Genomic DNA, 55,284 nt, shown 5'->3' with positions numbered 1-55,284 from the left:
AGTCCCCGACGACATTCACGACAACGCGCAACTGATCAAGTATTTCGAGGCGTGGAAACCTTCGTGCGAGCCGGGCACGTGCCGCACGTATGCGAATCCGGGTATCGGCATGCTGGGGTTCATCGCGGCGAAGAGCATGAATGCCGATTTCGATCAGCTCATGCAGCAGCGCATTTTTCCGGCGCTGGGATTGAAGAACACGTTCATCGACGTGCCGCCTTCGCGCAAGCACGATTACGCGCAAGGTTATGCGAAGGACGGCGCGCCCATTCGCATGGCGCCGGGCGTGTTGTCGTCCGAGGCTTATGGCGTGAAGTCGACTGCTGGCGACATGACGCGCTTCTTGCTGGCCAACATGAACGAAGCAGGACGTATCGATGCAAAGCTGCAACGCGCGATCGTCGCCACGCATACGGGCTACTTTCAAACCGGGCCGATGACGCAGGATTTGATCTGGGAGCAGTATCCGTATCCGGTCGAACTGCAGGCGTTGCTCGACGGCAATTCATCTTCGATGGCGCTGGAAGCGCATCCCGCCACGCGCCTCGACCCGCCGATGAAACCGCGTCAGGACGTGTGGATCAACAAGACGGGTTCGACCAACGGCTTTGGTGCTTATCTGGCATTCGTGCCGGAAGAGGACGTGGGCATCGTGTTTCTGGCGAACAAGAACTTCCCTATTCCGGAACGCGTCGCGGCGGCGCATGCGATCGTCAAGGCGCTGGATACCGTGAAGTAGGTTACAGATGCGCTGCATCGCGAGAAGCGCATCGACGTCCATAAAGGCGCGTGGGTTGAGCCGATACCCACGCGCTCAGAACATCACCGTCACGATTACCGTATCGCTATGACTGCCTGGCGGCCGGGTCGGTTGCGAAGTCGATATTCGACGCCGCAATTATTTCTTCGAACATGCGTGTGATTGAAAGCGGGCCTGTTACTCTGCCGCTCCTGCTCACTTGACGACGTGCGGGAAAAAATCCTGAAGCTATTGATTCATTGTATTTGTTTAGGTAATTTTCACCGGTTGGTTAAGCTGGCTCACCTTTGGCGCCGATGTTCGGCGTGCTTGGCATTTCGTCTTTACAAACGCTGGGAATTCCCCTATTTCTGAAGACGGCGCGGCGTCACCTCTAGAAACGCGCCGCCGTTCATCGCGCGAAAGGGTTTCGCCGTCCTCATTCAGAATTCGAAACGATAAACGGAACTGTTGCCATGACCCGAGGATTCACCCGGAAGCTCGTCTGTCTCTTTGCACTTGCTTGGTTGTCCACCTCGCTTGCTCTAGCCTGTACGCGCGCGCTGTACGTCGGCGACAAACTCACCATCACGGGCCGCACGATGGACTGGTCCGAAGACATGCGGTCCAACCTTTGGGTGATGCCTGCCGGCATCGAGCGCGATGGCAACGCCGGCGAGCGTTCCACCAAATGGAAAGCGAAGTACGGGAGCGTGGTGGTATCGGGCTACGACATCGGCACCGTGGATGGCATGAACGAACGCGGACTCGTCGCGAATGCGCTTTATCTCGCCGAGAGCGACTACGGCAAACCCGACCCGAAACGCGATCCGCTCTCCATCAGCCTGTGGGCCCAGTACGCGCTCGACAATTTCGCGACGGTCGCGCAAGCGGTCTATGTGCTGAGCCGCGAGCCGTTTCAGATCATCGCGCCGCCTTTGCCGGACGGCAAGCCTCTCACCATCCATCTGGCGCTCTCGGACGCGCGCGGCGACTCCGCGATCTTCGAGTACATCAAGGGCAAACTGATCATCCATCAAAGCAAGCAGTACAAGGTGGTGACGAATTCGCCGGCGTATGAAGACCAGCTCGCCATCGACGCATACTGGAAAGGCGTCAGCGGCACGGCGTTCCTGCCGGGCACGAACCGCGCGGCGGACCGCTTCGTGCGCGCGTCGTTCCTCATGAATTCGATCCCCAAGCAGGCCGACCCGAACTACATGGCGGGCGTGCCGCAGAAGTCGTATCCGTTCCAGGCGGCGGCAAGCGTGATGAGCGTGATGCGTTCGGTGAGCGTGCCGCTCGGCATTCGCTCCGACAACATGCCGAATCTCTCGTCGACGATTTGGCGCACGGTGTCCGACCAGACCAACCTCGTCTATTACTTCGATTCGGCCACGCGCCCGGACACGTTCTGGGTGTCTCTGAGCAAGGTCGATCTGCGCCCGGGCGCGCCGGTGAGGAAGCTGACCATCGACGCGGGCCAAGTGTTCTCGGGCGAGACGGCGGATAAATTCGTGACGACGCCGTCGTTCACCTTCCTGCCCGCGAAAGCGCAGTGACGCGCGTGCGGCGTCCCTCCATCTCAAAATCGAGGCCGGCGCTGCGTCAGCGGTTAAAATAGCCAGCTTTTGCCCTGGTCATATCGTGCAAGCCCAGACGCGCACGGCGCTCAGCGGCCCGGCGCTCGTGCGTCTGCTGGCACGCATCGCCAACCTCGATGTTCACGAACCCGCCGCATCGCTTTCGGACCGCCTGAGCCAATGGCTCGGCTGGACCGATGCGATCGCGCTTTCGACCGCGCTCGCCGATGCGCCGCCGGTGCCTCTCGTGACGATGCACTTAGGTGCGCAGGCGCTGGAAGAAGCCTGCATGCGCATGCGCGCGTCGCTGGTGAATGCCGTCGCGGGCGGCGAGAAGCCTGCAGCCGGACGGCATCGCGCACGCGTGCCGACGCCACCTCCGGACGATCGTTCGCTCGACTTTGCGGCGTTCCGCCAGCGCTATGTGTCCTTGCAGCAGACCATGGAAACCGACATCGGCCTGTTGCGCGGCCGCTTGCGCGCGGCGCTTGCGGCGCAATCGCCCGATCTGGCGCGTCTCGCCGCCGTCGATGCCGTCATGGAACAGGCGTTGAGCGCACGCGAACGCAGCCTGCTCGCGCACGTGCCCGTGTTGCTCGGCAAGTATTTCGAGCGCATGAAGCGCGCAGCCGCGGACCAAGCCGCACCCGTGTCGAACGCCTGGCTCGATGCCTTTCGCGACGACATGCGCCACGTCTCGCTCGCCGAACTCGAAGTCCGTTTTCAACCGGTCGAAGGGCTGCTTGCCGCCCTTCGAACCCGCTAAAGCCACGCCATGCCTCGCTATATCCTGAATGTCGCCGTCTTTCTCGCTGGTCTTGCCGCCGTTTGCGGAATCGCCATTGGCTATGTCGGCTCGAATGCGCTCGCGTTTTGCGTCACGCTCCTGATCGGCGCGTGCTACCTCGCGGGCGCGGCCGAACTGCAGCGCTATCAGCAAACCACCTATGCATTCGCGCATGCGCTGCGGCAACTCGCCGTCACGCCGAAGAGCCTTGCCGTCTGGCTCGAAAGCCTGCCCGTGGGTCTGCGCAATGCGGTGCGCTTGCGGGTCGAAGGCGAGCGCGCCGCGTTGCCGGCGCCTGTGCTTGCGCCATATCTCGTCGGGTTGCTCGTGTTGCTCGGCATGCTCGGCACGCTGCTCGGCATGGTCGTGACGCTGCGCGGCACCGGCGCGGCGCTGGAAAGCGCGACCGATCTTTCGGCGATCCGCTCGTCGCTCGCGGCGCCGGTCACGGGCCTGAGTTTCGCGTTCGGCACATCGATCGCGGGTGTCGCGACATCGGCCATGCTTGGCCTGCTTTCAGCGCTGTGCCGCCGCGAACGGCTCGACGCCGTGCAGACCCTCGACCTCAAGATTGCGACGACACTGCGCGTATTTACAGAGACGCATCGGCGCGAGGAAGGCCTGAAGCTGATGCAACGGCAGGCCGATCTCATGCCGAAGCTGGTCGATCGCCTGCAAGCGATGATGCACGCCATCGAACAGCAGAGCATCGCGGCAAACGAGCGGCAACTGACCAATCAGGATGCGTTTCATGCCAAAACCGAGACTTCGTATCGGCGGCTGGCGGCATCGGTGGAACAGTCGTTGAAGCAGAGCGTCGCCGACAGCGCGCGCGCCGCGAGCGGCGCGCTGCAACCGATCATGCAATCCGCCATGGACGGCATCGCGGGCGAGACGGCAGCCTTGCACGGCAAGATCGAACAGGCCGTGGCGCGGCAGCTGGATGGCTTGTCGAGCGGCTTCGAGGCTTCGTCGGCGAAAATCGCGGGCATCTGGCAAGACTCGCTCGATAAACATCGGCAGTCGAACGAAGCGCTCGTCACGCGCATGGGCACATCGCTCGACGGCTTCGCGCAGGGCTTCGAAACGCGCTCGGCCGCGTTGCTCGAAGGCGTATCGGCGCGCATGGAACGCATCACGAGCGGCTTCACGACTTCGGTGACGGAGATCGCGGAGCACTGGAACCAGTCGCTCGCCGGGCATCGAAAGTCGAACGAGGCGTTGATAACGGGAACGCGCGCCGCGCTCGATGGTCTTGCCGAAACGTTCGAGCAACGCGCGTCCGGTTTGATCGATGGCGTCGCCGCGCGGCTCGACCACACGTCATCCACGCTCGCCGAAACGTGGAGCGAAGCGCTCACGCAACAGACGCGCACCGGCGAGCATCTCGCCGCGCAACACGAGCAGGCGTTGCTTAAAGCGACGGCGAGTTTCGAGGAACACGCCGCTTCGCTGCTGCTCGCCGTCGATCGATCGCACGCCGGTTTGCGCGACGAGATCGCATCGAACAGCGAAGCGCGCCTGAACGCCTGGACCGATGCGCTCGCCACGCTCGCCGCCAACCAGCGCGAACAATGGCAAGAGACGAGCGCGTTCGCCGCCGAACGTCAGCAGAACATCTGCGACACGCTCGCGCGCACCGCGAGCGAGATGGCCGCCGATGCCGAGAAGCGCGCGAGCGGCACCATCACGAAGATCGAAGGACTGGTCGCGGCGGCGTCGGAAGCGCCGAAGCTCGCCGCCGATGTGATTGCGCAGATGCGCGAGAAACTCAGCGAATCCATGGTCCACGACAACGCCATGCTGGACGAGCGCACGCGCTTGCTCGCCACGCTCGAAACCTTGCTCGATGCGGTGAATCACACGTCGAACGAACAGCGTGTGGCCGTCGATGCGCTCGTCGCTTCGTCATCGGACCTGCTCGCGCGCGTCGGCACGCAGTTCACCGACAAGGTCGAGGCAGAGACCATCAAACTCGAAGCGGTCGCGGCGCAAGTCACGAGCGGCGCGCTCGAAGTCGCGAGTCTCGGCGATGCGTTCGGCGGCGCCGTGCAGTCTTTCGGCGCATCGAACGAACTGCTCGTCGCGCATCTCAAGAGCATCGAGGCCGCGCTCGACAAGTCGCTTGCGCGCAGCGACGAACAGCTTGCCTATTACGTGGCGCAGGCGCGTGAGGTGATCGATCTGAGCACGCTTTCGCAGAAGCAGATCGTCGAAGACCTGCAGCGTATCGCGGGGCAGCGCGCCGCCGGAGCGAAGGCCGCATGAACGAGGAGATCGATGGCGGCGTGGAGGCCGCCGCGCCCATCTGGGCTGCGTTCGCCGATCTCATGTCGGTACTGCTGGGCGCGTTCGTGCTGATCCTGGTCGGCGTCATTGGCGTGCAGTTGCAACTGTCGACGCGGCTGGAAAACGAAGTCAAGCAGCGGCAGATGGAAACGCAGCGCCGCAAGACGCTGGAGCAGGCGCTGGCTGGCCCGCTCGCGTCGGGGCGCGTGACGCTGGTGAACGGGCGCATCGGCATTAGCGGCAGCGTGTTGTTTGCGTTGAATTCCGATCAGTTGCAGCCGCAAGGGCGTGATGTGCTCAAGAGCCTTGCAGGACCGCTTTCCGCCTATCTCGGTTCGCACGAAGAGATTCTGATGGTGAGCGGTTTCGCCGACGATCAGCAGGTGCACGAAGGCAATCGCCGCTTCGCCGACAACTGGGAACTCTCGGCCAAACGCGCCTTGACGGTGACGCGCGCGCTGATCGACGCGGGTGTGCCATCGTCGTCCGTATTCGCGGCGGCGTTCGGCTCCGAGCAGCCGATCAGTTCCAATGCCGACGATCTGGGTCGCGCGAAGAATCGTCGAGTCGAGATTTCAGCGGTGCCGCGGCCGACCAACGGTGGAGTAAAGCGGTGACTGAGCGCTCGCAAGCACGCGCAATGCTCGATGAATGGCGCGTTCAGGGCGATGATCGCGTGAGTCCGCTGCGCTTCGCGTTCATCGATTCGCTCGAACGGAGAGCGAGCGCGCAGCGTGGCGAGGCGCGTCGTTTGCTGGATGCACGCTTGCAGACCTTGCTCCATGACTACGCGCGAGAAGTCCAACTTGCCGCGCCTGTCGAGCCGTCACGAAAGGTTGAAAGCACGCCGCTCGCCGTGCTGGTCGCCGACATGAATGCGCGCGTGGCGCATGCCTCACAGAGCGAATTGCTCGAATACTTCCGTGAAGTGTGGGCCCGACTCAGCGCCGAGCAGCGCCTGAACGAGTCTCTCGCGCGGGTGCCGAAAAACGCGGGTCCGCTCAATTCGAGCAGTCTGGTGCATCGTTCGCTTGCATTGATGCGCGAAGTTTCACCCGCTTATTTGCAGCACTTTCTTGCGTATCTGGACGGGCTTTCGTGGATGGAAGAAATGGCGGGCGATGCACCCGCCGTCAAGAAACCCATGCGGGGCAAGGCGGCTCGCGGTTGAGCCGCGCCCGCCCGCATTCGTGCCGTTAGCCCAACCATCCTTTGATGGTTTCGCTCATCACGCGGGTGGAAATGCCATAACGGTCATGCAAGGTCGGTAACGCGCCGGCATCCAGAAACGCATCGGGCAGGGCGATCTGCTTGAACGGCGGCGCGACGCCAGCGTTCAGCAACGCGGCAGCGACACCTTCGCCAAGCCCTCCGATCACCGTGTGATTCTCGGCCACGACCACGAGCCGTCCCGAACGCCGCGCTTCGCGCACGATGGTCTCGGTGTCGAGCGGCTTGATGGTCGGCACGTGCAGCACCGCGACATCCACGTTGTCGGCCTCGAGCGCCTTCGCGGTTTCCAGCGCGCGCATGGTCATGATCCCGGACGAGATCATCAGCACGTCGGCGCCATCGCGCAGAAGCTTCGCCTTGCCGAGTTCGAACTGATAGTCGTATTCGTCGAGCACGGCGGGCACGTTGCCGCGCAACAGGCGCGCGTACACCGGCCCTTTGTGCGCGGCGATGGCGGGCACCATCTGCTCGATATCGAGCGCGTCGCACGGATCGATCACGGTCATGTTGGGCATGGCGCGCATCAACGCGAGGTCTTCGGCGGCCTGATGGCTCGGACCGTAACCCGTGGTGAGCCCCGGCAATGCGCAAACGATCTTCACATCGAGATTGTCTTCGGCGATAGTCTGGTGGATGAAGTCATACGCGCGCCGCGTCGCGAATACGGCATAGGTCGTGACGAACGGCTGCGCGCCTTCATGCGCGAAGCCGGATGCCGCGCCCATCAGCAACTGCTCGGCCATGCCCATCTGGTAGAAGCGCTCGGGAAACTCCTTCGCGAAGATATGCAGGTCCGTGTATTTGCCGAGATCGGCCGTCATGCCGATCACATTGCTCTTGGTGCGTGCGAGTTCCACCAGCGCGTGTCCGAAAGGCGCCGAGCGCGTGAGCTGTCCTTCGCTCGCGATGGACGCGATCATCGCCGATGTCTTCAGGCGCGGCTTTTGTGTCAGCGTATCGCTCATGCTTGTCTCCCTTGTTCAAGTGCCTGAAGCGCCAGTTGCCATTCGTCGGCATCGACACGGATGAAGTGGTTCTTCTCGCGCTCTTCGAGAAACGGCACGCCGCAGCCCATGCGCGTATCGCACACGATGATGCGCGGCTTCGCTTCCTTCAGATTGCGCGCGTTATCGAACGCTTGTTTGACGGCGTCGATGTCGTTGCCAGTCACGCGCTGCACATACCAGCCGAACGCTTCGAGCTTCGGCACGAGCGGCTCGAACGCCATGATCTGCGTCGAGGGTCCGTCCGCCTGCTGATTGTTCACGTCGATCATGGCGATGAGGTTGTCGAGCTTCCAGTGCGATGCCGACATCAGCCCTTCCCAGATCGCGCCTTCGTCTAATTCGCCATCGGAAAAGAGCGTGTAGACAAAAGACTTCGATCCTTTACGCTTGAGACCGAGGCAACGGCCGACCGCGATCGTGAGCCCTTGTCCGAGCGAGCCGCCCGACATTTCCATGCCTGGCGTATAGCTCGCCATGCCGGACATGGGCAGACGGCTGTCGTCGCTGCCGTAGGTCTCGAGTTCCGCTTGTGGCAGGATGCCCGCTTCGAAGAGCGCAGCGTACAGCGCGATTGCATAGTGACCGTTGGACAAGAGGAAGCGGTCGCGCTCTTCCCATTCGGGATCTTCGGGGCGATAGTCCATCGCGCCGAAGTAAGCGACGGCCAGCACGTCGGCGATATCGAGCGCCTGGCCGATATACCCTTGACCTTGCACTTCGCCCATCAACAACGCATTGCGGCGGATACGGTAGGCACGCTCGGCGAGCGTGACCTCTTCGATGACTGCACTACTCATGATGTTTGTCTCCTTGAAAAATCTTTAGCGGTTCACGGTCTTGGCGGGCACGAGAAAGACCAGCGCCGCGCCCACGACGATTGCAATCGAGATGAAGATGAGACCGGCCGTCGATTTGCCCGTGAAGTCATTCAGCCAGCCGACGATGGTCGGAGAAAAGAAGCCCGCGAGATTGGCGAAGCAGTTGACCGCGGCAATGCCCGCCGCCGCCGACATGCCACCCAGCACGGCCGTTGGCAACGACCAGAATTGCGCCGATGAACTCAGGATGCCTGCCGCCGCGACGCTCACACAGATGATCGACGCGCTCACGCTGCCAAGCGTCGGCAAGGTGGCGAACGCCGCTGCGGCGATGAGCATGGGAATGGCCAGATGCAGGCGCCGCTCGCGGCGTTTGTCGGCGCTCGAACCGATGAGCGGCAGCGCGATGATGGCGCACAGATACGGAATCGCGGTGAAGATGCCGACCCACAGCGGGTCCGCCACGCCGGCACGTCGCACGATGGTCGGCAGCCAGAACGTGAGCCCATACTGTCCGAGCACGACGCAGAAGTAGATCGATGCCATCAGCCACAAGCGACGGTCGCCGATGAACGCGCGAATCGATACGTGCTGCACGGTCTGCGCATTGTCCTTTTCGACGTTGCGGGCGAGCAGGGCTTTCTCCGCATCCGTGAGCCACTTGGCTTGCGCAATGCTGTTGTCGAGATAGAAAAGGATCGCGACGCCGAGAAAGAGCGAAGGCAACGCTTCGAGCATGAAGAGCCACTTCCATCCGGCAAGTCCGTGCGCACCGGCAAGCGCATGCATGATCCAGCCGGAGAGCGGACCGCCGACCATGCCCGCGAGCGGAATGGCCATGAAGAACAGCGACAATGCCTTGGCGCGCCGCGCAGCGGGAAACCAGTACGTGAGATAGAGAATCACGCCCGGCGCGAAGCCCGCCTCGGCGACACCGAGCAGAAAGCGCAGGACATAGAACATCGTCGGCGACTTGACGAACACGAAGCTCGCCGAGATCACCGCCCACGTGAGCATGATGCGCGCAAGCCAGTTGCGCGCGCCGACTCGATGAAGAACGAGATTGCTCGGTACCTCGAAGAGGAAGTAACCAAGGAAGAAGATGCCTGCGCCCACGCCGTAGATGGTTTCGCTGAAGCGCAGGTCATTGAGCATCTGCAATTTGGCGAAGCCGACGTTCACGCGATCCAGATACGCGCCGAGATAGCACAGCATCAGAAAGGGGATGAGCCGCCGTCCGACCTTGGCGTAAGTCTGCGCTTCGAAGCTCGTGGAATCGGCAGGTGAAGCAAATTCGGCCGTGGCGGCCGGCGCGGAATATTTCGGTTTCATGCTTGTCTCCAATGGACCGGAAAAGCGCCTGCGCGTTGATCCGGTCACGTGCCCCGGTTGGTCCGGGTGCGTATCTGAGGTCGAATGCTTAGTGAATCAGCATGCCGCCGTTCACGTCGAGTGTGACTCCGGTAAGGTAGGAAGAGAGGCCGCTCGTGAGAAAGAGGCAGGCGTTGGCGATATCGGCGGCGTCGCCCAGACGTCCGAGCGGAATGCCCTTGATGATGTCCGTGCGCATTTCAGGTGTGAGTTTGTCGCCCGTGATGTCGGTCTGGATCAGGCCCGGCGTGATGGAGTTCACGCGGATGTGGTCGGGGCCGAGTTCGCGCGCCATCGCGCGGGCAAGACCGAGCACGCCCGCTTTGGCCGCGCTGTAATGCGGGCCGCCGAAGATGCCGCCGCCGCGTTGCGCGGAGACCGAAGACATGCAGACGATCGAGCCTTGCTGCTGCTTCTTCATCTGCGGAATCACGGCTTGCGACATGTAGAGCGTGCCGCGCAGATTCACGCCGATGACCGCATCGAAATTGTCCGCGCTGATTTCCAGCGTCTTGATCGGTTGCGTGATGCCCGCGTTGTTGATGAGCGCATCGATACGCCCGTATTTCTCGATGGCCGCGTTGGCGGCATCGACGCAGGCGGCTTTGTCGGTGACGTCGCAGGCAAGACCGAGATGGCCGTCGCCGAGATCGCTCGCGGCGCTTTCGGCATCGGCCTGACGGAGATCGAGAATGACGATGCGCGCGCCTTCTGCCGCAAGCGCCCTGGCTGTTGCCTTGCCGATCCCGCGCGCCGAAGCCGCGCCCGTGACGATCACTACCTGGTTGTCGAGCAGCATGTTTGTCTCCGTTGGTTGTCTGGTGTGGATGCAGTGTCTTCGCGTTCCACATGACGATCAACGGAGTTTGTCTCAGCTATTGCTGAGAAATTTTCAGGTGTTCGCGGCGCCTTTCACTACGGGCCTCGAGGGCTGTCACCGTCTCTCACGGCCTCGTTCAATCTCCTGGTCCATCCACGCGAGAAACTTCGCGACGCGCGGCAGGTCCGCGTTCTGACTGGGGTATACCAGATGATGCGCGCCGACTTCGACGGCATACTCGCGCCCGAATACCGGCACGAGCGAACCGCGTTCGAGATGCACGGAGGCGAGCATGGTGCTTTCGAGCGCGATGCCATGACCGAGCGCGGCGGCTTCGAGCGACATGTAGGAGCGATCGAAGGAGAAATCGAACGCCTTGCGCCGCGTTGCCACGCCGAACTTGCCGAACCACTGCTGCCATTGCACGAGCGGCGACTCGGAGAAGATCAGCCTGTGTTCGATCAGATCGTCGGGCGATGCCACCGGATAGCGTTCCAGATACGCGGGAGATGCAAGCGGCGCAATGGTTTCGTGACGCAGGGTTCTGACTTCGATATCGGTCCAGTGCCCGTAGCCGTGACGGACATCGACATCGTAAAAACCCGAGGTAAAGGACACGTTTTCATAGGAGCACGCGAGGTTCATCTGGATATCGCCATTCGCCTCCTGGAACGCGGCGAGGCGCGGCAAGAGCCACATGAGGCCGAAGCTCGGACTCGAATGAATGCGTAGTATCTCGACCGATGTTTCGCTCGATGCCCGCTCGGTTGCGCGGTTGAGTTCGGCGAGCGCGCCGGTGACATCGGCAAGATATTGCGTGCCGGTGGGCGTGAGAACGAGGCCGCGTCCGAGCCGCGTGAAAAGCGCGCGGCCCACGATGCTCTCTAGATTCGCGAGCTGATGACTGACCGCGGAGGGCGTGAGGCCGAGTTCATCGGCGGCGCGGTTGACGCTCTTGGTGCGGGCGACGCTTTCGAACGCGATGATCGACTTCAGGGGAGGAAGGCGCATGGATGCGAGCGTGGAGTTGTCGAGGAGCGGGGCGGTGAAGTTTAGCTCGATTCGTGGGGCATACGCAGTGCAATGGACTTGCAAAGCACAGCCATTTCAGCGCCGCAGGAAGACTTGTGAAACGAATGCTTCCTTCTCTCGACAGGCCGCTAACCGCGCTCCCTACCCACCCGTCCCATCAGATAAAACTCCTCGTTCGGCCGCATGGCGATCACGTTCGCCATGCGGTTCGACAACCCGAAAAACGCCGTGATCGCCGCGATATCCCACGCGTCTTCATCGCTGAAACCGTGTTCGCGCAGCGTGGCAAAGTCTCTATCGTCCACCGTGCCTGAAGCCTGGCAGACCTTCAACGCGAAATCGAGCATGGCCTTTTGACGCGGCGTGATGTCCGCCTTGCGATGATTCACCGCGACCTGATCCGCCACCAGCGCATTCTTCTCGTAGATGCGCAGAATCGCGCCATGCGCGACCACGCAGTAAAGGCAATCGTTCACCGCGCTCGTCGCCACCACGATCATCTCGCGCTCGCCCTTGGTCAGCCCGCCGTCCTTCAGCATCAGCGCATCGTGATACGCGAAGAACGCACGAAACTCGTCGGGCCTGTGCGCAAGCGTCAGGAACACATTCGGCACGAAGCCGGCCTTCTCCTGCACTTCGAGAATGCGCGCACGGATATCGTCCGGCCACGCTTGCGGATCGGGAACGGGGTAGCGGCTGATGGGACGCGTGGTCATCGTTTCTCCGGTCATGGCTTCATCGCGCGACGGTCAGCGACGAAAGCAGCTTCAATAAACTATCCACGTTGACGGGCTTCACGAAGTGATAGTCGAAACCCGCCGACTGCGCGCGCAAGCGATCCTCCGCTTGCCCGTAGCCGGTAATCGCGATCAGCATGGGCGCACGTTCGCCCTTGCGCCGCAAGCGCCGCGCCAGTTCGTATCCGTCGATATCCGGCAAGCCGATGTCGAGCAGCGCGACATCCGGATGAAACGGCGGCGCGGCATCGAGCGCTTCGGCCGACGAGTACGCCACGCGTGCCTTGTGTCCTTCCGATTCGCACAGCATGGCGAGCGAATCGGCGGCATCGCGATTGTCATCGACCACGAGTATGCGCAACGAAGCATTCGCTTTCGGCGCTTCGGTATCCGACAACGCGCGCGCGGAATGCCGCTCATGATGATGAAGCCGCGGCAGCCGCACCGTAACCGTCGTGCCGAGTCCCGGTCCCGGACTTTGTACGGTGATGGTTCCCTTGTGCATCTCCACGAGCTTCTTCACGAGCGAAAGGCCGATGCCAAGCCCGCCATTCGAGCGGTCAAGCGTGCGCTCGCCCTGCGAGAACAGCTCGAAAACCTTGGGCAGAAGGTCCGCCGAAATGCCCGTGCCGCTATCCGCGATGACGATCGAAACCCACTGCGCATCCGCCTGAACACTCACCGAAATGCGCCCCTGCTCGGGCGTGTACTTGCTCGCGTTATTGAGCACGTTGACGAGGATTTGCGAGAGCCGCGTGACATCGCCGCAGACCCAGGTGGTGGCGTCGGGGACATCGACGGCAATATGCTGCGAGCGCGCCTCGACCATGCCGGCAATCGCCTCGACCGCGTGATACACCGCCGTGCCCACGAGTATCGGTTCCACTTGCAGCGCAATGCGCCCCTGCGTGATGCGCGACACTTCGAGCAGGTCATCGACGATACGCGTCATATGCTCCACTTGTCTGCGCATGAGGTCGATCATCTCGCGCGTTTGCGCCTCTACGTCGTGATCCTTTTGCACGAGGGCAATCGCCGTGCGCAGCGGCGCGAGCGGATTGCGCAATTCATGCGCGAGCATTGCGAGAAACTCGTCCTTGCGACGGCCGGCCTCGCGCAACATGAGTTCCATGTGCTTGCGTTCGGTGATGTCGATCACGCTGCCGATGATGCGCAACGGCACGCCGTCCTTGCTGCGCTGAAGCAGGGCGCTGCCCTGCATCCACTGTTCCCCGTGCATCGTCTGCACACGAAACTCGAACTGGCTGCCCGGATCTTCGCCGGATGCCACGCGCCGCACGTAATGGTCGAGCGTCGCGGCATCGTCGGGATGCACGCGGGCGAGCGCCGCGTCATACGTGATCGTGTCGTTCACCTGCCATTCGCCGCCGGTTTCGAAGAGGAGCGTCCAGGTTTCGAGTTCGAGCGAAACGATATGAATCTTGGCCGCCTGCATCGCCACCGTAAGACGCAGGCTGCGCGCTTCGATGGCGGCCTGCGCCTCGTATTGTGGCGTGACGTCGGTGGTCGTGCCGAACCATTCCTGCAGGGCGCCCTGATGATCGTAGAGCGGCGCGGCATGCGCCTGCACGATGCGGTAGGTGCCATCGCGTCTGAACATGCGGAACGTGAGCGTGAGCGCGTTGCCTTGTCGCACGGCGTCGAGCCACGTGCTGCGCGTGCGCTCGCGGTCGTCGGGATGCACGAAGTCGAGCCAGCCGAAGCCCATCAGACGATCGGGCGGCGCGCCCGTGAACTTCTCCCAGTCGCCGCCGGAGGGGCGAATAGCGCCGTTGGCATCGGCGGACCAGACGAGCGCATCCGTCGATTCGACGAGCGCCCGATATCGTCGCTCGGAACGGCTCAGACGCTCTTCGTCCGCGCGCTGTTCGCTTATATCGAAGCTCACGCCGTAGACGCGCGTCAGCACGCCATGCCGGTCGAACTCGGGATGCCCGCGCATGCGCAGCCAGCGATGCTCGGACTGATCGCCATCGAGCATGAAATCGAACTCGAACGGACCGCCGTCGCGCAGTGCTTCGGTGAGCATGCGCTGGAACGGCTCGCGATATTCCGGCGCAACGCGATCCCACACTTCCGAGAGCATGACGGCCTCGGTGCCCGGCGGAAACGAATAGAGCGCGGCGAGTTGCGCGGTCATGCGCACCACGCGCGTTTTCATGTCCCATTCCCACGCGCCCATGCGCGCGCCCGCGAACGCAGCCTGCAAACGCCGTTCGCTTGCTTCATACAAGGCCCATGCATGCCGCGATTCGTGAATGTCGATGGCCACGCCGACCGTATCGCCGAACTCGCCTTCGTCGTCGCGACGCGCCTGTAAGTGAAGCGTATGCCAACGGTAAGCGCCATCCGCGCGCAAGAGACGCACATCGACATTGCGCAGCAGCGTGCCGTCGCGCATTTGACGGAGCGCATCGAGCACGGGCGGGATGTCGTCGGGATGAACGAAGGCGTCCCAGTGACGGCCTTCGAGTTCCGGCATGGCAATGCCGAGATACCGGCAAGCCCACGGATTGGCGTAGCGGATAGTGCCGTCTCGCGCCGCACGCCAGACGAAGGACGGCAGGAAATGAGCAGGATCGTGCATGGGCGTCTTTGCTTCGAATCACCGGCAAGACGCGTTGCCTGGTGCGATATATGGTTGTGAGCTAGGGGTCGTACCAATAGCTTAGGGATACCATACATCAAAGCGCGGCAACATCGGCGCTTCCGAGCAAGTTCAACACTCGGTAGTCCGTGTGATTCGGTACAAAGTGCGCTGCGAACGCCCGTTCGCGGCGCTATGTACTCTGCACTTCGTTAAGAGAACTAGCCTGCTTCGCCTACGTCTTTCGGATCGGGCAGCTTGCCTCCTTCGCTGCCCTTGGCGGGTTCTGGCTCGTTCTTCAGTTCGCTTTTCTGCTCATCGGAAAGACGCCGGTCAGCCACGTTCGGATCTTCGCTCGTCTGCTTCGGCGGCGTCTGTCGTTCGTTTTGCTCGCTCATGTGCACTCCACGCGTTGGGTTCGATGGAGCATATTGCACGCGGCGTGCCCAGGCTTCTAGCGTTACTCGTCGATGGTCCCGTGCACGCCTTGCTCGCCATGCTTCCAGTACGCCGAAGCCCGAATGCGCCGCTTGTCGAGACCGCGTTCGTTGCACAGCAACTGGCGCACTGCGCGCATGAGCGTGGCTTCGCCGGCGGCCCAGACGTATCCGTCGCCTTCGGGCAGATACGTGTAGCGCAAGGCGTGCAAGAGCGCGGCATGTGCATCGTCGCTGTCGCTGCGATAAATCCACTGCGCGAAGAGATCGGCACGCGTGTCGAGTTCGATATGCGCCGATAAGTCCGCCGCCTGAATCAGCGTGGCCACGCGTGTACCGGCAGGCAATTCTTCGAGCCGCCGCGCGATGGCGGGCAGGGCGGTTTCATCGCCGATCAAGAGATGCCAGTCGAATTGCGCGGGAATGACGAACGAGCCACGCGGCCCGCCGATGCCGAGGTACTGCCCTGGCTTGGCTTGTGCCGCCCACGCCGTGGCCGGCCCGGCTTCGTGCATGGCGAACTCGAGGTCGAGCTCGCGCGCGGCGCGATCGAAGCGGCGCGGCGTGAAATCCCGCGCGACGGGGCGCGGCTTGTCTGGATCGAACACTGGACCATTCGGGCCTGCTTGCGGCACTACGGGCTTGTCCTCGCCCGGCAGCGGGAAAAACACCTTGACGTGGTCGTCGAACGAGGCGCTTTCGAAGTCGGCGAGATCGTCGCCTCGAAGCGTCACGCGCACCAAATGCGGGTTGAGCGTGGCAACCTGCGTGACTTGCAGCAAGCGAAACTTGAGCGCATGCCGCACGCGCGTGACTTCCAGTTCGGGACGGTGTTGCAGTGCGGATTCTGTCATCGTGTGTCGCTCCTTTACGCCTGCTTGGGCGCGGGATTCTGTTCGATCTCGGCGGTCGCGCGCGCCAGAATTTCGGCGATACGGCGTTGCTCGTCCGGCGAAACATCGGTGCGCAAGACCAGCGCGCGTTTCAGCGCTCGGCGCGCGGCGATCAGCTCGGACGTCCAGCCGTTGTCGGCGGCGGTATCGTCGCTTTCCTCGCCGGCATAGGCGCGGCGCACGAGGTCCATCTTGCGGGCAAAGTGCGTGAGCTTCGCGAGCATCAGGTCGATGCGTTCGCGGTTCGCTTCCAGATAGTCGCGGCCCGCGTCGGACAGCGCGTAGCGCTTGCGGTTGCCTTCCACTTCGACAGTCGCGTAGCCGATTTCTTCCAGGTATGTCAGCGCCGGATAGACCATGCCGGGGCTCGGGGCATAGAAACCGTTCGAACGGTCTTCGAGCGCCTTGATGAGTTCGTAACCGTGACGCGGCGCCTCGGCCAGCATGGCGAGCAGCAGCAGTTGCAGGTCGTCCGAGGAGAACTTGCGGCCGCGCGGCATGCCGTCTTCGCCGCCGAAGCCACCGCGTCCGCCACGGCCACCGAAGCCGCCGCCAAAGCCGCCGCCGAAGCGGTCGTCTCCGCCGCCACCTCCGCGTCCGTGCCGGCCGATCAGCCCCAGGCGGGAAAAGGCGAAACGCTCGACCCACTCGGGCGCGTTGCGAATGTCGAAGGGAAAATCGAAGCCAGCCGCGCGAGAACCCGCGTCGCGCCCGCGATGAAAACATTTGGATCGCATGAGATCACTCTTTAGATATCGTAAAACATATCTAAAGATATATATCGTAAGAGCGTCTGTCAAGCGACTATTTCACAATAAGCAGCCGTCCGGCGATGCCACCTACAATCCTTCGATATTCACCCCTACCCAATCACGCAGGAAACTCAAATGACTCACTTCCGCTCCGTCGCCCTTGAACACGCAAGCCGGTTGATCAATCACGGACCCACCGTGCTCGTCACGAGCGTTTATGGCGAACGTCGCGACGTGATGGCCGCGGCCTGGTCGATGCCGGTCGAATTCACGCCGCCGCGCATCGCCGTGGTCATCGACAAGAGCACTTACACGCGTGAACTCGCGATGGCGAGCGGCGTGTTCGGCGTCGTCATTCCGGGCGCGGCGGCTATCGACTTGACGTTTGCGGTCGGCTCGACGAGCGGACGCGAGATCGACAAGTTCAAGACTTTCGGGATCGAGACGATAAAAGGACCAGTGCTCGGTCTTCCGTTGATCGAGACGAACTGTGCGGCTTGGCTGGAATGCCGGCTCATCAGCGAGCCGCATACGCAAGACGCCTATGACACGTGCTTCGCCGAAGTCGTGTCCGCTGCGGCCGACGAACGCATTTTCTCTAACGGTCATTGGAACGTGGATGACTCCAATGCGTCGCTGCATACCATCCATCATCTTGGCGCGGGCAAGTTCGTGCGCGGCTCATCCATGCAGCAAGCCAAGCCGCTCACGCGATAAAACTTGCCGCTTGTCAAGGCTGTCGTCGGTCGATCTGATGCGGCCTTGTACGCCTTTAGAGCGCACGTTCTAAGCGTGATTTAAAAGGTCTAAAGAATCTCTTTTCCCGGTCGTTAAGCAGTCGACGAACGCGAGGCACCGATGGTGCACTTGCGTCGCAAATAACAAGCACGCGATCCGTCACATGAACTCGGACGTGTGCGATAGGTGGGTGAGGACAGGTTTCATACAGTCACGGGCTTGCTGCGAAAGCAGCGCGCCGGTGTGACTGCCATGAAGGCCGCTCGCACCATCCGGGGAAAGGGGTGTGGTATGAAACAACGGTTTTCGGGTTTGCGATTCGTCGTTTATCTCGTGGGCTTCACGGGGCTATTGTGGCTGAGACTTTTGATCTCACCCGATGGCAAAAGCGGCGTGTTGGCCTTCTTCGCGTGCGTGGCCTCGCTCGCGGCGGCTTATCTGGTTTATTACGCGGCGTCGGAGGGTTACTTTCGCAACCTTGCCGGTGGCGTGGTGGTTTATCTTGCCATCGCGGCAGTGGTCGTGGCGTGTCCGCCATTCGTCTTGCTGCTTGCGTTCTGGTCGGTGACGAGCCTCTTCAAACAGCGCCGCGCGCTGCTCATGCATGCGCTTGCAAGCGTCATGTTATTCCTGCTCATCTTTCCGATGCCGCTCGCCGAGCGCCTTGGCATGCCTGAACTTGCGGGTGCGCCAGCGGGTCTCGCGTATCTGGTGTTTTCGCTTGCGTGGTCGGCTGTGGCGGCGCGCAGTCCGTTGAAGATCGGCCTCTTCAAGTTCGCGACGATGCTTGTGGCCCTGCCGCTCATTGGTACTTTCGTGTCGCTGGTTGGCGGCGGGATGCTGAATCGTCCGGAGCGGCGTGTGCGTAATTCGCTGGCACGTTCGCGACGGGCGATGCAGTTGGCTTTGCCTGCGCCCGAGGCTACAGCGGCTTCTTCCGCCTCGCGTGTGGCTTCGACCGATGCCGGATTGGCGTTGCCTGCCGCCTTGATCGCGGGGATCGCGGCTGAGGTGCTGATGCCGGTGGCTGTCGCGGCTGAGTAGGAGAGGTGTTTCGCCGATATGCTTGGTGGATGAGCGTATCGGCGGGGATGTTGGAGGCAGCTTGTCGGCACGCGGAAGGCAAAGCCGCAGCCCACTAAGCCTTCACCACCAACCTAGCCTCCAACCCACCCCCCTCACGCTCATGCAGCGTGAGCGTCGCATCCATCGCAAGCGTCAATTGACGCGCAATCGCGAGCCCCAGGCCGGTCCCTCCGGTCTGCCGGTTACGCGATCCTTCCAGCCGCACGAACGGCTCGAACACCGCTTCCAGCGACTCGGCCGGAATACCCGGTCCGCGATCCAGCACCACGATCGAAGCGCCTCCGTCCGGCAGTCCGCCGATCTCGATCTCCGCTGCTCCGGCGAACTTGAGCGCGTTATCCACGAGATTGCCGACGATCCGTCGCAACGCCTGCGGCCGCGTCACCATCGTGCCGCCGATACTTCCCTTGAGCGACACGACCTTGCCCGCATCGAGATAATCGTTGAGAAGGCTCTCGAACAGCGCGTCCGAATCGACACGGAGCGGCGCCTCGGTCGTGCCGTGCAACGTCCGTGCATAAGTCACGCCTTCCTTCACGAGCGTTTCCATCTCCTGCAAATCCTGCTGTAACTTGGCACCGGCAGGATTTTCATCCATCGTGTCGACGCGCAATCGCATGCGCGTAATCGGCGTCTGCAAGTCATGCGTGATGGCCGCGAGTATCTGCATGCGCTGGGTCATGTACATCGAGACGCGGTCTTGCATCGCGTTGAATGCCTTGGCCGCGCGCGTTACTTCGTCCGGACCGTGCTCGGGCAGACGCGTGGCCTTGAGGTCCGGACCGAGTGTGTCTGCGGCTTCGGCCAATTGCTTGAGCGGGCGCGTCGCGATACGCACCGCGAGCCAGCAACATGCCGCGAGCAGCACGAGTTGTCCTGCAAGCACGAGCGGCAGCCACGCGGACAGCGGCGTGCCGACCATCGGATGCATGTCGATGGTGAGCGGGCTGCCATCGGTGAGACGCAAGTGAACCTGCATGCGTTCGGCATCGCCGGGAACGGCATTGACCGTCAGCGGATAACGCTTGCCGATGCCATCCGCTATCGACTTCGCAAAGCGCTCGGAGAGCGCGGCATCGAGCGGCGTGCCGCTTTCGCCCGGCCCGAGGATGAATTGATAGCTGCGGCGCGCCAGTCGCGGCAGCCACTCGGCGCGTTCGGCGGGCGGCAGATGATCGAGCAGCGCCACGGAACTCGTCACCTCGCGCTCGACGTAGCCGACCATCACGTTGGTCATCGACTGATCGCGCTCGGTCATCGTGATCCAGAACGACAGCGTCTGCGCAAGCGCGATACCCACGAACAGAATCACCGCGAGCCGCGCGAACAGCGTGCGCGGCCAGGGCAAAAACCGTGGCGGATGCGCGGTCGATGTCGTTGCACCGAGCGCGCTCATGACGATGCATCCAGCGGCGTGACCGCAGCGGAAAACACATAGCCTTCGCTGCGCAACGTCTTGATGTAGCGCGGCTCGCGCGCCTCGTCGCGCAGACGCTGACGCAAACGGCTCACCAGCAGATCGATGGAGCGGTCGAAGGCATCGGCCTGACGGCCTTGCGTCAGGTTGAGCAACTGATCGCGCGTAAGCACGCGTTGCGGATTGTCGAGGAACACGCGCAGCAGGCGATATTCCGCGCCCGACAGCGCCACCATGGTGCCTTCTGCATCGAGCAGATGGCGCGCGGTGGTGTCGAGCCGCCAGTCGCCGAAGCCCAGCATTTGCGCCGATTCGGTCACTTCCATTCCCGGCGGCAACATGCGTGTGCGACGCAGCACGGACCGGATGCGCGCGAGCAGTTCGCGCACGGCGAAGGGCTTGGGCAGGTAGTCGTCCGCGCCCATTTCGAGGCCGAGAATGCGGTCGGCTTCCTCGTTGCGCGCGGTGAGCATGAGCACGGGCACCGCGCGGAACTTGCTCGCGCGCAATTCGCGGCACAACACGAGGCCGTCCTCGCCGGGCAGCATCAGGTCGAGCACGATCAAATCCGGCGCGCCTTGTTCGAGCGCCGCGCGCATCTGGCGTCCGTTGGCGGCGAGCGAAACGCGCATGCCATTCTTTTCGAGGTAGGTCGCGAGCAACTCGCGGATACCGCGATCGTCATCGACGATCAGCACATGGTCGGTCGTTTCCATCGATAGCTCACGGCTTCTTGCGCTTGATCTGCATCCGGCCCGTGGCTATTGAGAGGCACTGCGCCGGATGGGCCAGTTCGGTTGCGATACCGCCGAATAAAAACGCTGCGACGGCGAAGAACTGCTTCATTTCAATCTCCCGCGTGATCGCTGTGTCTGCGTTATAGCGCAAAACGCGAGCGGTTTTGTATCGCAGTGTATCCGGACTTTCTCGCGACACATGCGGATTCACTCGCCGGTCTTGAACGGCGCTTCGTATCGCAATGTATCCGCGCTGACTTCGATACAAAACATTGCTCACGCAACACACAGCGGATACATCCGAACGTTTTAATGCTTCAACGACGGCGTTGGCGGATTTCAAGCGTCGCCTCTCACCCACCAGTTTAGGAGTAGCACCATGAAGATTCCTATCTTTGCTTTCGCTCTCGTTGCAAGCGCCATGACAGGCATTGCTCACGCGGAGGTCCACGCCACGTCGACGCAACCGCAGGTCGGCAAGACACGCGCGGAAGTGAAGCGCGAACTCGTGCAAGCGCAAAAGAACGGGCAGATCGCGGCGCTCGCGAATCTGTATCGCGGTAGCTGATCGGCACGCATTGTCTCAATCCATTTCGTGAGGTTCACCATGTTCAAGAAGCTCATCACCGCTGCAGTCGTCGTTGCTAGCGCCACTGCCGCGGGTTCCGTTTTCGCAAGCAGCGGATACGGTCTCGCGCCGCACGGTGACACGTCGGCCGGCGTGCGCGCATCGCAACGCGCTCAGCGTGTGCAGTCGATCAACGATAGCGGCATGCAGGGCTATGGCGGCATGCGTGATGTCCAGACGCAATCTGGCAGCGCATCGACGATCACGACTTTCCCGACGAGCGGCACGGGTTCGCTCTTCGCGCACCACTAACGCCTTGATCAACGCCTACCGAAGGAGATGAACACCATGACGCAACTCAACAAGCTTCTCTACACCGGCAAGACACACGTGACCGGAGGCCGCGATGGCGCGGCGTGCAGTTCCGACGACCGGCTGAATGTCAGGCTCACGCCGCCCGGCGCGCCTGGCGCGGGGACCAATCCCGAGCAATTGCTCGCAGCGGGATGGTCCGCATGCTTCATCGGCGCGATGGGCAAGGCGGCCGCGAAACTGCAAGTGAAGTTGCCGGCCAATACCGCCGTCGATGCAGAGATCGATCTGGGTATGAATGGCGATGCGTACTTGCTGCGCGCGCGCCTGAACGTGAGCTTGCCGGGCATCGAACGTGATGCGGCGCAGGCGATCGTCGAGGGCGCGCATCGAACCTGTCCGTATTCGAAGGCGACGCGCGGGAATATCGATGTGACCATTACGGTAGTTTGAAGCCGCAAAAACTAAGCGCAGCCATGCAAAGTGCACTGGCTGCGCTTCTTTCTGCTGGCCGTTCAAAGCGGGAAAGCTCCCGCTCGCGATACTCGAGACTTACTTCTTCGCTTCGGCAAAGCGCCGCGCGACTTCCTTCCAGTCGATCACATTGAAGAATGCGGCGATGTATTCGGGCCGGCGATTCTCATACTTCAGATAATAGGCGTGCTCCCATACATCGAGACCGAGAACCGGCGTATTGCCCGAGCCGATTCCCGACATCAACGGGTTGTCCTGATTGCCCGTGCTTTCGACCGCGAGCTTGCCCTGCGGTGTCACGCTTAGCCACGCCCAGCCGCTGCCAAAGCGCGTGAGTGCGGCCTTGGTAAAAGCTTCCTTGAAGGCATCGAAACCGCCGAGGTCGGTATCGATAGCTTGGGCCACTTCGCCTTCCGGCTTGCCGCCGCCTTGCGGAGACATGATGGTCCAGAAGAGGCTATGGTTCGCGTGGCCGCCGCCGTTATTGCGCACCGGGGTGCGGACCGCTTCGGGCAGTTTGTCGATCTGCGTGATCAGTTGCTCGACCGGCAAGTCCTTGTGCTCCGAACTCTCCAGCGCGGCATTCAGATTATTCACATAGGTCTGATGATGCTTCGTGTAATGCACTTCCATCGTGCGCGCGTCGATGTTCGGCTCGAGTGCATCGTAAGCGTAGGGCAGCGGAGGCAGGGAATAAGCCATTGCGAATCTCCTTTTTGACGATGAGAGGAATCAATGCCAGGCCGGGCCGCTGGCGGAAAGCGCCAGACTGGCGTTTTCGATGGTCCGGGCAATGAGGGAATGCGGCCCATGACGGGCGACGTGGCGGATCAGCGCCACGTGTGTTTCGCGGCTGTGACGCAAGGCGGCTTGCCGGATCGTGACCGGCCGCTCTGCGCTTACGGACAGCGCCAGAAGTGCTTCGTGCGCCTCGCAGCGCAACTGCGCGGCGGCGTCCTGATTGCCTTGTTCTGCGTAGTGATCGGCGAGGTTGTGATGCGAGACGACGAGCGCCGCGATACAGTCCTCGCCGCGTCCGGGCGGCGGTGCTTCGATGAGTCGACGCGCGCTCTCAAGTGCGTGCTCGAAGGTCGAGCGTGCTGCCGTGGTCTGTTGTTCCGCTGCGGCTTTGATCGCTTGCCGCATGAGTGCTTCCCACACGGGAAGACTCGGGCTGTCTTGTGCCGATATGTCCACGGCTTGGAATTCGATTCGTTCGTGCATGGCGTAGGCTCCAGTTCCTGCGCCCTTTGCGTCGACGAAAAGCCTGCGTACTCGGGACAAACAATGATAACCAGTATCGAGGGAGTCTGCACGCGGGGGCTAAACCTCGCGCAAAGCGAAAGCTTGCAAGATTGCCATGCGCGGATCATAGAGCAACTAACCGTCTTCCTCTTGACCATCCACGAATTGGCCCACCAGTAGCCTATTAGCGACTCCGCTTGCCAACATGAGTTCCAAATAAAGACAGTGGCACGGTCAAGCCGTATCACTCAACGTATCCCGATGCGCCTGCGCAAACTCCGCCATGCTATTGAACCGAAAGTCGATGCGAGGTTGCGCGCCTGGGTCCATCGTTGCGCCGAAGCCCGGCTGCCCGTGCCGTCGATGAATCCAGCATGACGTCAGCCCGATTTCGTTCGCGGGCTTGTGATCGTGAAACAGACTTTCCGCGACGTGAAGAATCTGCTCCTTGCGAATATCTCTGCTTGCAAGCTTCTCCAGCAAATACTCGAAGTTACGTTGTGATGGCTTGTAAGCGCCGACATCCTCGGCGGTGACGATGCCGTCGAATTCCACCTGCAACTTCGCGTTGCTGAACGCAAAGCTTTCGTTATCGACGTTTGAGAGAATCACGAGCTTGAAATGCTGCTTCAGATAACGAAGCGCTTCGGCCGAATCCGCGAACGCAGGCCAGTTGCGGATGGACCGACCATACGCGACGCATTCTTCCTGCGTGTAAGAGAGTTTCCATTCCTCGGCGAGCCGCTTGTAAACGATGGCCAGCACCTCCTGATAGCGCTTGCCCGGCGTGTAGTGCTGCTGCGAAGACTCGTGACGCGCATGCGCTTCGAGTACCTGATCGCGCGTGGGCGGCCGAACCGCGCGTTCGAGCAATGGCCGCAAGCCTTCGAAAATGCCGGTTTCCCAGTCGATCAAGGTTCCGTAGCAGTCGAAAGTGAGCGTATCGAAATCGGTGAGATTCACTGCGGCTCCTTTTTGGCGTTGGTAACGAACACCCGGTATCTTGCCGCAGATTAGAATATGAGCGAATCACTCATTTTAAAATGATAAGGCCGCATGATGGCGCAAGCTCGCAACGCTCCCCGGCAAGACCGCTCGATAAGGACTATCGATTCCATTGTGGATGCCGCCGCGCGCCTGCTCGGTGAACGCGGCCAGCTTCTGACGACGAATGCGGTCGCAGAAGCAGCGGGCGTGAGCATCGGTTCGCTGTATCGATACTTTCCAGACAAGGGCGCGTTGATCGAAGCCGTCCGCCAGCGTCATCGCGATGATCTGCTTCCCGTGCTGCAAGTCGGACGTGGGCAAGTCGCCGCGTTCGTCGACGGGATGATCGAGGTGCATCGCCGCAATCCTGCCGCGCAGCGTGTGCTGCTGGAAGACGGACGCTGCGAAGCCGAATGCAGACGAGCGTACGAAGCGCTCTTCGCGGCCTTGACGCGATGCTCCGCGGAGCACAGGCCCATTGGCGCTGAAGTGTTTGCGGGCGCGGTGGGCGGCGCGCTTGAGGAGGCGGCGCGCAACGAACGCTTGGCATCACCCGTGTTTCGATGGGAACTGATCGCGCTCGTCGAGGCTTACACGAGCAAGCCGCGCCCTGCAAAAGCAGTCACGATCGAGCGCGCACCGCAAACGTCGCGAGCAAACAAGCGTCAGCCGCGTGCCCATTTGCGCCTGCGTAAATCGCCGACGCAGCCGCGCTCGTCGGAGACTGTCGCCGCCATCGTGGAAGCCGCGGCTCAAGTGCTCGAAAGCGAAGGCTTCGAAGGCTTCAATACAAATGCAGTCGCCGCGCGTGCCGGCGTGAGCATCGGCTCGCTGTATCAGTACTTCCCGGGCAAGGACGCGCTGACCGTTGCGCTCATCCATCGTGAGACGCAACGCTTCTACGATGACGCAGCCATCGCGCTGGATAAGCGAAGCGGCAAGGCGGCGCTCGAATATCTCATCGGCGCGTCGGTGCGTCAGCAACTCGAGCGTCCGATGCTAGCGCGTCTGCTCGATATCGAGGAGAGCCGTCCGGCCTTGCGCGATGAGCTTGCCAAGGTGGACCTCGCGGGGCTGTTTGCTGCAATCGTAGCGAGAGCGGCTCCGAAGCATCCGCAACCGGAAATAGCGGCAGGCGACCTGTCGGCGATTATCCGAGGCATGACCGACGCGGCGGGCGAACGCGGGGAACGCGACCTCGAACGTCTGCAACGGCGCGTTCGCGCGGCGGTTTTCGGGTATCTCGCGCGCGAGAGCTGAACATGCGAATGTGAGCAAGCGCAAAGCAAGCACGGGCGTGCCAAGCCGCGACGAACCGCGCGATGCGGACTTCACGCCGCGCGCTTGGAGGCGCTCGATGCGAGTTGTCCAATGTGAGCTTTTACTTTTATTCTGACGTCGTCGAGCGAAACGGCATGGGCCTTCGCCATTAACAAATGAGAACGACGATGACAGAAACCATCAAGAGCATGAAGCTCAACCACCTGAGCTTTCCTTCACGCGATACTGCTGCAACCGCGAAATTCTTCGAACACTATCTGGGCTTCACCGTCTCAGGAAGCTGGGACAAGTCGTACATTTTGAAGCGTCCGGGCTTCGACGTGGTAATCGATCATGTCGAAAGCGATGACGTCACGTGGCCCCGGAATTTCCACGCGGGCTTCGAACTGCCGACTGTCGATGCGTTGCAGGAACTGCATGATCGCTTCAAGCAAGAGGGCGTTCAGATGGAAACGGCGGTCTTCAACAATGGCCGTGGCTCGCGCTTCTTTTGCCGCGCGCCGGGCGGTGTGATGTTCGAGTTGAATACGCGTTCGGACGCCGCGCCGGAGTTTCGCGGCACGTTCGACGAGTAAGCATCGAGCGTAGATTGCAAAAGCCGCATTGCCCTGTAAAAGGCAATGCGGCTTGTGTCGTTTCGCGAGACGCCTCGCGGCGTAGTGCGAGTTACTGCGAAAGCACGACTTGCGCGATGATCCCCGAAGCCACGGCGACGAGCAGATAGTCGCCACCGACGCCTACCCACTGATAGCCGCGCGGCGGCTGACGCAGGCCGTGTTCATGGTAGTTATCGACGACGTATTGATGGTCACGATAGTCTTGCGACAGATGCTGACCTTTCTGCCAGTCTGAATGGCGCGGGCCGTTGTCCGCATGCTCGGGCGGGCGCGGTGCGTCATGTCCGTAATTAGCAGGGCCGTGTCCTGGTTGGCCAGGACCGCCATGATTTTGCGGGCCGCCGTGATTTTGTCCCGGACCGCCGCCGTGGTTCTGATCCGGACCGCCGGGGCCTTGCTGCGCAAAGGAAGCGCCGGCGGCAAGACTCAAGGTCGCGCACAACAGCGCGGCAACGATTCGATTCTGCTTCATGTTGATTCTCCAATCGAGTGAGTGGTTCGCGTGCATCGCCTGATGCGTGCGCTGCGAATCGATGAGCGGACTTTACTCAAAGCCGAAAGGAAACGGGGTGAGCAGATGTAAGCGTCGCTTACGTATCATTACGGCGAGGGGGGAGCAGACACGCGAAGGATACAGATCGCGTTACGTACCGCCTGGCCGGGTACTTCGGCATCTGTCGGTACACTTGAAAGGCAGGCCGCGTGGACTGCATGACCAGCAATGAGGCTGTCCAACGGATGGAACGACATGCAGACCTATTATCTTGCCATCGATGTCGGGACGGGCAGCGTGCGAGCCGCACTCGTCGATGCGCGTGGCGTGGTGCGCAGCATCGCCGCACATGAGCACGAGCAAATCGTGCCGCGTTACGGCTGGTCTGAGCAACGCCCAGCGGACTGGTGGGAAGGCGCCGCGCGCTCGATACGCGAAGTGCTCGACGACGTTCCGGATGCAGCTTCCCATGTCGTCGCGATATGCGCATGCGGCCAGATGCACGGCACGGTGCTGATCGACGCCGATGGTCAACTCGCACGCGATACCGCGCCGCTCTGGAACGACAAGCGCACCTTCGCACAGGTCGCGGCGTTCCGCGCGCGCCACGCAAGCGCCTCGTATCTCGCGAAGACCGCGAACCCCGCGACGCCCGCGTGGCCCGGTTTCAAGCTGCAATGGATCAAGGAGCACGACCCGTCGGCTTATGAACGCGCGAGCACGGTGTTCATGCCGAAGGACTACGTGAACTTCAAACTCACGGGCGAACGTGCGTGCGACTGGAGCGATGCATCGACGAGCTTCATGATGGACCCGCGCACGCGCGAGTGGTCGCAAGACATGCTGACCTTGCTCGGACTCGATGCCGCGAAGCTCGCGCCGATTCGTGCGCCGCTCGACATACTCGGCGGCGTGACGCACGAAGCGGCCGCCGCAACCGGTTTGCGCTCGGGTACGCCGGTGCTGGTTGGCGGCGCGGATTATCCGGTGTCCGTGCTCGGCTCGGGCGTGTTCGAGCCGGGGCTGGCATCGGATATCACGGGCACATCTTCGATCATCACGATCATCGCCGACACACCGATGCTGCATCCCGAAGTGTCGAATCTGGCGACTTGCGAAGGGCTGTGGGGACGCTTCATGTTGCTCGATTCGGGCGGCGATGCCATGCGCTGGGCGCGTCGCGCGTTCCACGAAAACGCGTTGTCCTACGACGATGTCGCTGCCAAGGCCGCAAGCGCGCCGGTGGGTTCGGAAGGCTTGTTCTTTCTGCCGTATCTAACGGGCGAGCGTCTCGGCGAGCACGCCAATTCGCGTGCACAGTTCTTCGGCATTGCGGCGAGTCACGGGCTCGCCCATCTGCATCGCGCGGTGCTCGAAGGCGTTGCATTTGGCGTGCGTCGGCATATCGCGCTCATCAAGCCCGAAGGCGTGGGTATCGAGCGGCTCGTCGCGGCAAGCGGCGGCGCGAAGGCGTCGCTTTGGCTCGATATCAAGGCCAGCATGTACCGCATGCCCATTCTCGTGCCGGCGCAAGTGGAATGCGGCGTGATAGGCTGCGCCATTCTTGCTGCAACCGCGCATGGCCAGTTCGCACGTCTCGCCGACGCCGTGCGCGCCTTCGTGCAGTTCGAGCGCGAAGTGCAGCCCGACCCGCGTGCGAGCGATACCTATGACCGCATGATGCCGATTTTCGAGCGCCTTTATGTGCACTCGCAGCAGTTTTACGACGATCTCGACCGACTCTTTCCAGACAACCCAACCTCTACATGACGAATCAGACTTCTATCAAGGCTGTCCTTTGGGACATGGACGGCACGCTCGCCGAAAGCGAACCGCTTCATTTGAGCACGCTGGTTGCGGTGCTTGCGCATCACGGCATCGAAGCGGGCGACGAATTGCATCCGCTGATCTTCGGTAAGACAGGGCGCGAAGTGCACGCGCTGTGTAGCGAACGCTTTGGCATCGAGACGGACTTCGCGGACTGGTCCGCGTTTCGCGCACGGCATTATCTCGAAGGCGCGCCTCGGCTCGTGCCGCGTCCTGGCGCGCTCGAGGTGTATCGCGCGGTGAAGCGGGCGGGCATAACGCAAGGAATCGTGTCCAATTCGTCGCGCATGTTGCTTGAAGCGAACTTGCGAGCACTGGGCATCGAGGAACCGCAACTCGTGAGCGTCAGTGTGAACGACGTGCGCAACGGCAAGCCGAGCGCCGAGCCGTACGAACGCGCGGCGTGGCTCATGCGTCTTGAGCCGGAGGAAGTGGTCGTCGTGGAAGACAGTCCCACTGGGGCGCGCGCCGCGATCGCGGCGAACATGCGCGTGCTGGCCTGGCCTTTCGACGATGCTGGCGCCGCGCTTTTTTCAAACGATGCGCAAATCGTCCGCTCCGCCGAGGAGCTTGCCAAGGCGCTGGGCGTAAATCTGGCCTAAGCAAGAAGGTGCCGGTGTTTTCAGGTGCGCCGCTTGCTAAAGCGAGATGGCAATCGGTGCATGCCTTCGTTAAGCGAGCATGATTCTATGCAAAGCACGCGCTTAATGACGCGCTAAGATGAAGGGCTGCACATGGAACGTGCTTCGTTCGCATAAGGCGCCGCGCGCTGCGAACGGACGCTCGGAAATGAAGGAGACACCATGCTTACGCTCTATCATCGAGGTGTGGCGCTACAGCCTTCCGCGGGTCGAAGCGGCAAACTGTTCGTATCGCGCGTATCGATTCTGGAAGAAGACGGCGAGGAGACGGTACTGCGCGAGTTGGGCGCATTTCCCAGCCGCGACGCGGCGCTGCAGTTTGCACTGACATGCGGCACCGCTTTCGTCGATGGTGAACCACTGCCTGTTGCGCCACAATCCGTCGTGCGTGACGAGGAATCGAAAAACGCCGGTCTTTGAAGACCGGCGTTTTTTTGCTTCAGGGTGTGAGTACCACCTTGATGCAACCGTCCTCCTTGTCGCGGAAGGTCTTGTACATTTCCGGTCCTTCCGCAAGCGAGACGCGGTGCGTGATGACGAACGAGGGGTCGATCTGACCTTCCTGAATGCGGCTGAGCAGGTCGTCGGTCCAGCGGGCCACGTGCGTCTGACCCATGCGCCAGGTGAGGCCCTTGTTCATCGAGGCGCCAAAGGGAATCTTGTCGATCAGTCCGCCATAGACGCCCGGTACCGACAGAATGCCTGCGGGACGGCATACGTAGATCATCTCGCGCAACACGTGCGGCCGGTCCGACTCGAGCATGACCGCCTGCTTGGCGCGATCGTAAAGCGAGTCGAACGAGCCCGTGGCGTGCGACTCCATGCCAACAGCATCGATACACTTTTCCGGGCCTTTGCCTTGCGTGAGATCGGCGAGGCGCTCGACCACGCTCTCTTCCTTGAAGTTGATGGTGGTGGCGCCAGTGACGCGCGCCATTGCAAGGCGTTCAGGCACGCAGTCGATTACGACGACATGCTTTGCACCAAGCAGAAACGCGCTGCGAATCGCCATTTGTCCCACCGGTCCCGCGCCCCAGATCGCCACGGTGTCCGTTGGCTCGATATCGCAGTTGATCGCCGCTTGCCAGCCTGTCGGGAAGATGTCGCCGAGGAAAAGCACTTGTTCGTCTGAAAGGCCATCGGGAATCTTCACGTGCGTTTTATCGGCGAAAGGTATGCGTACGTACTCGGCCTGGCCGCCGGCATAGCCGCCCGTCAAATGCGTGTAGCCAAAGAGACCCGCCGTGGTGTGTCCGAAAACCTTGTCGGCCGTGCTCTTGTTGCGATTACTGCGCTCGCACACGGAGAAATTGCCGCGCTTGCATTGATCGCATTCGCCGCAAAAGATGGTGAACGGTACGACTATGCGGTCGCCGACCTTGAGCGCAGCGTTTTCGGCGCCGACTTCGACCACTTCGCCCATGAACTCGTGGCCCATGATGTCGCCGGATTCCATGCCCGGCATGAATCCATCGAACAGATGCAGGTCCGAGCCGCAGATGGCGCAACTCGACACCTTGATGATCGCGTCGCGCGGATGTTCGATCTGCGGGTCCGGTACCGTGTCGTACCGAATGTCCTTCTTGCCGTGCCAGGTAAGCGCTTTCATTGGAAGTATCCTTGTCCTTGAGAGTGAACTGTCGACGAAGCCTTACTTGTTAGTTGGCTCGCCGGGATCTTCGATGCCCTTTTCCATATTGTCCTTCTGGTCACCGTAGTCCTTTCGATTCGCACCGTTCGTTATCTCGACGTCACCCTTCAGCTTGCGATCTTCATTGCCGGTGAGTGTGCCGATGGCCGTGTCGGTCCAGCCCTTTATTTGTTCCTTGATGCCTTCTTTCTGATCCTTGTTCATTGCGTTCTCCGTGCCATGTATCGGAAGCCTAAGAGTCTCTGCGCCAATCGTTCGCGTCGATACAGTCCAGCAACGCGTGTGCCTTCGCGTGTGTATCCATTGCTCGAGCGCTCCGGACGACATGCGGCACCACGATTGCTGCTAGAAAGAAGTGCGCCTCATGGTTCAACATCGCGCATCGAATCCACGCCTGATCTGCGCGTCCGGATGTGATTCGTCTGTTTATCCATCCGATCACTTAAACGCAACTATCAGGAGCAACACAATGAATACGCCCGCCGAAACCCCCATGACCGATGATCCGAAAAGCGACGACGAAGTCGAATCCGGCACGGACGATGCGCTCACCACGGATGTATCGGAAACCGACGATGAAGGAACGACTGTCCGCGAAGCGGAAGTAGACCCGGACGATCTGACGGAGATCGAGCCGGAAGGAGACGATAAGTCTTGATGTAAAGCGTTGTGAGCGGCGCAGTCCGAATGGCCCGCGCCGCTTATTGTGTGTCTGATCAGCCGAGCGCCTGACTGGCCGCCGCCGCACGTCCGCGCAGCCAATTGATGCTCGCAAAAAGCAGCACGGCGAAGACGATCAGCATGGTCGCGACCGCAAGTATTGAAGGGTCGATCGAATCGCGGATGCCGCTCCACATCTGACGCGGCACGGTCTTCTGATCCGGCCCGCCGATGAATAGAATCACGATGACTTCATCGAATGAAGTGGCAAAGGCAAACACGCTGCCTGTGGCGACTGCAGGCATGATCAGCGGTAACGTCACACGCCTGAACGTGATCCATGGCGCCGCGCCAAGACCGGACGCCGCGCGCAGCAGGCTCTGATCGAACGACAGCAGCGAAGCCGTCACGGTGATGACCACGAAGGGCGTACCAAGCGCCGCATGCGCGAGCACGACGCCCGGATACGAGTTCACGAGACCGAGCGGCGCGAAGATTAGATAGAAGCCCGCAGCCACGACGACGATGGGTACGATCATCGGCGAAATGATGATGGGCATGATGAGCGAGCGCCACGGAAATTGCGCGCGGCTCAGGCCCAGCGCGGCCAGCGTGCCGAGACAGGTCGCGATCAACGTCGACGCCGCGCCAATGCCGATGCTGTTCAATAGCGAGCGCTGCCAGTCCGCGCTCGTCAACGCCTGCTCGTACCAGCGCATTGAAAAGCCCTGCATCGGATATGAAAAGTACGAACCCGAATTGAACGAGAGCGGAATGATCGCGAGTATGGGCGCGATTAGAAAGAACAGGACGATCGCCGTATGCACGCGCACCCAGCGATTCGCCACGCGTTCGGTCAGCACGGTATTGCGTTGATCTTGCATGTCGTCGAGTCCGTGTCGTTCAACCGAAACGCAGCCGGTCGATGCCGACTATGCGGTTGAAGAGGAAATAGAAGACCGCCGTGAAGATCACGAGGTACGCCGACAGCGCGCCCGCGAGTCCCCAGTTGAGCTGCGTGTTGGTCTGAATGGCGATGAGCTGGCTGATCATTTCATCGCCCGCGCCGCCGAGTAGCGCAGGCGTGATGTAGTAGCCGAGCGCTAGCACGAACACGAGGAAGCATCCCGCGCCCACGCCCGGCAGCGTCTGCGGCACATAGACCCGCATGAACGCAGTGAACGGATGCGCGCCCAGCGACTTCGCTGCACGCATATAAACGGGCGATACGCTTTTCATCACCGAGAAGATGGCGAGGATCATATAAGGCAGCAGCACGTGCGTCATGCCGATCAGCACGCCCGCGCGATTGAAGATGAGTGGCACGGGATGCGACGCAAGGCCCAGCCCCATGAGCAGGCTGTTTATGACGCCACCCGGTTGCAGCAGCACATACCAGGCGGTCGTGCGCACGAGAAGCGAGGTCCAGAACGGGACGATCACAAACAGCATGAGACGGTTGCTGCTCTTAGCGGGCAAATTGGCGAGCAACCACGCAACGGGGTAACCGAGCACGAGACACATGAGCGTGACGGTTGCGCTGATAGAGATGGTACGCACGAACGCCTCGCGAAACACCGATGAATCGGCCGGCATGGACGCGATGTTGCCTTGCGGTGTCACTTGCGCATCGACGGCAGCGAGCAGATAGTCGGGCGTGGGCGATGCAGCGGCGCGTTTGAGCAAGCGCCAGATTTCCGGGGAATTCCAGCGCTCGTCGGTTTCGATGAGCGCGGGTTTCCATGCGGGTGGAGCATCGGCGGGCAGGCTGCGTGCGGTACGCATCAACAGGCTGCGAAACTCCGCTTGCGCGAAGTTCAGACGGCGCGCCACGGTGCCGAGCTGACCGCTTTGCTGGGCTTCCTTGAGGCCGGCGGCCAGCAATGCGAAGGTGCGTTCGTCGGGCACGCCGTGGCCGTCCCAGGCATCGAGAGCGCGCGTGAGGGCGGGCATGCTGTCGGGGACTTCGCGATTCTGCACGCTGCGCGCGAGCAGTAGCGCAATCGGCGCGATAAAGGTGGACAACAGAAACACGATCAACGGCAACGCAAGCAACAGCGCTTGCAACGATGCACGGCGACGCGCCTTCTGATAAGACGCGTGGCCGTCGGCGCTTCTAGGAGAGCCCGATGGCGCGGCCTTTGCGGATACGGACATGTTGGTGGTCGCGGTCAAGTCGGGCTCTCTTCGGATCATGTTTCGCGTGAAGCGGACAGCGTCGATACCTTGCTGTCTTACTGCGTCAGCCACACCTGAAAGCGCTTATTGATCTGATCGGCATTGTCGGCCCAGAAATTCGCGTTGATCTGCACGGCGCGCTTGAAGTTGGCAGGCGAGGTCGGCAGGTCGGCAAGACGCTGCTTGTCCACCAGTTCTATAGCGTCCTTGCGCGGCGGCGCATAAGCGATGTACTTCGTAAGATCCGCATACGCCTTCGGCTGCGATGCCGAGATGATGAACTTGGCCGCCGTGTTCGCGTTCTTCGCGCCCGTCGGAATGCCCCACCATTCGAAGTCGTACACCTGCGCGTCCCACACGGCCTTGAAGGGCTTGTTGTCCTTCTTCGCTGCATCGTCGATACGGCCGTTATAGACCTGTGTCATCGCCACTGCGCCGTCGGCGAGCAATTGCGGCGCCTGCGCACCCGACTCCCACCACACGATGTTCTTCTTGATGGTGTCGAGTTTCTTGAATGCGCGATCCACGCCAGCTGGCGTGCCAAGCACCTTATAGACATCCTTGGGATCGACGCCGTCGGCGATCAACGCCCATTCCATCGTCACCTTTGGCGACTTGCGCAGGCCGCGCTTGCCGGGAAACTTCTGCAAGTCGAAGAAGTCGTTGACGCTGGTCGGCGCGGTCTTCAACTTGCTCGCATCGTAGGCGTAGACGGTGGACCACACCATGCTCGCCACTGCGCAATCGAGGATGGAGCCGGGAATGAAGTCGCTCGTCTTGCCGAGCGTCTTCTTGTCGAACTTCATGAGAAGACCTTCGTCGCAAGCGGTGATCGCGTCGTTGGTTTCGAGGTCGATCAGGTCCCACGTCGTGTTCTTCGCCTGTTCCATCGCGGAGAGCTTGGCCAAGCCGCCATCATACGATTCCGTCGAGAAGCCGACGCCCGTGGCTTGCGTAAAGGGCTCGAAATAAGCCTTCTTCGCAGCGGCTTCATAAGCGCCGCCAAACGTCACGACCGAAAGTGTCTCTGCAGCCTGAACGGTGATGCTGGAAAACGCGCATAACGCGAGTGCCGCGCATTGAGTTTTGATAAAAGTGCGCATGTCAGTTGGCTCCTGCTGTAGCGGGCGTGGTGATTGAAGTTGACGACGGTGTGGAAGAAAGAGGTGTGGACACGCTTCTGGACGCGCTCATCGCAAGTATCTTGCAGTCGTCGTGGCGCCAGGCGACATCGACCGTGCTGCCATCCGCGGGCAAGGCGTGACGCTGAGTGTTCGGCAGCTTGACGACGAGGTTGTCGCGCGTGCCAAGCTTCAGGTGCACGCGATGATGATCGCCGCAATAAACGAGTTCTTCGACTCGGGCGCGCACCACGTTGCTGTGTTCGTCGACATGCGAACCTTCCGCGCTCGGAATGTGCGCGCGTTCGGGGCGCAGCGCGAGCATGGCTTCGTCGCCTTCGGTGAGGCCGGGTTCGCATCGTCCACGAATGATGTTGCCGTCCGCGAGGGCCAGGGTCGCCCATTCGTCGCTCGCACTGGCCACGCGGCCAATCAGGCCGTTGTTCTCGCCCACGAAGTTCGCGACGAAAGCGTTCTGCGCGTTCTCATAGAGTTCGCCGGGCGTGGCGGCTTGCTGAATACGGCCATCGGAAAATACGGCGACGCGGTCCGACATGGTCAGCGCTTCGGCCTGATCATGCGTGACATAGACGATGGTGAGCGACAACTCGCGATGCAGCCGCATGATCTCGTATTGCATGGTTTCGCGCAGACGCTTGTCGAGTGCGCCGAGCGGTTCGTCCATGAGCACGACGCTCGGTTCGAAGACGAGTGCGCGCGCGAGCGCCACGCGCTGTTGCTGACCACCGGAAAGCTGCGAAGGACGCCGGTTCGCGAGATGCGGCAGTTCGATCATTTCGAGCGCGCGCTTGACACGCGCCTTCTGATCGGCGCGGCTTACGTGGCGCACGGAAAGCGGGAACGCGACGTTCTCTGCAATCGTCAGATGCGGAAACAGCGCGTAGTTCTGAAACACCATGCCGATATCGCGCAGATGCGGCGGCTTGTCGTCGAGACGCTTGCCATCGAGACGAATCTCGCCTTGCGTGGGAGATTCGAAGCCCGCGAGCATCATGAGCGTGGTCGTTTTGCCTGAGCCCGATGGCCCGAGCAGCGACAGGAATTCTCCCTTGCGCACGTCGAGATTCAAGTCTTCGACGACGTAATGCACGCCGTCATAAGACTTGCTCACGCCCGTGAACGAGATGAAGGAAGCGTCAGGCATCGTTCGGTCCTGTCCGTTTGCAGTGTTCAATGCGCGCCAACCTTGCTGGCGAGATAGCGCGCGAAGTCATAGTTGGGCCGTTCGAGATGGCTGAGATGGCCGGGCTTTGCAAGCGGCGCATGAACGCCACGAAAAACCGCTTCGACGCCGCGCTTGTCTTCCGCGTTGACTTCATCGAGCAAGGTCTTGAGGGAGGCCATATGCGCATTCGCTTCTGGGTCGGCGATGAACTCGGGCGCAAGACCGCCGCCGAAACGAATATGCACCTGGCCAACGCCTTGCGGTTGCAGCACGAGATACCAGAAGTAGCCAGGTGTGAGCGTGACGAGATGCGTCGGATAAATCGCCAGCAGCGCCGTGGTCTTGCGCCAGTGTCTTGTAAGCCGCGTGTTGTCCGGATGCGCGTTACCAATGGGCAGAGACGCTTCCTTCGTGATCCAGTGGTAATTGAATGCGGGAAAGCCGGGTGGGCATTCCATCTCTTCAAGACGTGAATGCGGTCCTACTGTCGCGCGATGCAGCATGGGCAGGTGATAGCTCTCCATGAAGTTTTCAGCGAGGATCTTCCAGTTGGTGTCCCACACGTGCTCTTCATAGAAAGTTTCGATGTAGTGTTCCATGCCGTAGGCATTGATGAGCCCGCTCAAATCGGCAAGCTGTTCACTGACCGGCCGCGCTTGATCGTCGAGCGTCACATAGATCCAGCCTTGCCATTCTTCACACCGCACGGCGGGCAACTTATAGCTTTCCTTGCAGAAGCCTTCTTGACGGTCCATCAGGGGCGCGCCCTGCAACGCGCCATCCAGCGAGTAATTCCATGCATGATATGGACACACGATCCTGCGCACGTTGCCGCGCCCTTCGAGCAGAACCGACATGCGATGCAGGCAGACGTTGGACATCGCCTTCAGTTGCATCTGCTCATCGCGCAACACCACGATGGGCTGTGCGCCAATGCGCGCCGTCAGGTAGTCGCCCGGCATCTTCAAGGCGCTTGCGCGGCCAACGCATTGCCATTCGTGTTCGAAGATGTCGCGCTCTTCGAGCGACAAGAAATCGGCGGAGGTGTAGACGCCAGGCGGCATGGCATGCGCGTCGTTGAACGATCGTTCGCAACCGGCGCGCAACTCGTCGACGAGTGCCGTGATCGGGATCGTTCTTGCCTGGCTGGTCATGAAAGACTCCTTGAATCTATTTCCTTATAAGCGCGCCAGCGTAGAGTCGGCAAGGCGTTGCGCTCGCATGGCAACAAATTTATCAAGCCAAATTACCAGCCAAAATATTGTTTTCGGATACAAAGCAGAGCTTTTGCCTATGTAGCGTTCCTGGCTTTAGCGTTTCTTAGGCGTCTAGATGCAGCCGCCGGATATAGTTCTCACAAAACGAGGCGAAGCGTTGCACCACTTGGCGCGGCTTCATGGTGCGCGATTGCGCAATGCCTAGCGTCGTTGCATTGACGTTGTCCTTGAAGCGCTTAATCACGAAGTCTTCACCATCTACGGTGCGATTCGATTTGAGCGGAAAATTGAGGATGCTATAGCCTAAGCCGTTAGCCACCATGCCGCGCACGACTTCAGGCTGCGACGACCGAAATGCGGGAACCGGCCGGTTGCCGACGGCATCGAAAAGGGCCGCGAAATATTCTCGGCTATGCGGTAAATCCAGCATCACGTAAGGCTCCGCTTCGAGATCCGCTAATGAGACCTTGCGCGCGCGGGCTAGCCGGTGCGTCTTCGGCAAGATGACATAAGGCGGCAGAGAGAGCAGTGGCGTAAACGCGATGTCCTCGGTCAAATCCAGGCTATAGGTCAGCGCAATATCGAGCGAGCCGTCGTGCAAGCCTCTTAGCAGGCCATCCTGATGCGCCTCGACGGTCCTAAAGGAAATCCCTGCATGCTCGCCGGTGAAGCGGCTTATGAGCCCCGGCATGAGCGGCGGCGCAAGTGAAACGAGGCAGCCGAGCGCGATCGAGCCCGTCATGCCGCCATCCATTTCCTTAGCGGCCATTTGCAATTCTTCGGCTATTTTTAGCAGATTGCGCGCTTGCCCCAGAAGGTCTCGGCCTGCTTGCGTAAGCGACAATCCCGCCGCGTGATGCCGTATGAAAAGCTGCACGCCAAACGATATTTCGAGGTCCGCGAGCGCGGTCGAGATCGACGGCTGCGAAATGTGCAGGCGCCGCGCGGCGGCTGTAAAAGACAGCACTTCCGCCGTCACGACGAAGTAGCGCAATTGCCGAAGCGAGTAACGCAAAGGGTGGTTTTCCATCGGAAACGCTCCGCCTCTAAACGGTTGACCGGCCGAATTGTGGCTTCGCCAAAAAGGATTGCATAGCCAAAACCGATGCTAAGCATTTTTTAAATATATTTTTAGAATTCTGCGCTCAAGCGTAAATTTGGGCTTCATTGGCAGCATGCCAGCCACGCACGACTGCACGTATCTCAAGGACGCTGACTTCGCCGGACACTTCCGCGAAGTAAAGCCATATCGAAGGACATAGCCATGACAGTGGAAATAACCTCAATCGACACGCTCGTCGTTGGCGCCGGTCAGGCCGGCGTGGCGATGAGCGAGCATCTGAGCAAGCTCGGCGTGCCGCACCTCGTTCTTGAACGCGACCGCATTGCGGAACGCTGGCGCACGGGACGTTGGGACTCGCTCGTGGCGAACGGTCCGGCGTGGCACGATCGTTTCCCCAATCTCGAGTTCGATGAAGTCGATCCCGATGGCTTTGCCAATAAAGATCAGGTCGCCGATTACTTCGTCACCTACGCCGAAAAGTTCGATGCACCCATTCGCACGGGCGTCGAAGTCAAGAAGGTGGTTCGCAATGTCGGGCGGCAAGGCTTCACCGTCGAAACATCGGAAGGCGTGATCGAAGCGAGCCGTGTAGTCGTCGCTACTGGTCCGTTCCAGAAGCCGGTCATCCCGGCTATCGCCCCGAAGGACGAGCGTCTTACGCAGCTTCATTCGGCTGATTATCGGAATCCTGAGCAATTGCCGGAAGGCGCGGTGCTCGTGGTAGGCGCGGGATCGTCGGGCGTGCAGATTGCGGATGAACTAATGCGCGCCGGTAGGAAGGTGTATTTGTCGGTCGGCCCGCATGACCGTCCGCCGCGCGCGTATCGTGGCCGTGATTTTTGCTGGTGGCTGGGCGTGCTCGGCGAGTGGGATGCGGAAGTCATGCGGCCGGGCAAGGAGCACGTCACGATTGCAGTGAGTGGCGCGCGCGGTGGACAAACAGTCGATTTCCGCCGTCTCGCGCATCAGGGCATGAACCTCGTCGGTCTCACGAAGTCATTCGAGAATGGCATTGCAACGTTTCAGCCAGACCTCACGACCAACATCAACAACGGCGACGACAACTACTTGTCTTTGCTGAGCGCCGCAGACGCGTATGTGGCGCGCAATGGTATCGATCTGCCGGACGAGCCCGAGGCACGCATCATTCCGTCCGATCCGGAATGCATGAAGCAACCTGTTCTCGAACTGAACCTTGCCGATGCTGGCGTGAGTTCGATCATCTGGGCAACCGGCTACGCCGTCGACTTCAGCTGGCTCGATGTCAACGCCTTCGACGATAAAGGCAAGCCCAAGCATCAGCGCGGCGTTTCCAAGGAGCCCGGCGTTTATTTCCTTGGCTTGCCCTGGCTTTCGCGGCGCGGCTCCGCTTTCATCTGGGGCGTCTGGCACGATGCAAAACATATTGCCGATCATATCGTCACGCAGCGCAAGTATCTCGCGTATCACGATGCGTCGCGCCGTCATGCCGGCCAAGCCGCGACTTTCAGCGATCCGCGCGTGCACAAGGTCAGCGAGATGGGCGTGAACTGACGATCGCCCAAGACGCCGCATTCACTATTCAATCATTCTCAGCTTCGAGGTGCATCGATGAGCCAACCTACGCATACGCGTATCCGCATGTTCAACACGAAGGATACGTACCCGAACCAGACGCTCGATAACGATCTTTGCCAGGCCGTGCGCGCCGGCAACACGGTCTATGTGCGTGGTCAGGTGGGAACGGATTTCGAAGGCAATCTGGTGGGTCTCGGCGATGCACGCGCGCAAGCCGAGCAGGCGATGAAGAATCTCAAGCAGTTGCTCGAAGAGGCGGGCAGCGACATGAGCCATATCGTCAAGACGACCACGTATCTGATCGATCCGCGTTATCGCGAGCCGGTGTATCAGGAAGTCGGCAAGTGGCTCAAGGGCGTGTTTCCCATTTCGACGGGGCTGGTGGTGAGCGCGTTGGGACAGCCGGAATGGCTGATGGAAATCGATGTGATCGCAGTCATTCCTGAAGGCTGGAAGCCCGCCTAAGTCGAGGAGCCTTGCATGACATTCTCCGTGATCGGACGTTGCCAGGAAACCGGCCAGCTTGGCATTGCAATCAGTTCGTCGAGTATCGCCGTGGGCGCGCGATGTCCGTGGGCACGCGGCGGCGTGGGCGCGGTGGCCACGCAGAACGTGACTTTGCCCGCACTTGGGCCGCAGATTCTCGACCTCATCGACACTGCGCAACTCGATCCTCAGGCGGCGCTCGACCGTGCGCTCGATGCGAACGCGTACAGCGAATATCGGCAAGTAACGGTCATCGACGCTCATGGCCGCACCGCGTTTTTTAGCGGCAAGGAAGCGCTTGGCCTGCATCACGCGGTGGCTGGAGATCAATGCGTCGCCGCAGGCAACATGCTTGCGAGCCTCGGCGTGATCGAAGCCATGATTCCCGCGTTCGAAAACACCAAAGGCATGCTGGCGGATCGTTTGCTCGCAGCGATGCGGGCGGCGATGACCGCAGGCGCCGAAGCCGGGCCGGTGCATTCCGCGGCGCTCAAGATCGTAAGCGATCTGAGTTGGCCTATCGTCGATCTGCGCGTCGATTGGGCCGACGCCGACCCCATCGGCCAGCTCGATGGTCTGTGGCAGGCTTACCGGCCGCAAATGCAGGACTACGTGACCCGTGCGCTGAACCCGACAGCGGCGCCTAGCTATGGGGTGCCGGGCAATGAGTGAGATGTCGAGCCGCGACGTGCTCGAACGGCTGATCGGCTTTGCAACCGTCAGCCGCGATTCGAACCTGGAACTCATCGAGTTCGTTCGCGACGCCCTTGCGAATCTCGGCGTCGAGAGCGAACTGTTTTATAACGCCGAGCGAACGAAGGCGAATCTGTTTGCGACGATCGGTCCGCGTGACAGGGGCGGCATCGTGCTATCCGGTCATACCGATGTCGTGCCCGTCGATGGCCAAGCCTGGACGCTCGATCCCTTTCGGCTTACCGAGAAGGAAGGGCGCTTATATGGCCGTGGCACGGCGGATATGAAGGGTTTTATCGCCTCGGTGCTGGCGTCGGTGCCCACGTTTCTTAAGAAATCGCTAGTCATGCCCGTACACCTTGCCTTCTCTTACGACGAGGAAGTCGGTTGCCTTGGGGTGCGGCCCATGTTGGAGCAACTGGCAAGGCGCCCACAGAAGCCCGTTTTGTGCCTGATCGGAGAGCCTACCGAACTGAAGCCCGTGCTCGGTCATAAAGGCAAGCTCGCCATGCGCTGCCAGGTGAAGGGCGCGGCTTGTCACTCGGCTTACGCACCCTACGGCGTGAACGCCATAGCGTATGCAGCACGTCTTATCGGCAAGCTGGATGATATTGGCGAGCAGCTGGCACAGCCCGAGCACCATGATGCACTCTTCGATCCACCCTATTCGACCGTGCAAGCAGGCGTCATCAAAGGTGGGCGTGCGCTCAATATCGTGCCGGCGGAATGCGAATTCGATTTCGAAGTGCGTGCGCTTCCCGGCTTCGACGCGCATGAGGTGGCGGATGAATTGCAAAGCTTTGCCGAAGCCGAATTACTTCCGAAGATGCGCGCGGTGAAAGCGGACACGGACATTCGCTTCGAATCCTTGAGCGCCTATCCGGGCTTGGCCACACCACCAGACAGCGAAGCAGCGCGCCTGCTGACGCTTCTTAGTGGCTCGAACGAGTTTGGCACGGTGGCGTTCGGCACCGAAGGCGGACTCTTCAATCAAGCGGGCATCCCAACCGTGGTGTGCGGACCGGGAAGCATGGATCAAGGGCACAAGCCCGACGAGTTCGTGAGCGTCGAGCAACTCGACGCCTGCGACGCCATGCTCGCGCGTCTTGCGGATTATCTAGCAACCGCTTCCTGACACGCGCCATGGCGCGTTCGAGAGCCCCAAGACTTTCGACGGGCTCCGCGGTGCGCATGGTCTTTCGAAACGACTCGCGCATGCGCCAAATCAATAAAGGAGACGACTTTGAATACGTCGGATAGCAACACGTCCTCGTTCATCGAGAAGCATACGATCGGCTATGTGCCGCCGGAGGATCGGCATGGCAAGGTGCGCGATCTATTCACGCTCTGGTTCGGCGGAAACATTGCGCCATTGCCTATCGTGACGGGCGCGCTTGGCGTGCAGATATTCCATTTGAACTTGCTGTGGGGAATCGTCGCGATCATCGTCGGTCAGGCAGTGGGCGGCGTGTTGATGGCGCTGCATTCGGCGCAAGGGCCACAGATGGGTATCCCGCAGATGATCCAGAGCCGCGCGCAGTTCGGATCATGGGGTGCCTTGCTCGTCACGGTGATTGCGGGCGTGATGTACGTGGGCTTCTTTGCATCGAATATCGTGCTCGCGGGCAAGTCGTTGCATGGCATCGAAACGTCGATATCGGTGCCGGTCGGGATCGTCATTGGTGCGGTGGGCTCGGGGTTGATCGGGATCATCGGCTATCGATTAGTTCACATACTCAATCGAATTGGCACGTGGGTGCTGGGCATCGGTATCTTCGTGGGCTTTGCGTACATCTTCACGCATATCGCGACGGCCGATTTCTTCACGCGCGGCGGCTTCAATTTCGCGGGCTGGCTGGCTACCGTTTCCTTGTCCGCGCTATGGCAGATTGCGTTTGCACCTTATGTTTCCGACTACTCGCGCTATTTGCCGAGCAATGTGCGTGTAGCGTCGACGTTTTGGGCGACGTATCTGGGCTGCACCATTGGCTCCTCGCTTGCGTTTGCCTTCGGTGCGGTCGCCGCGCTTGCCGTCGCGCCCGGCGCCGATACGATGGACGCCGTCAAGACTGCGACCGGCCCCCTCGGCTTGCCCATGCTCGTCTTGTTTCTGCTTAGCGTGATTAGTCATAACGCGCTCAATCTCTATGGCGCGGTGCTCGCCACGATTACTTCGTTGCAGACGTTTGCTTATCGCTGGATTCCCACGGCCAAAGCGCGCGCCGTGCTTTCAGTCGCGATTCTGCTTGCCTGCTGCTATGGAGCGATTGGCGCATCGACCAACTTCGTGGGGAATCTCGTCGATCTGGTGCTTGCCTTGCTCGTGGTGCTCGTGCCCTGGACCGCGATCAATCTGATCGACTTCTATGTCATCCATAAAGGGAAGTACGATATTCAATCGATCTTCGAAGCCGATGGCGGCATTTATGGGCGCTTCAATCCGCAGGCTATGATCGCTTATGCAATCGGCATCATCGTGCAGATTCCGTTCATGAATACGCCGATGTACGCCGGTCCCGTGCCGAAGTATCTCGATGGCGCGGATCTGTCGTGGGTCATTGGCCTGCTGCTGACTTCGCCGCTTTATTACTGGCTGGCTTCGCGGGATTCGGGCTATCGGCGCAGACAAGAGGGCGCGTTGACGATGCGGCAAGCGCGCACGGGTCCCGGGTACGAGTGATGATGCCTGGCGGCGCGGCGATCCGTCTGCATGAGGATCGCCGCTCGCGGTCGCGTTTAGGTCATCCAGCTGACATGCGCGCTGACGACCTTCCATCCATCCTCGAAGCGTATCCACGTCTGACTTTGTCGGCCTATACGCGCGTCGCCTTCCCTCTGGAATTCGATATTTGCAACGGCCATCGAATCTCCATAGGTCGTCACCATTCGTGCCGTCACCTCGCGCGCCAAACCTGTTCCGGACCGTGCCGCACGAAACTCGCGTATGGCGTCGTAGCCGTAGAGATTTTCCGTCGCCCCATAGCGCACCGTTAGCGATGAATCAAAAAACAGGTCATCCAGCATCGCGACGTCATTGCTAGTCAGGGCCCGTTCATACGCGTCGAACACCGCATTCACTTCCTCGAGAACATCCGGTCGATTGATCTCGTTCACGCTTTCTCCTCGGCAAAACGCGGTGTCGCACAACCCGCTACGCCAGCTTGCTCCAGGCGCCGGGCGGCTTCGAATGCCAGGGCTTCGCGCCACGGCGCGGCAATCAACTGAACTCCCATCGGCAAGCCGGCTTCCGTTCGCATAGGCGCGGTCACAACGGGCAACCCAAGGCACGAGATGGGTTGCGTCAACATGCCGAGGCTGGCTCGCACTGCCATTCGCTCACCGCGGACCTCCATGAACTCGTCGCCGATGCGCGGCGCCACGACTGGCGTCGCTGGCGCGATCAAGACGTCGTAGCGCTCGAAGAGTTCCAGCACGCGTCGCCGCAACGAAGCGCGGACGCGTTGCGCCTGAATGATCCATGCGGCAGGTAGCAACGCACCAGCGATCAAGCGGTCGCGCGACAAAGGCTCACGCTCGTCGTAGTGCGCGCGAAGGTCCTTCATATGCAATTGGCCACCCTCGGCAGCGGTGATGAGAAACGCTGCACCACGCGCCGCATCGGCATCCGGATACTCGACGGTATCCGTCGCATCGAGCGCGGCCGACGCAGTGAGCGATGCGTTGCGTGCATCGTCGTGTGCGTAGTCGTCGAAATAGCCGGTCAGACGTGCAACGCGCAAGGTTCCGCTCATCGCACGCGCGGGCTCGAATTCACGCTGCGCGCAAGCCATATCGAGTGGATCGGCGAACTGTAGCGCCTCATAGGCAGCGCCGAGGTCCTCGACACTGCGCGCGAATGCACCCATATGATCCAGACTCGCGACGAACGGATACGTTCCGCGCCGCGACAAGCGTCCATAGGTCGGCTTCACGCCGAACACGCCGCACAGCGATGCAGGCACGCGCACTGACCCATTCGTATCGCTTCCGAGAGTGAGAGGCACGAAGCCCGCCGCGACCGCCGCGGCGCTGCCGCCTGACGATCCACCCGCCGAGCGTGTCAGGTCGTGCGGATTGCGGCACGGTCCCGCGTGACTGTTCTCGGTGGTGAAGCCGTAAGCGAACTCGTCCATGTTGAGCGCGCCGACCATGATTGCGCCATGATCAGCGAGTCGTTTAACGAGCGTTGCATCCGCAGCGGCGGGCGCGGCATTGGCGAGCACGCGCGATCCCGCGATCGTCGTGACGCCCGCGATGTCGAACAGGTTCTTCGCCGCAAAGGGAACGCCTGCGAGCGGTGGCAAAGCAGCGCCGCTCGCGCGCCGTGCGTCGAGGGCAGTGGCTTCATCGAGTGCGCGTTCGCGCGTGATCGTGGTGAAGGCGTTGATCTGCGCGTTAAACGTGTCGATGCGAGCGAGCGTTGTTTCGATCAATTCGCGCGCACTGAATGCACCTTCGGCATAGGCACGTGCAATGGCAACTGCGCCAGCAGGGAATGCGTCGTTGATGGTCATGGGCGATACACCGGCGCAGGTTCATCCTGGGCATCGACGGGATAGGCGAGTACCGGTGCCGCGAGTTGCGCGATGCGCGCGAATTGCGTCTTGACACGCGCGGCGGTGTCATCCGTTAGATGAGGGAAGTGCAGCCGAAGTGCGGCGTCGGCATAAGCGTCGAGCGTTCCATCGATTTCCGGTGGCTTGTTCATGGTCTCGTTCGATGTTGAAAGCGATGATGAGTAGACAAGGTCGTCTACCTCATTCGATGTTGGAAAACAGACTTCGCGCCCGCGCAATCAAGGCACGGTCGCTGTTACGCGGACCGATCAAGGACAACGCGAGCGGGCCGGTCGACTCGTTCGCAATGGGTATGGTCACTTGCGGCAGTCCGGCAAATGCCGCGATGGCGTTGAAGGTCAAGGCATCGCGATAGAACGCGCCGATACGCTCCGACGTTTCATTCTGGCGCAAAAGCGAGACGGGCGTAGTTGGCAGCACGATCAAGGCATCGGCGACGATATGCGCAATATGTGCCGCATATTCCTCGCGTAAAGCGTGGCACCGATTCACCTCCGCGTCGTCGATCGATCTGAGCCGCGCGAAGCGTGGCGCGATGTTCGCTCCGAAGCGCGGCGTATGCGTGTCGATCCATGAACCAAGAGACGCACGTATCGCGTCGTCCTGCAACTGCTGATAGACATGCAGCCAGTCCGAGCCCTCGCCCGCGAAGAGTTCGATCTCGGCGGATGCGGGTGCAAATTCGCGCAGACGCGCGGAACCGTGCGCGTCGAATGCTTCCTTGCAGCGCACGAGACGCGTGGGAGCATCGTGGGAAGCGACCTCATCGAGGAGCACGTTTGCAACGCGCGCAAGCACATCACCCGAGCGCGCGAACCATCCGACCGTGTCGAAGCATGGTGCAAACGGCAGCACGCCATCGAGCGATACCGCGTCGTGCGTTGGCCGTATGCCCCAGAGTCCGCAGAACGCGGCAGGCACACGCACCGAGCCGCCGGTGTCGGTGCCGAGTGCGAAATCGACACTGCCGCTAGCAACCGCCGATGCCGATCCGCTCGACGATCCACCCGGCAACGCATGCGGCCAACGCGGATTGAGCGGCGTGCCATAGTGTTCGTTCGCGCCTTCGAGGCTATAGGCGAGTTCATCGGTGATGGTCTTGCCATCCACGGATGCGCCCGCCGCTAACAGCTTCGCCACGCACGGCGCATGACATTGCGCGGCATCGTGCGTGGCAAACCAATCGGGATTGCCGCCGCCCGTCGTCACGCCCGCGATATCGATCAAATCCTTCACCGCAAAACGCAAGCCATCGAGCGCGCCGCTGCCGGTTGCGTTCACGCGAATACGCGGACCGGGAACGAAAGCGTTCATGCGGCCGCGCTGTTCAATGCGTCGGCGAATTGCAAAGAATCCGCGACGAAGCCATAGCATTTCTTCACGTTCCAGATACTCGCTTCCGTGCAGAAGTCGGGCGATGAAGTCGCGCAACAATCGGTGAGCATGACGCAACCGTAGCCGAGAAAATTGGCATCGGTGAGTGTGTGCATCACGCATTGATCCGTGTTCACGCCCGCGAAAAACACGGTACGTGTACCGAGATTACGCAAAATGCTGTCGAGCGGCGTGTCCCAGAAGCCGCTGATGCGGTACTTGTCCACGCTGATGTCTTGCGGTTCGATCTTCAGTTCATCGACCACGGCGGCGGCCCACGAATCTTTTTCGAGGACATGTGCGCCATGTTCAGGCAAGGCCTCGCCAAGCCCGATGCCCGTTCCCTTCGGCTTATACAGATGCAGTTGATTGGGCGGCATGTTGGCGAGATCGGGCCTATTGCCCCAGTTCACCCAAATCACCGGCACGCCGCTTTCCCGCGCGATCGGCAGCAGGCGCTGCAATGGCGCTATTGGTGCACGGTCCGCACCGTAATCGCCCCCGATATGGTCGACCCACCCGCCTTTGGTGCAGAAGTCGTTCTGCATGTCGATGATCACGAGCGCTGTTTTCTCGATGTCGAAGCGCACTTTCTGCGGCTCGGCATCGAGTGTCGCGAGGCGCGGAACGGGCGTTGGCACGGCCATATCGACGAGCGTTTCCGTCGCTTGCCAGCGCGTCTGCGCAAATGCGCCGAGCAAGCCAGCGCCTGCCGTGGCGGGGTTCGGGGCGTGGTCCATCGTGTTCTCCATCGGAAAGAGTTGAGGATGTTGCCGCAGGTCGCCGATGACACCGAACGCGACTGACGCGACGTATTCGTCATTCACGCGCGGGTCGAACATGGCATTGAAGTTGCAATGTGCATTTCGCTCATGAATAACCTACTTACCGAAACTCAACGCAAAAGGAGTGCCAGTGATGTTCCGTTCGCAACAGCCTTCCATCCTGATGAAACGCGTCGTGGCCATTGCCGGCGTAGTTGCGCTCGGCGTGCCGGCGTTCTTTATCCGCCCTGCGCACGCGGCCGATGAAGCGATGCGCGTGGGCGTCCTGATCCCCGGTTCGAAATCCGACAAGGGCTGGATGGAGTCGGGGTATGAAGGCGTCGCGGCCGCGCAAAAGGAGTTCGGCCCGAAGCTGAAGACGCAGATCATCGAGAACATCAACTACGCGGACATGGAGCAGGCGCTCACGAATCTCGCGACGAAGAATCAGCTCGTGATCGGTATCGGCGGTCAGACGCAGGCTGCGGTACTCAAGGTCGCGAAGCGCTTTCCCAATGTGAAGTTCTCCATCGTCGGCGGCAACAAGGGCGAGAACATGCCGCCGAATGTCGCGGGCTATGACGTGAAGCAGGCCGAGATCGCTTATGTCGCGGGCGCGGCCGCAGCCATGCTGTCGAAGAACGGCGCGGTGAGTTATGTGGGCGGCATGGAGATCCCGTCGATCGTGAATGCGGGTAAGGAATTCGGCAACGGTGCGCGCTATATCAATCCGAAGGTCAAGTACTTCGAGGCTTATACCGGCGACTTCGACAACGTGGCGAAGGCGCGCGAAGCGACGGCAGCGGCCATCGCGCAGGGCGCGGACGTGCACTATCACATCCTGAATCTCGGCTTGCGCGGGCTCGAACAAGCGGCGAAGGAAAAAGACACGCACATCATCGGCAGCTATACGGACCGTTGCGGAAGCGATCCGCTTTACATCGCATACAGCATCACCGGCGTGGGCTATCAGGCGCAGTACGCCATCGAGCAACTGGAGAAGGGGCAATGGCAGCCGGGCTATAAAGCGTTCGGCCTTGCAATGGGGCCGAAAGCATCCGGCATGGTGATCTGCAAATCCACGCCCGCCATGGACGCCAAGATCAAGCAGATCGAAGACGATATCCAGAGCGGCAAGATCAAGGTTTCTGAAGGATGAGCACGCTGGCTTCCCCATCCGCCGATAGTTCGCCCATTCTCTCGCTGCAGGGAATCGGCAAACGCTTCGGCGCGTTCACGGCGCTCGACGACGTCTCGCTCGACCTGTATCCCGGCGACGTGCATTGTCTGCTCGGCGAGAACGGCGCGGGCAAGTCGACGCTGTGCAATGTGATCTTCGGTGTGCATCAGCCGGATGCAGGCGCCATGCGCGTCAACGGCGCGCCGTATCGGCCGCGCAATCCGCGTGAAGCGCTCGCGAACGGTATCGCGATGGTGCATCAGCATTTCAGTCTCGTCGACGATGCCACCGTGCTCGACAACCTGCTGCTCGGTCAGGCGCGCGGCTGGCTCGACCGGCCAGCGGAAGCCACGCGCGTGCAAGACGTGTTGGCGAGCGTCGGTCTCGATCTTGCGCTCGACGCGAAGATCGCGGACTTGTCCGTCGGCGAACGGCAACGCGTCGAGATCGTCAAATGCCTGATGCGCGAGCCGCGTCTTCTGCTGCTCGATGAACCCACCGCCGTGCTCTTGCCCGCCGAGATCGATGCGTTGCTCGACACGTGCGAACGCGTGGCGAGACGCGGTTGCGCGGTAGTGCTCGTGACGCACAAGCTCAAGGAAATCGGCCGCATTGCGACACATGCGACCGTGCTGCAATCCGGACGCGTGGTCGCGCGTTCGTCGAATCCATCGAGGGATATCGACCGGCTCGTGCACGCGATGATTCATCGCGAAGACAGCGATGCCGCCGACGATCTCGCGACGCGTCTGTCACTCGTGCAAAGCGGCTCGCCGTACTCGCGACCGCTCGATGACGAAGTACTGCAACTTGACGGCCTGAGCGCTCGCGACGCGGAAGGCGTCACGCGTCTCGCGGACTGCACGCTCGTCGTGAATCGCGGCGAGATCGTCGGTATCGCGGGCGTGGAGGGCAACGGTCAAAGCGAACTCGGCGCGGTGCTCGCGGGCATGCTGAGCGCATCGTCGGGGCGCTTCTTTATCGCTGGCCGCGACATGACCAACGCCAGCCCGCGCGAATTAACGGAAGCGGGCGTCGGTATCGTGCCGGAAGATCGTCATGCGGTAGGCTGCGTCATCGGCATGAGTCTCACCGACAACCTCTTGCTCAATCATCTCGACCGCTATACGCGCGGTGGCTTTCTGCGCCGCCGCGCCATGCGCGATGCCGCGCTCGAACTCATGCAACGTTTCGACGTGCGTGCAAGCGGCCCCGATGCGTTGTTCGGCGGACTGTCCGGCGGCAATCAGCAGAAAGCCGTTCTTGCACGCGAACTCACGCTCGACCCTTTGCTGTTCCTGCTTGCGGCGCAGCCCACGCGCGGGCTCGATGTCGGCGCGGTGGCCGCCGTCTATGCGCATATTCGCGCGGCGCGCGACCGCGGCGTGGGCGTGCTGCTCATTTCCTCTGAACTCGACGAACTGATGAGCGTCGCCGATCGCATCGTCGTGCTGTATCGCGGTCGCATCATGGGCACATGTACGCCCGATGCGAGCAATCGCGGTCGTATCGGTGCATGGATGGCGGGCTCGGGAGATAACGCATGAACGTCAACATGAAGTTGCATCGGCCGTTCGCGGCAACGTCCGGCGCGCGCCATGCGCCGCAATTACGCGTTGCGTTCGTGATCGCGGCGGCCGTGCTCTTTGCGATGCTCGCGGCGCTCGGCTTGATCGCGTTGATGGGCGTATCCATTGCCGATGCGCTCGCCGCGTTCGCAGATGGCGCGTGGGGCTCGCCCTATGCAATCGGGGCCTCCGTCAATCGCAGCCTCGCGTTCGCGCTCGTCGGCACGGGCTTCGTCATCGCAAATCGCGCGAAGCTGACCAACGTGGGCGGAGAAGGGCAACTGGCGATAGGCGGCATAGTTGCCACGGCGATGAGTCTCTACGGCGGATGCGCGCACTTGCCTTTCGGCCTCGCCTTCATCGTGCCGATGCTCACGGCGGCCGCCGCGGGTGCGGTATGGGGCGGCGTGCCCGGCGTGCTGAAAGCTAACGCCGGTACCAACGAAGTCATCAGTACGCTGCTGCTTTCGTTCATCGCCGTGTGGCTGCTTTACTGGTGCGTGCAAAGCGATGCACTGTTGCGTCAACCAATGACGAGCGGCGCGACCTTGCCTGAATCGCTGGAAATACCCGACGTAACCAAGCTGCCGGCCATCTTCATGGCAAGCGGCATGAATCTGAATATCGGCTTGCCGGTGACGCTCGTGCTGGCTGTTGCATCGGCCGTGATGCTCGCGCGCACGCGCTTCGGCCTGTCGTTGCGCGCAGCGGGGCTCAACGCCGTTGCCGCCAAGCGCGCGGGCTTGCCGATTACGTCATCGCTCGTCGGCGCGCTTGCGATCGCAGGCGCGTTCAGCGGACTCGCCGGCGCGTTGATGCTGCAAGGCGATCAATACTCGCTGAAGGCGGGCTTCTCGTCGGGCTACGGTTTCGATGGCCTCGTCGTCGGTTTGCTCGCGCGTGGTTCGATCACCGGCGTGTTCGCGGCGGCCTTGATGTTCGGCTTCTTGCGCTCGGGTGGCATCAACATGGAGATGGTCGCGCAAGTACCATCAGCGCTCGTGCTGATCGTGCAGGGCATCGTCACCATCGCTTTGGCAGGCGGCGCAATGTGGCTCGATAAAGGAGAAACTTCGCGATGAACCTCGAACTTCTCGCGGTCTTTGCGGGCGCATCCATTCGCCTGGCCGCGCCCATGTTGCTTGCTTCGACCGGCGAACTCATCAGCGAACGCGCAGGCGTGTTGAACATGAGCGTCGAAGGCATGATGCTGACGGGCGCGTTTCTCGGCGCGGTGTTTTCCTGGCTGACGGGGCATCCATCGCTCGGGCTTTTATGCGGCATGCTCGGCGTGATTCCGCTTGCCTTGCTGCAGGCGTTTCTGAGCGTGACCTTGCGCGCGAATCAGATCGTGACGGGCATCGGCATCAACATTCTCGCGCTTGGTGGCACGACGCTCGCATACCGGGCAGTTTTCGGCGAACGTTCCAGCGCGGTCATTCCCGGCCTCGCGCACTGGTCGCCGCCCGTGCTCGGCAAATTGCCGTTGATCGGCGAGCCGGTGTTCGGTCAGGTGTGGCTGCTGTATGCGGGGCTTGCCGTTTTGATCGCAACGTCGGTCATCATGCGCCGCACCGCGCTCGGCATTGCGCTGCATGCGACAGGCGTCGCGCCACGCGCCGTCGATCAATCGGGGCTGCCTGTTACGCGCATTCGTTATGGCGCGGTGCTGTACTCGGGCGTGATGTCGGCGGCAGCGGGCTGCTTCATTTCCATCGGCGACATACACACGTTCACGGAGAATATGACCAACGGTACGGGTTATTTGGCGATTGCCGCCATCATCTTCGGCAACTGGAAGATCGGCCGCACGGCGCTCGCGTGTCTCTTGTTCGGTGCCGCCACGGCCATGCAGTTTCAGCTACCGATGTTTGGTCTGCACGTGCCCACAGCGTTGCTCATCATGTTGCCGTATTTGCTTGCGTTGATCGCGGTGGCGGGGCTCATCGGCAGACAGACCGCACCGCCCGCGCTCACGCTGCCGTTCAGACGTTAAAGGCGGGTAACATCGACATGTCCTTATCAACGACACGACTCATGGCCCCGCCCAAGCTGAAAAGTGCCTCGAAAGAAGATGCAGCGCCCACACGCCGCACGCAGCTCGCGGCGAAGACGAAGGAGCGCATCTTCAGGATCGCCATTCGCGAGTTCGCGGACAAGGGCTTTTCCGGTGCGCGCGTAGAGACCATCGCGAGCCGTTCGAAGGTCAACATCCGCATGATCTATCACTACTTCGGCGGCAAGGAAGCGCTTTATGTCGAAGTCCTGGAGCATGTGCTCGCGCGCCTTCGCGAAGCCGAATTAGCTGTCACGCTCGACGCGCATACCGTCGATCCCGCCGCGGGCATTTTGCAACTTTATGACTTCACCGAAGGCCATTTCGCGGCACACCCCGAGCTGCTGTGTCTGCTTTCATGGGAGAACCTGAATCGCGCGCGCTACATGAAGCGTTCGAAGGTCATTCCAGCAATGTCGTCGCCGGTGCTCGACATGCTGCGCACGCTGATCCGTCGTGGCGAGACGGCAGGGACGTTAAGACGTGGCATCGACCCGTTGCATCTCTATGTCACGCTGGTGAGTCTCGCGTATTTTCACAAATCGAACGCGTACACGCTGTCACGCATGTTCGATACCGAAATGCTCGCCGCATCGTGGCAATCCGCGCACAAGGATCAGGCGCATCAACTCGTGCGCGCGTTTCTCGCAAGAGAAGGTACGATGAAGCTCGCGGTGAATGCGTGATGTGGTGAATGCGTGTAGCGGTGAATGCGTGAATAAGCGTGCGATTCAAGCCGCGCGCAGGCATGTTTGCGAAGGCCGCAACAAAGAAGCATTGCGATGCGCCGCCTCTTTGTGATAAAAGCCGAGCCACGCACGCGTCCGTTATCGACGCGGGACATGCATTGGGAGTCAAGGTTGAGAAGGTCCGCCGAAAACAAGTTGAAGGTCGTCGCGGTTCGCGTCGAGCCCGCGATCGAACAAAGATTACGCATACTGGCGGAAGCGACTGGGCGCAAGCAGTCGTTTTTTCTGCAGCAGATGATCGAAAGCGGCATCGCCGCAATGGAAGAGCGGTGGCTCTCGCCGCAAGTGCTCGAACAGGTCAGGAGCGGCGCGTTGCAGTCGTTGCAGCCATCGAGCGGTGCGACGTCGGATTTGTTCGGCGATTTGCACGACGCTCAGGCCGATTGAGCGGCTTCGCTCACGCGGAAGCGGCCACCCTAAACCTGAGCAAAACCCAGTGCCATATCGAGAAAGTTCGCGGTCTTGGCTTGCGTGGCTTCAATCCGCGATGCCAACGCAAGCCTGATCGATACGGCTTTGCCGGTCATGTCGGCATACACGACGCCTTCGACCTGTATCTGGCACACGGAAGCCGGCACGAGCGACACGCCGAACTCGGCTGCGACGAGGTTCACGACCGACGAAAGCTGCGGCGCCTGCTGGCCCGCAACGGGCTCGAAACCGGCCTCCCTGCATGCGCCGACGATCACATCGTGCAGCGTCGGACTCGCCACGCGCGGCAGCATGACGAAGGGATCTTCGGCTAGCGCTGACAATGCGATCTTCTTTTTCTTCGCCAGCCGATGCGTAACGGGCAGCACCACACGCATGGGCTCTACCGCGATGTGGTGAAACTCGACGCCCACGGGCGACTGGCTGCCGAGCCGCACGAACGCGACATCGACGGTGCCTGCATCGAGATAAGCCAGCAATTGGGCGGTGTTGCCTTCGGCCAACGTAAGAGTAACGTTAGGAAACGCCTGCCGATACGCGCGAATCAGTTGCGACACGACCGGATTGAACGCCGCGGAACCCGTGAAACCGATGTTGAGTTGCCCCATTTCACCGCGTCCCGCGCTTTGCGCGTTTTCCACGGCAATGCGCGTGTCGTTCAGGATGCGTCTGGCATCGGCCGCAAACGCTTCTCCGGCCTCGGTCAGCACCACGCCGTGCCCCGTGCGACGGAACAGACGCACGCCGATTTCGTCTTCTAGAGCGTGAATCTGCTGACTGAGCGGCGGCTGCCCGATGCCAAGCCGCTCCGCCGCGCGCGTCACGTTTAGCTCTTCGGCCACGGCCAGAAAATAACGAATATGGCGCAATTCCATGCGATATCTGTTAAAGCTATTTCAGAAAGACGAGATAGATATTGGACAGTATAACAACGACGCGACAAAATAACGCTATCGCGCAGACCGCGCGCCTATAACTCTTCCTCCAATACACGCGGCCGGTTTTCGACTGAGGCCGACGGGACGAGTCGCGCTCGACGAGCGTGCCGGCGACGTGCTGCGGTTGCTCAATCCAAAGTGAGAAGGGGTCTTCCCGTGGCTGAAGCCGTAAAAAAACCAAGGCCCGAGTTCCGGAACATCGGGCTTGGTCAACTCGCGAAGTATCGCTTGCCGCTCGCCGGGAAGGTGTCCATCCTGCATCGCATCAGCGGCTTGCTGCTTTTCGTGTCGCTGCCGTTCATTCT

The 55,284-nt window shown here is 61.2% G+C and carries 60 protein-coding genes and 1 pseudogene (1 of these 61 only partly in view); 30 read left to right on the top strand and 31 right to left on the bottom strand.

All coding sequences use genetic code 11. The features are described 5' to 3' along the window. The 6 genes from ampC to NCT03_RS23515 all read left to right on the top strand — a co-directional run. Positions 1-739: the 3' portion of a class C beta-lactamase gene (gene ampC, locus NCT03_RS23540; protein WP_284503438.1), read on the top strand. Its footprint begins 437 nt before the window's first position; only the last 739 of its 1,176 coding nucleotides appear in the window; its start codon lies off the left edge, out of view; it ends in the stop codon at positions 737-739. 476 nt (positions 740-1,215) lie between these two features. Next, the gene (locus NCT03_RS23535; protein WP_250494111.1) at positions 1,216-2,301 is read left to right on the top strand and encodes a linear amide C-N hydrolase; all 1,086 of its coding nucleotides are present in this window, start codon (positions 1,216-1,218) and stop codon (positions 2,299-2,301) included. Positions 2,302-2,383: 82 nt separating this feature from the next. Further along, entirely contained in the window at positions 2,384-3,088 is a 705-nt protein-coding gene (locus NCT03_RS23530) for a DUF3348 domain-containing protein (protein WP_250494254.1), read from the top strand. 9 nt (positions 3,089-3,097) lie between these two features. After that, positions 3,098-5,377: a DUF802 domain-containing protein gene (locus tag NCT03_RS23525; protein ID WP_250494109.1), complete on the top strand. Its 2,280-nt coding sequence runs from the start codon at positions 3,098-3,100 to the stop codon at positions 5,375-5,377. Next, positions 5,374-6,015: an OmpA family protein gene (locus tag NCT03_RS23520; RefSeq protein ID WP_244830162.1), complete on the top strand. Its 642-nt coding sequence runs from the start codon at positions 5,374-5,376 to the stop codon at positions 6,013-6,015. The genes NCT03_RS23525 and NCT03_RS23520 overlap by 4 nt, the downstream gene beginning before the upstream one ends. Further along, positions 6,012-6,569 (top strand): DUF2894 domain-containing protein, encoded by a 558-nt coding sequence (locus tag NCT03_RS23515; protein WP_244830163.1) that lies wholly within the window; start codon positions 6,012-6,014, stop codon positions 6,567-6,569. Before NCT03_RS23520 ends, NCT03_RS23515 begins: the two co-directional genes overlap by 4 nt. A gap of 25 nt (positions 6,570-6,594) precedes the next feature. Here the strand turns inward: NCT03_RS23515 and NCT03_RS23510 are convergent, their stop codons facing one another. The 10 genes from NCT03_RS23510 to NCT03_RS23465 all read right to left on the bottom strand — a co-directional run bounded on the left by NCT03_RS23510 (position 6,595) and on the right by NCT03_RS23465 (position 17,091). Then, positions 6,595-7,596 (bottom strand): transketolase family protein, encoded by a 1,002-nt coding sequence (locus NCT03_RS23510; protein WP_250494107.1) that lies wholly within the window; start codon positions 7,594-7,596, stop codon positions 6,595-6,597. After that, the gene (locus NCT03_RS23505) at positions 7,593-8,435 is read right to left on the bottom strand and encodes a transketolase (RefSeq protein ID WP_250494105.1); all 843 of its coding nucleotides are present in this window, start codon (positions 8,433-8,435) and stop codon (positions 7,593-7,595) included. Before NCT03_RS23505 ends, NCT03_RS23510 begins: the two co-directional genes overlap by 4 nt. Positions 8,436-8,459: 24 nt before the next feature. Beyond that, entirely contained in the window at positions 8,460-9,788 is a 1,329-nt protein-coding gene (locus NCT03_RS23500; protein ID WP_250494103.1) for an MFS transporter, read from the bottom strand. A gap of 88 nt (positions 9,789-9,876) precedes the next feature. Beyond that, positions 9,877-10,626 (bottom strand): SDR family NAD(P)-dependent oxidoreductase, encoded by a 750-nt coding sequence (locus NCT03_RS23495; protein ID WP_244830167.1) that lies wholly within the window; start codon positions 10,624-10,626, stop codon positions 9,877-9,879. A 135-nt stretch (positions 10,627-10,761) separates the two neighbouring features. Then, a complete protein-coding gene (locus NCT03_RS23490) occupies positions 10,762-11,658 on the bottom strand; it encodes a LysR substrate-binding domain-containing protein (protein ID WP_244830168.1) in 897 nt (298 codons plus the stop codon). A 149-nt stretch (positions 11,659-11,807) separates the two neighbouring features. Continuing rightward, positions 11,808-12,395 (bottom strand): peroxidase-related enzyme, encoded by a 588-nt coding sequence (locus tag NCT03_RS23485; RefSeq protein WP_244830171.1) that lies wholly within the window; start codon positions 12,393-12,395, stop codon positions 11,808-11,810. Positions 12,396-12,414: 19 nt separating this feature from the next. After that, positions 12,415-15,024 carry a PAS domain-containing hybrid sensor histidine kinase/response regulator gene (locus NCT03_RS23480; protein ID WP_250468400.1) on the bottom strand — a complete coding sequence of 870 codons (2,610 nt, stop codon included), beginning with the start codon at positions 15,022-15,024 and terminating at the stop codon, positions 12,415-12,417. Between the two features lie 221 nt (positions 15,025-15,245). Beyond that, positions 15,246-15,422 carry a hypothetical protein gene (locus NCT03_RS23475; protein WP_244830173.1) on the bottom strand — a complete coding sequence of 59 codons (177 nt, stop codon included), beginning with the start codon at positions 15,420-15,422 and terminating at the stop codon, positions 15,246-15,248. A 62-nt stretch (positions 15,423-15,484) separates the two neighbouring features. Then, positions 15,485-16,315, bottom strand: coding sequence for a siderophore-interacting protein (locus NCT03_RS23470; protein WP_250494101.1), 831 nt, complete (start codon positions 16,313-16,315; stop codon positions 15,485-15,487). Between the two features lie 14 nt (positions 16,316-16,329). Beyond that, on the bottom strand, positions 16,330-17,091 hold the full coding sequence (locus tag NCT03_RS23465; protein ID WP_250468398.1) for a PadR family transcriptional regulator: 762 nt from the start codon (positions 17,089-17,091) through the stop codon (positions 16,330-16,332). 150 nt (positions 17,092-17,241) lie between these two features. Between NCT03_RS23465 and NCT03_RS23460 the strand changes: the two genes are divergently transcribed. Both NCT03_RS23460 and NCT03_RS23455 read left to right on the top strand, forming a co-directional pair. Then, complete coding sequence (locus NCT03_RS23460) at positions 17,242-17,823, top strand: flavin reductase family protein (protein ID WP_250494100.1); 582 nt, start codon at positions 17,242-17,244, stop codon at positions 17,821-17,823. 312 nt (positions 17,824-18,135) lie between these two features. Continuing rightward, positions 18,136-18,888 (top strand): hypothetical protein, encoded by a 753-nt coding sequence (locus tag NCT03_RS23455; RefSeq protein ID WP_244830177.1) that lies wholly within the window; start codon positions 18,136-18,138, stop codon positions 18,886-18,888. Positions 18,889-18,982: 94 nt separating this feature from the next. Here NCT03_RS23455 and NCT03_RS23450 read toward each other — a convergent pair whose 3' ends face one another. The 3 genes from NCT03_RS23450 to NCT03_RS33870 are packed head-to-tail and all read right to left on the bottom strand — an operon-like array spanning position 18,983 to position 21,193. Then, positions 18,983-20,326 (bottom strand): sensor histidine kinase, encoded by a 1,344-nt coding sequence (locus NCT03_RS23450; protein WP_250468396.1) that lies wholly within the window; start codon positions 20,324-20,326, stop codon positions 18,983-18,985. Beyond that, positions 20,323-21,063 (bottom strand): response regulator, encoded by a 741-nt coding sequence (locus NCT03_RS23445; RefSeq protein ID WP_250468395.1) that lies wholly within the window; start codon positions 21,061-21,063, stop codon positions 20,323-20,325. The genes NCT03_RS23450 and NCT03_RS23445 overlap by 4 nt, the downstream gene beginning before the upstream one ends. A 7-nt stretch (positions 21,064-21,070) precedes the next feature. Next, the gene (locus NCT03_RS33870; protein ID WP_284503437.1) at positions 21,071-21,193 is read right to left on the bottom strand and encodes a hypothetical protein; all 123 of its coding nucleotides are present in this window, start codon (positions 21,191-21,193) and stop codon (positions 21,071-21,073) included. Positions 21,194-21,463: 270 nt separating this feature from the next. Between NCT03_RS33870 and NCT03_RS23440 the strand changes: the two genes are divergently transcribed. Genes NCT03_RS23440 through NCT03_RS23430 form a run of 3 tightly spaced genes read left to right on the top strand, consistent with a single transcriptional unit; the run spans position 21,464 to position 22,417 of the window. Next, positions 21,464-21,652: a DUF4148 domain-containing protein gene (locus tag NCT03_RS23440; RefSeq protein ID WP_250494098.1), complete on the top strand. Its 189-nt coding sequence runs from the start codon at positions 21,464-21,466 to the stop codon at positions 21,650-21,652. Between the two features lie 39 nt (positions 21,653-21,691). Further along, positions 21,692-21,964: a hypothetical protein gene (locus NCT03_RS23435; RefSeq protein ID WP_250468393.1), complete on the top strand. Its 273-nt coding sequence runs from the start codon at positions 21,692-21,694 to the stop codon at positions 21,962-21,964. Between the two features lie 36 nt (positions 21,965-22,000). After that, on the top strand, positions 22,001-22,417 hold the full coding sequence (locus NCT03_RS23430) for an organic hydroperoxide resistance protein (protein WP_250494097.1): 417 nt from the start codon (positions 22,001-22,003) through the stop codon (positions 22,415-22,417). Between the two features lie 99 nt (positions 22,418-22,516). Here NCT03_RS23430 and NCT03_RS23425 read toward each other — a convergent pair whose 3' ends face one another. The 3 genes from NCT03_RS23425 to NCT03_RS23415 form a co-directional block, all read right to left on the bottom strand. After that, positions 22,517-23,140 carry a superoxide dismutase gene (locus NCT03_RS23425; RefSeq protein WP_250468391.1) on the bottom strand — a complete coding sequence of 208 codons (624 nt, stop codon included), beginning with the start codon at positions 23,138-23,140 and terminating at the stop codon, positions 22,517-22,519. Between the two features lie 30 nt (positions 23,141-23,170). After that, complete coding sequence (locus tag NCT03_RS23420) at positions 23,171-23,662, bottom strand: DUF2753 family protein (protein ID WP_250494096.1); 492 nt, start codon at positions 23,660-23,662, stop codon at positions 23,171-23,173. Positions 23,663-23,917: 255 nt separating this feature from the next. Beyond that, complete coding sequence (locus NCT03_RS23415) at positions 23,918-24,646, bottom strand: haloacid dehalogenase type II (protein ID WP_250494095.1); 729 nt, start codon at positions 24,644-24,646, stop codon at positions 23,918-23,920. Positions 24,647-24,739: 93 nt separating this feature from the next. On the opposite strand from NCT03_RS23415, the pseudogene NCT03_RS23410 reads away from it, so the two are divergent. From NCT03_RS23410 to NCT03_RS23400, 3 genes and pseudogenes are all read left to right on the top strand, one after another. Beyond that, positions 24,740-24,925 (top strand): annotated as a pseudogene (locus tag NCT03_RS23410) (helix-turn-helix domain-containing protein); the annotation flags it as partial. 372 nt (positions 24,926-25,297) lie between these two features. Next, a complete protein-coding gene (locus tag NCT03_RS23405) occupies positions 25,298-25,930 on the top strand; it encodes a TetR/AcrR family transcriptional regulator (RefSeq protein WP_404989408.1) in 633 nt (210 codons plus the stop codon). A 188-nt stretch (positions 25,931-26,118) separates the two neighbouring features. Further along, a complete protein-coding gene (locus NCT03_RS23400) occupies positions 26,119-26,526 on the top strand; it encodes a VOC family protein (protein WP_250494094.1) in 408 nt (135 codons plus the stop codon). Between the two features lie 91 nt (positions 26,527-26,617). Here NCT03_RS23400 and NCT03_RS23395 read toward each other — a convergent pair whose 3' ends face one another. Next, positions 26,618-27,040, bottom strand: coding sequence for an RcnB family protein (locus tag NCT03_RS23395; RefSeq protein ID WP_244830188.1), 423 nt, complete (start codon positions 27,038-27,040; stop codon positions 26,618-26,620). A gap of 276 nt (positions 27,041-27,316) precedes the next feature. On the opposite strand from NCT03_RS23395, the gene NCT03_RS23390 reads away from it, so the two are divergent. The 3 genes from NCT03_RS23390 (at position 27,317) to NCT03_RS23380 (ending at position 29,949) form a co-directional block, all read left to right on the top strand. Beyond that, the gene (locus NCT03_RS23390; protein WP_250494093.1) at positions 27,317-28,831 is read left to right on the top strand and encodes a xylulokinase; all 1,515 of its coding nucleotides are present in this window, start codon (positions 27,317-27,319) and stop codon (positions 28,829-28,831) included. After that, positions 28,828-29,490 carry an HAD family hydrolase gene (locus NCT03_RS23385; RefSeq protein WP_250494089.1) on the top strand — a complete coding sequence of 221 codons (663 nt, stop codon included), beginning with the start codon at positions 28,828-28,830 and terminating at the stop codon, positions 29,488-29,490. The genes NCT03_RS23390 and NCT03_RS23385 overlap by 4 nt, the downstream gene beginning before the upstream one ends. A 201-nt stretch (positions 29,491-29,691) precedes the next feature. Next, a complete protein-coding gene (locus NCT03_RS23380; protein WP_250494088.1) occupies positions 29,692-29,949 on the top strand; it encodes a hypothetical protein in 258 nt (85 codons plus the stop codon). A gap of 19 nt (positions 29,950-29,968) precedes the next feature. Here NCT03_RS23380 and NCT03_RS23375 read toward each other — a convergent pair whose 3' ends face one another. Together NCT03_RS23375 and NCT03_RS23370 are read right to left on the bottom strand one after the other, a co-directional pair. Then, positions 29,969-31,138 carry a zinc-dependent alcohol dehydrogenase gene (locus tag NCT03_RS23375; protein WP_250468385.1) on the bottom strand — a complete coding sequence of 390 codons (1,170 nt, stop codon included), beginning with the start codon at positions 31,136-31,138 and terminating at the stop codon, positions 29,969-29,971. A gap of 42 nt (positions 31,139-31,180) precedes the next feature. Continuing rightward, positions 31,181-31,384, bottom strand: a complete 204-nt coding sequence (locus NCT03_RS23370) for a CsbD family protein (RefSeq protein ID WP_244830193.1) — start codon at positions 31,382-31,384, stop codon at positions 31,181-31,183. A 265-nt stretch (positions 31,385-31,649) separates the two neighbouring features. Here NCT03_RS23370 and NCT03_RS23365 point away from each other — a divergent pair, with 265 nt between their 5' ends. Beyond that, complete coding sequence (locus NCT03_RS23365; protein WP_250468384.1) at positions 31,650-31,838, top strand: hypothetical protein; 189 nt, start codon at positions 31,650-31,652, stop codon at positions 31,836-31,838. A 58-nt stretch (positions 31,839-31,896) separates the two neighbouring features. Here NCT03_RS23365 and NCT03_RS23360 read toward each other — a convergent pair whose 3' ends face one another. The 6 genes from NCT03_RS23360 to NCT03_RS23335 all read right to left on the bottom strand — a co-directional run bounded on the left by NCT03_RS23360 (position 31,897) and on the right by NCT03_RS23335 (position 38,572). After that, positions 31,897-32,724, bottom strand: a complete 828-nt coding sequence (locus NCT03_RS23360) for an ABC transporter permease (RefSeq protein WP_244830195.1) — start codon at positions 32,722-32,724, stop codon at positions 31,897-31,899. 19 nt (positions 32,725-32,743) lie between these two features. Continuing rightward, on the bottom strand, positions 32,744-33,997 hold the full coding sequence (locus tag NCT03_RS23355; RefSeq protein ID WP_250468383.1) for an ABC transporter permease: 1,254 nt from the start codon (positions 33,995-33,997) through the stop codon (positions 32,744-32,746). A gap of 77 nt (positions 33,998-34,074) precedes the next feature. Continuing rightward, the gene (locus NCT03_RS23350; protein WP_244830197.1) at positions 34,075-35,121 is read right to left on the bottom strand and encodes an ABC transporter substrate-binding protein; all 1,047 of its coding nucleotides are present in this window, start codon (positions 35,119-35,121) and stop codon (positions 34,075-34,077) included. A gap of 1 nt (position 35,122) precedes the next feature. After that, complete coding sequence (locus tag NCT03_RS23345) at positions 35,123-36,304, bottom strand: ABC transporter ATP-binding protein (protein WP_250494087.1); 1,182 nt, start codon at positions 36,302-36,304, stop codon at positions 35,123-35,125. A gap of 26 nt (positions 36,305-36,330) precedes the next feature. Next, the gene (locus tag NCT03_RS23340; RefSeq protein ID WP_250494086.1) at positions 36,331-37,479 is read right to left on the bottom strand and encodes an SRPBCC family protein; all 1,149 of its coding nucleotides are present in this window, start codon (positions 37,477-37,479) and stop codon (positions 36,331-36,333) included. Between the two features lie 166 nt (positions 37,480-37,645). Further along, positions 37,646-38,572, bottom strand: coding sequence for a LysR family transcriptional regulator (locus tag NCT03_RS23335; RefSeq protein ID WP_250468380.1), 927 nt, complete (start codon positions 38,570-38,572; stop codon positions 37,646-37,648). 234 nt (positions 38,573-38,806) lie between these two features. Here NCT03_RS23335 and NCT03_RS23330 point away from each other — a divergent pair, with 234 nt between their 5' ends. The 5 genes from NCT03_RS23330 (at position 38,807) to NCT03_RS23310 (ending at position 44,021) form a co-directional block, all read left to right on the top strand. After that, positions 38,807-40,138, top strand: coding sequence for a flavin-containing monooxygenase (locus tag NCT03_RS23330; protein ID WP_250494083.1), 1,332 nt, complete (start codon positions 38,807-38,809; stop codon positions 40,136-40,138). A 57-nt stretch (positions 40,139-40,195) separates the two neighbouring features. Further along, the gene (locus NCT03_RS23325) at positions 40,196-40,627 is read left to right on the top strand and encodes a RidA family protein (RefSeq protein WP_244830202.1); all 432 of its coding nucleotides are present in this window, start codon (positions 40,196-40,198) and stop codon (positions 40,625-40,627) included. 15 nt (positions 40,628-40,642) lie between these two features. Further along, positions 40,643-41,320: a DUF1028 domain-containing protein gene (locus NCT03_RS23320; RefSeq protein ID WP_250494082.1), complete on the top strand. Its 678-nt coding sequence runs from the start codon at positions 40,643-40,645 to the stop codon at positions 41,318-41,320. Next, complete coding sequence (gene argE / locus NCT03_RS23315) at positions 41,313-42,476, top strand: acetylornithine deacetylase (RefSeq protein ID WP_250494081.1); 1,164 nt, start codon at positions 41,313-41,315, stop codon at positions 42,474-42,476. Before NCT03_RS23320 ends, argE begins: the two co-directional genes overlap by 8 nt. A gap of 108 nt (positions 42,477-42,584) precedes the next feature. Next, positions 42,585-44,021 carry a purine-cytosine permease family protein gene (locus NCT03_RS23310; RefSeq protein ID WP_250494080.1) on the top strand — a complete coding sequence of 479 codons (1,437 nt, stop codon included), beginning with the start codon at positions 42,585-42,587 and terminating at the stop codon, positions 44,019-44,021. A 56-nt stretch (positions 44,022-44,077) separates the two neighbouring features. Here NCT03_RS23310 and hpxZ read toward each other — a convergent pair whose 3' ends face one another. From hpxZ to NCT03_RS23285, 5 genes are read right to left on the bottom strand one after another with little or no spacing between them, the layout of a single operon-like run. Further along, entirely contained in the window at positions 44,078-44,455 is a 378-nt protein-coding gene (gene hpxZ, locus NCT03_RS23305) for an oxalurate catabolism protein HpxZ (protein WP_250494079.1), read from the bottom strand. After that, positions 44,452-45,855: an AtzE family amidohydrolase gene (locus NCT03_RS23300; RefSeq protein ID WP_250494078.1), complete on the bottom strand. Its 1,404-nt coding sequence runs from the start codon at positions 45,853-45,855 to the stop codon at positions 44,452-44,454. The genes hpxZ and NCT03_RS23300 overlap by 4 nt, the downstream gene beginning before the upstream one ends. Next, positions 45,852-46,049 (bottom strand): AtzG-like protein, encoded by a 198-nt coding sequence (locus tag NCT03_RS23295; protein ID WP_250494077.1) that lies wholly within the window; start codon positions 46,047-46,049, stop codon positions 45,852-45,854. The genes NCT03_RS23300 and NCT03_RS23295 overlap by 4 nt, the downstream gene beginning before the upstream one ends. A 49-nt stretch (positions 46,050-46,098) precedes the next feature. Continuing rightward, positions 46,099-47,232 carry an amidase gene (locus NCT03_RS23290; protein WP_250494076.1) on the bottom strand — a complete coding sequence of 378 codons (1,134 nt, stop codon included), beginning with the start codon at positions 47,230-47,232 and terminating at the stop codon, positions 46,099-46,101. Next, complete coding sequence (locus tag NCT03_RS23285) at positions 47,229-48,032, bottom strand: cysteine hydrolase family protein (RefSeq protein ID WP_250494253.1); 804 nt, start codon at positions 48,030-48,032, stop codon at positions 47,229-47,231. The genes NCT03_RS23290 and NCT03_RS23285 overlap by 4 nt, the downstream gene beginning before the upstream one ends. A gap of 175 nt (positions 48,033-48,207) precedes the next feature. Between NCT03_RS23285 and NCT03_RS23280 the strand changes: the two genes are divergently transcribed. From NCT03_RS23280 to NCT03_RS23255, 6 genes are all read left to right on the top strand, one after another. Further along, the gene (locus tag NCT03_RS23280; protein WP_404989399.1) at positions 48,208-49,215 is read left to right on the top strand and encodes a BMP family protein; all 1,008 of its coding nucleotides are present in this window, start codon (positions 48,208-48,210) and stop codon (positions 49,213-49,215) included. Next, on the top strand, positions 49,212-50,783 hold the full coding sequence (locus tag NCT03_RS23275; protein WP_250494075.1) for an ABC transporter ATP-binding protein: 1,572 nt from the start codon (positions 49,212-49,214) through the stop codon (positions 50,781-50,783). Before NCT03_RS23280 ends, NCT03_RS23275 begins: the two co-directional genes overlap by 4 nt. Further along, the gene (locus NCT03_RS23270; RefSeq protein WP_502800409.1) at positions 50,780-51,886 is read left to right on the top strand and encodes an ABC transporter permease; all 1,107 of its coding nucleotides are present in this window, start codon (positions 50,780-50,782) and stop codon (positions 51,884-51,886) included. The genes NCT03_RS23275 and NCT03_RS23270 overlap by 4 nt, the downstream gene beginning before the upstream one ends. Then, the gene (locus tag NCT03_RS23265; RefSeq protein ID WP_250494074.1) at positions 51,883-52,800 is read left to right on the top strand and encodes an ABC transporter permease; all 918 of its coding nucleotides are present in this window, start codon (positions 51,883-51,885) and stop codon (positions 52,798-52,800) included. Before NCT03_RS23270 ends, NCT03_RS23265 begins: the two co-directional genes overlap by 4 nt. Before the next feature lie 41 nt (positions 52,801-52,841). Beyond that, a complete protein-coding gene (locus NCT03_RS23260; RefSeq protein ID WP_244830214.1) occupies positions 52,842-53,546 on the top strand; it encodes a TetR family transcriptional regulator in 705 nt (234 codons plus the stop codon). 174 nt (positions 53,547-53,720) lie between these two features. After that, on the top strand, positions 53,721-53,996 hold the full coding sequence (locus NCT03_RS23255) for a YlcI/YnfO family protein (protein WP_250494073.1): 276 nt from the start codon (positions 53,721-53,723) through the stop codon (positions 53,994-53,996). 29 nt (positions 53,997-54,025) lie between these two features. Here the strand turns inward: NCT03_RS23255 and NCT03_RS23250 are convergent, their stop codons facing one another. Further along, on the bottom strand, positions 54,026-54,916 hold the full coding sequence (locus NCT03_RS23250; RefSeq protein ID WP_244830215.1) for a LysR family transcriptional regulator: 891 nt from the start codon (positions 54,914-54,916) through the stop codon (positions 54,026-54,028). Positions 54,917-55,135: 219 nt separating this feature from the next. On the opposite strand from NCT03_RS23250, the gene NCT03_RS23245 reads away from it, so the two are divergent. After that, positions 55,136-55,284: succinate dehydrogenase, cytochrome b556 subunit (locus NCT03_RS23245; protein WP_502800378.1), on the top strand; the 149-nt coding region annotated here is incomplete at its 3' end.

Source organism: Caballeronia sp. GAWG1-1, from assembly GCF_023631465.1.
Taxonomy (GTDB): Bacteria; Pseudomonadota; Gammaproteobacteria; order Burkholderiales; family Burkholderiaceae; genus Caballeronia.
This window is presented reverse-complemented; position numbering and strand designations above follow the sequence as displayed.

Coding starts and splice junctions, on each gene's coding strand:
- NCT03_RS23535 (WP_250494111.1), top strand. CDS start 1,216: ATGACCCGAGGATTCACCCGGAAGCTCGTCTGTCTCTTTGCACTTGCT.
- NCT03_RS23525 (WP_250494109.1), top strand. CDS start 3,098: ATGCCTCGCTATATCCTGAATGTCGCCGTCTTTCTCGCTGGTCTTGCC.
- NCT03_RS23520 (WP_244830162.1), top strand. CDS start 5,374: ATGAACGAGGAGATCGATGGCGGCGTGGAGGCCGCCGCGCCCATCTGG.
- NCT03_RS23510 (WP_250494107.1), bottom strand. CDS start 7,596: ATGAGCGATACGCTGACACAAAAGCCGCGCCTGAAGACATCGGCGATG.
- NCT03_RS23505 (WP_250494105.1), bottom strand. CDS start 8,435: ATGAGTAGTGCAGTCATCGAAGAGGTCACGCTCGCCGAGCGTGCCTAC.
- NCT03_RS23500 (WP_250494103.1), bottom strand. CDS start 9,788: ATGAAACCGAAATATTCCGCGCCGGCCGCCACGGCCGAATTTGCTTCA.
- NCT03_RS23495 (WP_244830167.1), bottom strand. CDS start 10,626: ATGCTGCTCGACAACCAGGTAGTGATCGTCACGGGCGCGGCTTCGGCG.
- NCT03_RS23490 (WP_244830168.1), bottom strand. CDS start 11,658: ATGCGCCTTCCTCCCCTGAAGTCGATCATCGCGTTCGAAAGCGTCGCC.
- NCT03_RS23485 (WP_244830171.1), bottom strand. CDS start 12,395: ATGACCACGCGTCCCATCAGCCGCTACCCCGTTCCCGATCCGCAAGCG.
- NCT03_RS23480 (WP_250468400.1), bottom strand. CDS start 15,024: ATGCACGATCCTGCTCATTTCCTGCCGTCCTTCGTCTGGCGTGCGGCG.
- NCT03_RS23475 (WP_244830173.1), bottom strand. CDS start 15,422: ATGAGCGAGCAAAACGAACGACAGACGCCGCCGAAGCAGACGAGCGAA.
- NCT03_RS23470 (WP_250494101.1), bottom strand. CDS start 16,315: ATGACAGAATCCGCACTGCAACACCGTCCCGAACTGGAAGTCACGCGC.
- NCT03_RS23465 (WP_250468398.1), bottom strand. CDS start 17,091: ATGCGATCCAAATGTTTTCATCGCGGGCGCGACGCGGGTTCTCGCGCG.
- NCT03_RS23460 (WP_250494100.1), top strand. CDS start 17,242: ATGACTCACTTCCGCTCCGTCGCCCTTGAACACGCAAGCCGGTTGATC.
- NCT03_RS23455 (WP_244830177.1), top strand. CDS start 18,136: ATGAAACAACGGTTTTCGGGTTTGCGATTCGTCGTTTATCTCGTGGGC.
- NCT03_RS23450 (WP_250468396.1), bottom strand. CDS start 20,326: ATGAGCGCGCTCGGTGCAACGACATCGACCGCGCATCCGCCACGGTTT.
- NCT03_RS23445 (WP_250468395.1), bottom strand. CDS start 21,063: ATGGAAACGACCGACCATGTGCTGATCGTCGATGACGATCGCGGTATC.
- NCT03_RS33870 (WP_284503437.1), bottom strand. CDS start 21,193: ATGAAGCAGTTCTTCGCCGTCGCAGCGTTTTTATTCGGCGGTATCGCA.
- NCT03_RS23440 (WP_250494098.1), top strand. CDS start 21,464: ATGAAGATTCCTATCTTTGCTTTCGCTCTCGTTGCAAGCGCCATGACA.
- NCT03_RS23435 (WP_250468393.1), top strand. CDS start 21,692: ATGTTCAAGAAGCTCATCACCGCTGCAGTCGTCGTTGCTAGCGCCACT.
- NCT03_RS23430 (WP_250494097.1), top strand. CDS start 22,001: ATGACGCAACTCAACAAGCTTCTCTACACCGGCAAGACACACGTGACC.
- NCT03_RS23425 (WP_250468391.1), bottom strand. CDS start 23,140: ATGGCTTATTCCCTGCCTCCGCTGCCCTACGCTTACGATGCACTCGAG.
- NCT03_RS23420 (WP_250494096.1), bottom strand. CDS start 23,662: ATGCACGAACGAATCGAATTCCAAGCCGTGGACATATCGGCACAAGAC.
- NCT03_RS23400 (WP_250494094.1), top strand. CDS start 26,119: ATGACAGAAACCATCAAGAGCATGAAGCTCAACCACCTGAGCTTTCCT.
- NCT03_RS23395 (WP_244830188.1), bottom strand. CDS start 27,040: ATGAAGCAGAATCGAATCGTTGCCGCGCTGTTGTGCGCGACCTTGAGT.
- NCT03_RS23390 (WP_250494093.1), top strand. CDS start 27,317: ATGCAGACCTATTATCTTGCCATCGATGTCGGGACGGGCAGCGTGCGA.
- NCT03_RS23385 (WP_250494089.1), top strand. CDS start 28,828: ATGACGAATCAGACTTCTATCAAGGCTGTCCTTTGGGACATGGACGGC.
- NCT03_RS23380 (WP_250494088.1), top strand. CDS start 29,692: ATGCTTACGCTCTATCATCGAGGTGTGGCGCTACAGCCTTCCGCGGGT.
- NCT03_RS23375 (WP_250468385.1), bottom strand. CDS start 31,138: ATGAAAGCGCTTACCTGGCACGGCAAGAAGGACATTCGGTACGACACG.
- NCT03_RS23370 (WP_244830193.1), bottom strand. CDS start 31,384: ATGAACAAGGATCAGAAAGAAGGCATCAAGGAACAAATAAAGGGCTGG.
- NCT03_RS23365 (WP_250468384.1), top strand. CDS start 31,650: ATGAATACGCCCGCCGAAACCCCCATGACCGATGATCCGAAAAGCGAC.
- NCT03_RS23360 (WP_244830195.1), bottom strand. CDS start 32,724: ATGCAAGATCAACGCAATACCGTGCTGACCGAACGCGTGGCGAATCGC.
- NCT03_RS23355 (WP_250468383.1), bottom strand. CDS start 33,997: ATGTCCGTATCCGCAAAGGCCGCGCCATCGGGCTCTCCTAGAAGCGCC.
- NCT03_RS23350 (WP_244830197.1), bottom strand. CDS start 35,121: ATGCGCACTTTTATCAAAACTCAATGCGCGGCACTCGCGTTATGCGCG.
- NCT03_RS23345 (WP_250494087.1), bottom strand. CDS start 36,304: ATGCCTGACGCTTCCTTCATCTCGTTCACGGGCGTGAGCAAGTCTTAT.
- NCT03_RS23340 (WP_250494086.1), bottom strand. CDS start 37,479: ATGACCAGCCAGGCAAGAACGATCCCGATCACGGCACTCGTCGACGAG.
- NCT03_RS23335 (WP_250468380.1), bottom strand. CDS start 38,572: ATGGAAAACCACCCTTTGCGTTACTCGCTTCGGCAATTGCGCTACTTC.
- NCT03_RS23330 (WP_250494083.1), top strand. CDS start 38,807: ATGACAGTGGAAATAACCTCAATCGACACGCTCGTCGTTGGCGCCGGT.
- NCT03_RS23325 (WP_244830202.1), top strand. CDS start 40,196: ATGAGCCAACCTACGCATACGCGTATCCGCATGTTCAACACGAAGGAT.
- NCT03_RS23320 (WP_250494082.1), top strand. CDS start 40,643: ATGACATTCTCCGTGATCGGACGTTGCCAGGAAACCGGCCAGCTTGGC.
- argE (WP_250494081.1), top strand. CDS start 41,313: ATGAGTGAGATGTCGAGCCGCGACGTGCTCGAACGGCTGATCGGCTTT.
- NCT03_RS23300 (WP_250494078.1), bottom strand. CDS start 45,855: ATGACCATCAACGACGCATTCCCTGCTGGCGCAGTTGCCATTGCACGT.
- NCT03_RS23295 (WP_250494077.1), bottom strand. CDS start 46,049: ATGAACAAGCCACCGGAAATCGATGGAACGCTCGACGCTTATGCCGAC.
- NCT03_RS23290 (WP_250494076.1), bottom strand. CDS start 47,232: ATGAACGCTTTCGTTCCCGGTCCGCGTATTCGCGTGAACGCAACCGGC.
- NCT03_RS23285 (WP_250494253.1), bottom strand. CDS start 48,032: ATGGACCACGCCCCGAACCCCGCCACGGCAGGCGCTGGCTTGCTCGGC.
- NCT03_RS23275 (WP_250494075.1), top strand. CDS start 49,212: ATGAGCACGCTGGCTTCCCCATCCGCCGATAGTTCGCCCATTCTCTCG.
- NCT03_RS23270 (WP_502800409.1), top strand. CDS start 50,780: ATGAACGTCAACATGAAGTTGCATCGGCCGTTCGCGGCAACGTCCGGC.
- NCT03_RS23265 (WP_250494074.1), top strand. CDS start 51,883: ATGAACCTCGAACTTCTCGCGGTCTTTGCGGGCGCATCCATTCGCCTG.
- NCT03_RS23260 (WP_244830214.1), top strand. CDS start 52,842: ATGGCCCCGCCCAAGCTGAAAAGTGCCTCGAAAGAAGATGCAGCGCCC.
- NCT03_RS23250 (WP_244830215.1), bottom strand. CDS start 54,916: ATGGAATTGCGCCATATTCGTTATTTTCTGGCCGTGGCCGAAGAGCTA.